Genomic DNA, 54,635 nt, shown 5'->3' with positions numbered 1-54,635 from the left:
CTGGATCGGGCGGTACGTCGAGCGGGCCGAGGACACCGCCCGCATCCTCGACGTCCACCTCCAGCGGATGCTCGCCGACCCGTGGACCCACGAGGACGCGGCCTGCCACTCGCTGCTGGGGGTGATGGGCATGCCGACCGAGGACGGCCCGTTCACCTCGGCGCGGGTGGTCGGACTGCTCGGCCTTGACGACCGCAACCCGAGCTCGGTGGTCGGCTCGCTGGCCGCGGCCCGGGAAAACGCCCGCGGCGCCCGCGAGACCGTGTCGTCGGAGATGTGGGAGTGCCTCAACGCCACCTGGCACGGTCTGCCGAACGCCCGGCGCCGGGTCGAGCAGCAGGGCGTGCACGCGTTCTTCCGGTGGGTGCGGGAGCGCTGCGCGGTGATGGCCGGGCTCACCGACGCCACCATGAGCCGGGACGAGGGCTGGCTGTTCCTGGTGCTCGGCCGCAGCGTCGAGCGGGTCGACATGACCGCCCGGCTGCTGCGCACGCACGAGCGGGCCGGCGGCAGCATTCCATCCTGGATGACGCTGCTGCGGTCCAGCGGCGCCTGGGAGACGTTCCTGCGCACCTACCGGGGCGCGCTCGACGACCGGCACGCGGCCGAGTTCCTGCTGCTCGACCGGCTGTTCCCGCGCTCGGTGTTCGCGGCGCTGTCCACCGCCGAGGGCTGCCTGGCCGACCTGGAACCCGACCCGGGCCGGGCCGGGGTGGCCACCGACGCGCAGCGGATCGTCGGCCGGGCCCGCACCAACCTGGAGTTCCGCGGCGCCGACGAGATCATCGGCGATCTCTCCGCGGTGCTGTCCAGCCTGGAAAAGACCTGCTCGCAGGTGAATGACGCGGTGTCTCGGCGCTACTTCCGGCAGACGACGGCGGTCAACTGGGTGCGGGGGGCGGTCGCATGACCGCCTGCACCGAGCGGCATCCAGCCGCAGGCGAGGGCCAGAAGGGCATGCCTAAGGAGGACACAGCGTGAGCGTGGATTCCTGGCGTTTGCGGATCCAGCACAAGAGCGGTTTCGAGTACGCGGGGCAGGTGTCCTCGTCGTACAACGAAGCCCGGATGTGGCCCCGCAACGAGGCCCGGCAGGCGGTGCTCGACGCGCGGGTCGAGGTGTGGCCGCCGGCCCGCACCTACCGGTACGAGGACTACTGGGGCACCGTGGTCACCGCGTTCGACGTGCACGCCAAGCACGCGGAGCTGACGGTGACCGCGACGTCCACGGTGGAGACGCTGCCGCCTGGCGACCTGCTCGACGCCGGCGAGGGCTCCACCTGGGAGGCGCTGGAACGCGCGGAGAGCGTCGACCGCTGGTACGAGCTGCGGCTGCCGACCCAGCGCACCGGCCTCGACGAGGAACTGGCCGGCATCGTGGCCGACATCCGGGCGGCGCACGCCACTCCGCACGCGGCGGCGCTGGCGGTCTGCGAGTTCGTCCGCGGCGAGGTCACCTACCAGCCCGGTGCCACCGGCGTGCAGAGCGACGCGCTGCACGCGTGGGCCCAGCGCAAGGGCGTCTGCCAGGACATCAGCCACCTGACCGTGGGCATGCTGCGCGAGATGGGGCTGCCGGCGCGGTACGTCTCCGGCTATCTGCACCCGAAACCGTCGGCCGGGATCGGCGAGAGCGTGGTGGGCCAGAGTCACGCCTGGGTCGAGTGGTGGGTGGGCCGGTGGACGGCGTTCGACCCGACCAACGGCTGCCCGGTGGGCGAGCGGCACGTCGTGGTGGGACGCGGGCGGGAGTACGGTGACGTCCCGCCGCTCAAGGGTGTCTACGCCGGACCGAAGAGCACCGGGCAGGTCGTCGAGGTGACCATCACCCGGCTGCGCTGACCCGCCGGCCGGTCCCGTCAGTCGATCGAGCAGATCGCGGTGCCGGCGGTGACCGTGGTGCCGACCTCGATGGACAGTCCGGACACGGTGCCCGGCCGGTGCGCCTGCAGCGGCTGTTCCATCTTCATGGCCTCGACCACGACGATCGTGTCGCCCTCCTGCACCTCGTCGCCGTCGGACACCGCCACCTTCACGATCGTGCCCTGCATCGGCGCGGTCAGCGTGGCCGCGTTGCCGCCGCCGGACGCGCTCGCCGAAGCCGACGACCGGCGCGCGGCCGGACGGCTTGCGGCGGCGGGCTGACCCGTACCGGCCACCAGGTTTTTGGGGAGGCTCACCTCGAGTCGCTTGCCACCCACCTCGACCACGACGGTCTCGCGCTCGGCCGGCTCGCCGGCCGGGGCCGCCGCACCGAACGGCTCCACCCCGCCCGCCCACTCGGTCTCGATCCAGCGGGTGTGCACGGTGAACGGCTCGCCGGTGAACGCCGGGTCGCGCACCACAGCACGGTGGAACGGCAGCACGGTCGCGATGCCCTCGACCACGGTCTCGTCGAGCACCCGGCGGGACCGCTCCAGCGCCTCGGCCCGGGTCGCGCCGGTCACGATGATCTTGGCGAGCAGAGAGTCGAAGTTGCCGCCGATCACGCTGCCCGCCTCGACGCCCGCGTCCACCCGGACGCCCGGGCCGAGCGGCCAGGTCAGCGCCGTGACCGAGCCGGGGGCGGGCAGGAAGTTGCGGCCCGGATCCTCGCCGTTGATGCGGAACTCGAGGGCGTGCCCGCGCGGCGCCGGGTCGTCGGTCAGCGCCAGCACCGCGCCGTCGGCGATCCGGAACTGCTCGCGTACCAGATCAATGCCTGCGGTCTCCTCGCTCACCGGATGTTCCACCTGGAGCCGGGTGTTGACCTCGAGGAACGAGATGGTGCCGTCCTGGCCCACCAGGTATTCGACGGTGCCGGCGCCGTGGTATCCGGCCTCCCGGCAGATCGCCTTGGCGCTGGAGTGGATCTGTTCGCGCTGCGCGTCGGTGAGAAAGGGGGCCGGCGCCTCCTCGACCAGTTTCTGGTGGCGGCGCTGGAGCGAGCAGTCCCGGGTGCCGACCACCACCACGTTGCCGTGGGTGTCGGCCAGGACCTGCGCCTCGACGTGCCGGGGCTGGTCCAGGTAGCGCTCCACGAAGCACTCGCCGCGCCCGAACGCGGCCACCGCCTCCCGGGTTGCGCTCTCGAACAGCGCCGGGATCTCCTCGATCGTGCGGGCCACCTTGAGCCCCCGGCCGCCGCCGCCGAACGCCGCCTTGATCGCGACGGGCAGGCCGTGCTCGCGGGCGAACGCGACGATCTCATCGGGGCCGCTCACCGGTTCGGCGGTGCCGGCCACCAGCGGAGCGCCGGCCCGCTGGGCGATGTGCCGGGCGGTCACCTTGTCGCCGAGGTCGCGGATGGCCTGCGGGGCCGGCCCGATCCAGGTCAAGCCCGCGTCCTGCACGGCCCGGGCGAACTCGGCGTTCTCGGAGAGGAAGCCGTAACCCGGGTGCACGGCGTCGGCGCCGCTGCGGGCCGCGACGTCGAGCAGTTTGTCGATGCGCAGATACGTGTCGGCGGCCGTCTCCCCGCCCAGGGCGTACGCCTCGTCGGCGAGCCGGGCGGGTAGCCCGTCCCGGTCACTGTCGGCATAAACGGCGACGCTGGCCAGGCCGGAGTCCTGACAGGCCCGGATCACCCGGACCGCAATCTCGGCTCGATTCGCGATCAAAACCTTGCGCACGAATGAGAGCCTAGCGCCAGTATTACTCTTAAGTAGTGTCTGCGACCCGCATGATGATTCTCGGCCTGGTCCAGTGGATGCAGCCGGTGCACGGATACGACGTCCGCCGGGAGTTGCTGAGCTGGAGCGCCGACAAGTGGGCCAACGTGCAACCCGGATCGATCTATCACGCGTTGCGCAAGCTCTCCGAGGAGGGCCTGCTCCACGAGGTGGCCACCGAGCAGGTCGGTGGCCGGCCGGCCCGCACGTCGTACGAGATCACCGAGAAGGGCAAGGCCGAGTTCCAGTCGCTGCTGCGGGCCGGCTGGTGGAATCTGGCGCCCGGGCCCGACCCGTTCATGGCCGCGTTCTCGTTCCTGCCGGCGCTTGGCCAGGACGAGGCGGTGTCGGCGCTCCGCAACCGGGCGCTGCAACTGAGGGCCGGTGCGGCTCAGCTGACCGCGGCGACCACGGCGGACTGGGCGGACAACAAGCCGATCTATGTTTCCTGGCTGTGGGAGCGCAGCATTGCCATGGCCGAGGCCGAGATCGCGTGGTGCGAGAAGACGGCCGAGCGTCTGGAGGCTGGCTTAATCAAGTTTGACTAGTCAAACTTGACGGACGTAACATGCCCGGCATGATAGAGACTCGCGGACTACGCAAGTCGTTCACCTCACGCCAGGGGCGGGAGAAAAAGATCGTCGAGGCCGTACGCGGCGTCGACCTGGACGTGGCCGAGGGCGAGATCTTCGGCTTCCTCGGTCCCAACGGGGCCGGCAAGACCACCACGCTGCGGATGCTCGCCACGCTGATCGAGCCCGACGGCGGCACCGCGACCATCGCGGGCGCCGACCTGCTCACCGATCCCGGTGCCGTGCGGAGGCGGATCGGGTACGTGGCGCAGGGCGGCAGCACCTGGGACGACTCGACGGCCCGGGAGGAACTCGTCCTGCAGGCCCGGCTCTACGGCATCAGCAAGGCTTCCTCTATGGAACGGGCGGCCCGGGTGCTCGACGGCTTCCAGCTGAGCGAGTACGCGGACCGCAGGTGCAAGACCTACTCCGGTGGTCAGCGGCGCCGGGTCGACATCGCGCTCGGCATCATCCACGAACCCAAGGTCGTCTTTCTCGACGAGCCGACCACCGGCCTCGACCCGCAGAGTCGCGCGCACATGTGGGACGAGGTCCGCCGGCTGCGGGGCGAGGGCATGACCGTCTTCATCACGACCCACTACCTCGAGGAGGCCGACGCGCTCTGCGACCGGATCTCCATCATGGACCACGGCGAGATCGTCGCGTCCGGCACGCCAGCCGAACTCAAGCGCGAGATCAGCGGCGACGTGGTCCGGGTCGACCTGCCGGTGGATGCGGTGGCCGCGGCGACGCAGGCCCTCTCCTCCTACAAGATGGAGACGTACGACGACAACGTCCGCCTCTATGTCGACGACGGTGCCGTGGCCATTCCGCAGATCCTGCGCGCGCTGGACGCCGCCGGGGTGCCGCTGGGCGCGATCGAGTTGCACCGCCCCAGCCTCGACGACGTCTTCCTGACCAAGACCGGCCGATCCCTGCGGGAGGACTGAGCCATGAAACTCCTGCGTGACACGTCACTGATCCTGCAGCGACAGTTGCAGTTGCTGCTGCGCAATCCGGTGTGGATCCTGGTCGGCGTCTTCCAGCCGGTGATGTACCTGCTGCTGTTCGCCCCGCTGCTCAAACCCGCACTCCAGGTCAACTCCAACGCCGAGGCGTACGAGATCTTTGTGCCTGGTCTTTTGGTTTTGCTCGCCATCTTCGGCGGCCTGTTCCAGGGGTTCGGCCTGATCGCCGAGTTGCGGGCGGGCGTGATCGAGCGCTCCCGGGTGACTCCGGTGAGCCGCCTGGCGCTGCTGCTGGGCCGCTCGCTGCGCGACGTGGTGTCGCTGATCGCCCAGGCGGTCATCATCACGCTGCTGGCCCTGCTGTTCGACCTGCGCGTGTTCATCGGCTACCTGCTGCTGGCCTACCTGATGCTGGGGCTGATCTCGCTGATGACGTCGGCGGTCAGCTACGGCGTGGCGCTGAAGGTGCGCAGCGAGGACGCCCTGGCCCCGATGATGAACACGGTCGCCCAGCCGGTCCTGCTGCTCAGCGGCATCCTGCTGCCGATGACCTTCGCGCCCGGCTGGCTGCAGGGCATCGCCGACTGGAACCCGTTCTCCTGGGCGGTGAACGGCACCCGGTCCCTGTTCCGCGGCGACCTGGGCGCCCCCGAGGTCTGGCAGGGCCTGCTGATCATGACGGTCCTGGCGGTGCTGGCCGTGCTGTGGGCGGCGCGGGAGTTCGCCCGGAGCGTGCGGTAACCGGTTTTAGGACCGGTTTTCGGCGCGGGGTTAGGCCCGGTTTTCGGCCCGGTTTTCGGTCCGCCACAGGCTGGTGATCGAGACGTCCATCTCCATGAGCAGCCTGCGCAGCAGCGGCAGCGAAAGCCCGATGACGTTGCCCGGGTCTCCTTCGATGCGCTCGACGAATGCGCCCCCGCGTCCGTCGAGCGTGAAGGACCCGGCAACGTTCAGCGGCTCGTCGGTGGCGACGTAGGCTTCGATCTCCGCATCGGTGACGTCGGCAAAATGCACCACGGTCGTCCCGACGCTCTCCGCCTGCCGCCCGCTGACGAGGCCGGTCAGGTGGTGGCCGGTGTGCAGCACGCCGGAGCGCCCGCGCATCATGGCCCAGCGCTTGGCGGCTTCCTCGGCGTTGGCGGGCTTCCCGAAAACCTGCCCTTCGAAGGCCAGCACCGAGTCACACCCGAGCACCAGAATCCCGGGGTCGGCGGGCAACTCGGCGGCCACGGTGCGAGCCTTCATCCGAGCAAGAGCCAAGCAGAGCGTGTACGCGTCCGCCGCCTCCACCCCCGACTCATCCACCCCGCTGACCATGACCTCGGCATCAATCCCCGCCGACTTGAGCAGAGCCCGCCGAGCCGGACTGGCCGAGGCAAGGATCAACCGGTACGCGATGTCGTTCTGCACGCTTTCGAGGCTACAAGCCCAGGACCCCACAGAAGCACCACAGACCCGGTGTTTCCAGCCCCTTCTTCTCAGAGGCGCCGCCGCCGCCGGACAGCGAGGGCCGCAACGAGGCCACCGGCAACGACGAGGCCGGCTAGGCCACCGAGGACCAGGGGGGTGGCGCTGGAGGCGGGTTCGGCACCGTCGTCGGACGCGGTGGCGGAGGTGGGCGGGAGGGTGGCTGGTGCGGTGGTTGCGGCAGCACTGCTCGCGGCCGCAGATGTCGGGGTGCCGCCTGCGGGCGCGTCAGCGGTGAGCGCCTTGACGATATTCAGAAGCCCGAAGCCACACTCGTTGTCCCGCCCAGGCGGCCCGATGTCATCGGCTGTCGAGGTGATCCGCTCAATGACTTCAGGCCCAGAGAGATCCGGAAACTTAGCCCGCACAAGCGCCACAGCCCCAGAAACAATGGCCGTCGATTCTGATGTTCCGCTGACCGTTACGTATCGATCTTTGGGCTGGGCGCTGGTGATATCGACACCGGGTGCGCAAATCTGAACCTTGGGATCCTTTACGGAAATCGGAGAATACTTGCCGTTTCGACCGGTTGCGCCTACGGCGAGGACTCCGTCAAGAGCAGCCGGGAAGTTGATCACGGCATCCGATGAGGTATTTCCGGAGGCTGCGACTACGACCGCGTCGCCATCGAGGGCAGCGTCTACGGCATCCTGCAGGGCGAAGTCGGGCCCGGTTCCGGCGGAAACATTGATCACTTTCGCGTCATGGTCGGCGGCCCATTTGATTCCACTGGCCAGAGTGGTGGGCTGGATATCCTTGCCAACCTTCGAGATCCGCACAGGTAGTATTTTGGCGGATGGTGCTATTCCCTGGACTCCGCTATTTGTGGTTTTGCCGTGCGCGGCGATCAGGGAAGCCATATTAGTTCCGTGGCCGATGCTGTCGACCTTCCCGTTTCCGCTGCCTGCAATCTCGTCGGTTCCGTTGAGGAGATTCCGCCGCAAGTCCGGATGTGGATAGGTCCCAGAGTCGAGAACTGCGACGACAACTCCGGATCCGGTCGAAATCGGTCGAGTCTGTGCGATATTCAGGCTGCGCAGGTGCCATTGGCGGTCGCGGACACTATCTGCGAATGCGGGGCTTGCTGGGACTGAGACGGCCGCAATCGATAGAGCTGCGGCCGCACTCGCGATGCGACGAATTCTCAATGGAGTCCGATCGCCGGACCTGGATCGACGCGCTGCTCTCGCGGAGGCATTACCACGGGCGCGACGCCCTCCGCGGTCTCCCAGGGATTATCGGGGTCCCAATGAGAACCGTCCGCGTCTTCGCGTCGGCCCGAATTGCCACGACCGCCGGGGCCGTAAGCGCCACCTGCGTGTGGTGCGGCGAGGGACCCACCGGCACTGTTCCCGGGCCTGGCGCCTACGCCTTGACCCTCGCCGATCACTCCACCAACTGGATTGACCCGCGTGCTCCCCGGTCGTCCAGCGCCCGGATGGACGGGACCGATGGCCGGGGCGGCGCCTATGACGCCGCCGGGCGGCATAGGCCGAAGCATGTCCGGGCGGGCACCTGGACGGACAACACCATCACGCGGTGTGCCGAGGTTGCGACCTGAGCCTGGCCCAGTTGTCGGCACGACAGACTGGCCTCCGCCGGGGAGGAGAGGGTTGCTCGGGGGAAGTGCACCAGGAGACGGAAGAACGCCTGGGCCGGCGGGCGTCGGCAAAGCCGGGTTGATGGGGGTAGGCGGAGTCAGGCCCTGCGGAGTGGTACCGCCGAGAATCAGGCCCGGTTGCGTCGTCGCCGGAGGGGTGGGCACACTCGTCGCCGCAGGGAAAGTCGTTGAGGGCCTTGTGGATCCCGACCCCGATGAGTTGCTGCCACCGTAATTGGGTGTGATTGGCGGAATCGGCGGCGGGAAGTAGCCGCCATCGTCGCCGGTAGGCTGCTCGCCCTTGAGGTCACCCGGCTTTTGGTATGGGGCCGGCCTGGCAATGCGGGCCTGGGCCTGGGCCAAGTCGGTGCTTACGCCGTTGAGCATTGATGACGCCTGTAGTCGCAAGGCTTCCTGGCGGCCGGTGGCTACCGGTGGCTGCTCGCCGCCGCTTGGGCTCGGGCTTGGCGTCGGGGTGGGGTTGTTTTGTTGCTCCTGCTGTTTTGCGGCGAAGTTGGCCAGGAGGGTCTCGTTGTTTTTGTACTCCTGGTAGATCTTTTCCATCTGGACCTGGGCCTGGTAGATGGATCCGGTCGCTGAAACGACGGCGTCGTAGTTCTGGAGGGCGGCCTCGTAGGTTTCCGTCAGGCTGGCGATCATGACGTCCAGGCGGTCCAGGTATGCCGCCGAGGCCTGACTCCTGTCCGGAGGCCACGCGCTGGCCAGGTTGTCGCGGTAGTCCTGGACCTGGAAGCGGTGGGAGGAGATCAGTTCGGCGGACTTCTTCCAACCGTCGGCCAGGGTCCACTGCTTGTCGGTGTCGGCACTCTTGATCAGCTCGTACATCTTGTCGACGGTGAGCAACGCCCACGGGGTGCCGCCGCCTCCACCACCGCCTGCGTCCAGCATCAGACGTCTCCCTCGGTGGTCTGGCCGGTCGGCACGCCCACCTGGTCCAGTGCCTTGGTCACGTCGGTGACATTGGCGTGGGCGAAGGCGTCGGCGCCGCTGTACTTCTTGCTGATGTCCTGGGCTGCCGTCGCAAGGCCCTGCGTGCCGTTTGCGTAGTTGTACACGTTCTGGTGAGCGACGTTCTGGGCGTCGTGGTGGACGGTCAGGAACGACACGAGTTCGTAGAAGCCGCCGTCCGGCTCCGGGAGGCGGGTGGACATCGCGGTGGAGACGGTGGAGAGGTGAGGGGCGTAGTCGTCCTTCACGTTCGCGGAGAGTTTTGTGGCGAACTGCTCCATTGCCTGGATGTCGGCTTCGATCTGGCTGTAGTCGGTGTAGCCGTAGTCGCGCAGCCACGCGGGGCCGCGGTCCTCCTCCGGAATCATCCCTGCCTCCCCCGACAGAAACCTCGCCACCGGCAAGCGGACTACCGGTGAAGCATTGGTCAGCGTAGTCGGTCCCGGCCACCGGCGGAGAGCCCCGGTGCGTGCCTGTGGACAGTCGCAACGGGACCGAGATCGATCGACGGCGAGGAATCTATCGGGGGTGGGCGGAGTGGCGCCACGAGGCGGGGCGGGTGGACGGGCGGGCTGATCTTGCCCAGGCGGACACGGCCGGGCGGGGCGGTAGGGCATCCACCGAGGTGGATCGGGTCGCCACGACGGCGACCAGGGCGGCCAGCTCTACGTCGGTCAGGGTGCCGCGAACTACTCTGACCAGCGGTTCCTTATCCATCGACCGAGCGTACGACGAAACCGGGGGATATCCGGTGACACGCGTCCCACACTCGGCTGATCGATTCGCTGCCGGTGGACATGACCGGGTATTTTCTGCGTGATGTCTTCTTCTCCCCCGCTTGTTGTCGCTGACCGTTACCGGCTCGTCGCGCCGCTCGGTCAGGGCGGGATGGGTCGTGTCTGGCGGGCGACCGACGTCGTCCTGCACCGTGACGTGGCCATCAAAGAGCTCGTCCCGCCTCCGGGCCTCACGGCGGGCGAGCGACAGGAGATGCGCGAGCGGTCGCTGCGTGAGGCGCGCGCGATTGCCCGGCTCAACCACGTCAACGTGGTACGCGTCTTCGACGTCCTGCGCACCGACGCCGACCCGTGGATCGTCATGGAATACGTGCCGTCTCGGTCGCTGCAGGACACGCTGGCCAGCGACGGGCCGTTCCAGCCGGTGCGGGCCGCCGAGATCGGCCTGGGCGTGCTCGGGGCGCTGCGGGCCGCGCACCGGGCCGGTGTCGTGCACCGGGACGTGAAACCCGGCAACGTGCTGATCGGCGCCGACGGCCGTGTGGTGCTCACCGACTTCGGCCTGGCCACCGTTCCGGGCGACCCCAACGTGACCCGCACCGGCCTGGTGCTCGGCTCCCCGGCGTACATCGCTCCGGAGCGCGCCCGGGACGGCAGCGCCGGACCCGCCGCCGACCTCTGGTCGCTCGGTGCCACGCTCTACGCTGCGGTCGAGGGTGCCTCGCCGTTCGCCCGCCCCTCGGCCATCGCCACTCTGGCCGCCCTGGCCACCGAAAATCCGCCGACCGCGCGCAACGCCGGCCCGCTCAAGCCGGTGCTCAACGGCCTGCTCCGCAAGGATCCGTCGCACCGGATCAACGCCGAGGAGGCGGAGCGCCTGCTCAACCGGGCCGCCGGCCGCCGGTCGCGAGTGACCTTCCCGATGAGCCCGACCATGCGCCGCCCGGGCGTCGGCCGGGAGCGTCCGGCGCTGGCGTCGCCGACCGGCTCGGCGCCGGTGGTTCCCGGTCCCCGGCCGCCGGTCGTGCCCGCCCGCCCGGTCGATCCGCCGGGCCGCCCACCAGCTTCGGGTGGCCGCCCGGCGGCCGGCGGTGGCCGGCCGCCGGTCTATGTGCCGGGCAAGGCCCAGGTAGGCCGCCCCGCCGACACGCCGACCAGGGTCGACGGCCCAAAGATCGACAAACCACACCTCGATGCCACGCGGGTGGATACACCTCCGGTCCGAGATGACAGATTTGGTACGCGACCAGGCAGCCCCCCGCCGACGGGGCAGCCGCCGGCCAACCCGCCTGCCCGGGGTTGCGGCGTTCAGGGTGCTTTCGCGGCCCCGCCCGACGCCGCCCCGCGTGGCCGGCGACCCCTGCCGCCGCCCACCGACCCGACGGCCCTGATCAGTCGCGTAGGCAACCCGCCGGCCGACCCCACCACGGTGGTGAGCGGCCCGCCGGTGGACGCCACGACGGTGGGCGACCCGTCCACCGATAGGGCGACAAAGGACAAATCGCCGGCGGGTGGGATTGCTGGGGAGCGCGCAGCCGCCAGTCGCGCAGCCGCCAGTGCAGCCGTTAGTAAGGAAGCCACGGCACCGCCAGCCACAGACGAGACGCCCAGCGAGACAGCCACCGACCAGAGCAATGCGGCCGGCTCGGCGGCAGGTGCCAAGTCGGCGACGAGCGGCGCGGCGACGGGTGCGCAATCGGAAACCAGCGACTCGGCGAGGAGTGCCGCAGCCCCGGCCGGGGCTGCGACGGTCGCCTCGAGCAGTGGCACGAGGGTTGGCGGTAAGGCGACTTCGGACGCCGAGGGCGCGGCGCAGACGGGTGAGTCGGCCGCGACCGGCAACGCGGCGGCGAGCCCGCCGCATCCGGCGTCTGCGGACACCGAGAAGTCAGACTCGGTCGCCGACGATGCTGCGGCGAGCGGCGTAGCCCCGGGTGGAGTTGCTTCCGCGAGCACGCCGACAGCGGACAGGCCGACAGCAGACAGGCCGACAGCAGACAGGCCGACGGCGGGCAGGCCGACAGCGAACAGGCCGACAGCGAACACGCCGGTGGCGGACAGGTCGACAGCGAACACGCCGGCGGCGGACAAGTCGGCAACTGGCACGCCGGCAGGGGACGAGTCGACAGCGGACAAATCGGCTACCGCCGGAAAAGCTGCGACCAGCGATGCGGACGTCGACGGAGTCGCTGCGGAGCAGACGGCTGCCGGCCAAGCTGCGAGCGGCCGCACCTCGAAGAAGCGGAAGGCGGCGGCAAAGAAGGCCGCGGCGAGCCCGAGCGCGGACGAGACTGACCGCGAGGGTGCTGCGGGTTCGGCTGGGAGCACGGGAGCGAGCGCCGGCGCCGTCGATGCCACGCCGGCAGGCCAGGTGACCGGTGCAGCCGCGGGCGTGACCGACACATCGACGGATGTGGCCGGGGGCGCGAAGGGCAAACCGGCCGCCGAGCGCCAAGACGTCACGGATAAGCAAGACGCCACGGATAAGTCGGAAATGGGCGGCGAGGAGGCGGTGCCGTCTCAGGTCCGAGTCCCGGTAGGCCGCTCGGCGAGCAGTGCCTCGACGGGCGATGGCCGGTCGGGGAGTGGGGCGCCGCTCGACGACGATGACGACGACGCGTCGGTTGCACCCATTTCGCCTATGGGGCGGTCTACCCGGCCGGCCTGGCAGCCCATGGAGCCCCGGCCGCTGCCCAGCGGGGTCACGGTCTTCGGGACCCGGCTCACCTATCGGCAGGCCGCCGTCGGTGCGGGCATTGTGCTGCTGGTGCTGGTCCTGATCGGCACGCTGGTGGTTGGTGCGTTTGGCGAAGAGGAGAAAGAGCCGGCCGGTGGTGAGCCGAAGGCGGTTCCTACCGCGGCGGCCGGTGGTGAGCGGCCCAGCGCCGGTGCACCCGCGGCCGGGCCCGGCGGGGGTGACCCTCAGCCGCCGACTACCGGTCCGTCGTCGCCCAGTGCGGCACCGACCACGGCCGCGGCGCCGGGGGCGGTGAAGCTTCCGGCCGGCTGGAAGTGGTACACGGGTAGGGCTACCGGCAACGCGCCGGCCTTCGTGCTGCCGATTCCCGACGGCGCGAACGTCAGCGGGAGCGGACAGGAGATGCGGTTCCGGTGGAACAACCGGTTGCTGATTCTGGGACGGACCACGTCGCCGCAAGCGGATGCGTATGACGACTGGAAGCGTCAGGAAGCCAGTCGCCGTGGCACCTACCGGAACTACAGCCTGCTCCGGCTCGCCCGGGTGAATTACCGGGACTACGAGTCGGCGGCCGACTGGGAGTTCACCTACACGACCGATGACAGCGGGAACCCGCAGCGGGTGATCCGCCGCAACTTCCGGGTCGACGCCGGGGCCGCGTACTCGCTCAACTGGTATGTGTCGCCCGACGACTGGCAGGCTTCGCAGAAGGATTTGCAGCTGCTCTACCAGGGGTTTCAGCCGAAGTAGGGCACCGGATGTGCGTGATCCTCGATAACTGGGTATGACCCCTTCATCACGGATGGAGGTGCAGTCATGAACTGCCGACGACACGGCAAGAAGCCCACGATCGCACTCTGGATGCTGGTGGCGATTGCCGATGTGGCGATCCTGGTCGCTGCGGCCGGCGTCGTCACGATGCTGCTCATCCTCGCCGGACTTCTGGTGCTCGGTGGCGGTGTGGTCGCCGCCCGCATGCTCATGAACTCCCAGCGGACTCCGGTTCCGGTGCGGCAACGGTCCGCCGAAGCAGCGGTCGTCCGCCGCCGCGCCTAGCGTGATCGGCTACAGTCCCGGTCGTGTCGATCGACGGTGTGACTGACCTCTGGGACAAGCTGCTCGGCGCCCAACCGGATCCGCCAGGGCTGCTCGTGTTGCTCACCGCGCTGGCCGGGCTCGTGGCCGTGGCGTTCCGTCCGGTGTGGCGGGTCGCCCGCAACGCCGTGACCATCGCGCACGAGGGCGGTCACGCGCTTGCGGCCCTGCTCACCGGGCGCCGGTTGCGCGGCATCCGGCTCGAGTTCGACACCTCGGGCCTCACCCTCTCGTCCGGGCGACCGACCGGGCCGGGGATGATGTTCACCCTGCTCGGCGGCTATATCGCACCTTCGCTGGTGGGTGTGCTCGGCGCCTGGCTGCTCGGCGGCAACCGGATCACCCTGTTGCTCTGGCTGGCCGCGGTGCTGCTGCTGGTGATGCTGATCAACATCCGGAACCTGTTCGGCGTGGTGTCGCTGCTGGTGACCGGTGCGATCGTGGTCGCCGTTTCCTGGTACGCGTCGCCCGAGGTGCAGGCGGCTTTCGCGTACGCGGGCGTCTGGTTTTTGCTTTTCGGTGGTGTGCGGCCGGTCTTCGAGTTGCAGAGTCTGCGCAGCCGCGGCCGGATGCCCGAGTCGGACGCCGACCAGTTGGCGCACGTCACCCACGTACCCGCGCTGTTTTGGGTTGGCTTTTTCCTGCTGGTCAATGTGGCGGCGCTGGTGGTCGGCGCCTTCCTGCTGGCCGGGCAATGGCTGCCGGCCGCCGCTTAGCCGACCGCGAGTCAGTCCGCAGGGTGACAGCCACCGCTTAGCGACGTCGATACGTTGCGGCGATGGCGGATCCCGGTATCGCCTGGACCACAGGGGTGGTCGCCTTCGTGGCCGCCGTGCCGCTGTGGCGGTTCACGACGCACGCCATCACCATCGCGCACGAGGGTGGCCACGCGATGTTCGGCCGGCTGACCGGACTGCTGATCAAGAAGGTCCGGGTGGACCGGGGCGGCGCCGGCAGCGTGGTCTTCCGCAACACCGAAGCGACGGTGCTGCAGACGCTCGCGATGGGCCTGGCCGGTTACCTGGGACCGTCGATCTTCGGGCTGGCGGGCGCGTGGATGCTGGTGCACGGCGTCGCGCCGCGCACCATCCTGCTCCTGACGCTGGTCCTCATGGCGTTGTTGCTGATCATGGTGCGCAACGTGTTCGGCCTGTTCGTGGTGCCGTTGACCGGGCTGCTGATCTGGACCGTGGCGATGCGAGCCAACGAGCAGGTGCAGCTGGTCTTCGCCTACATCTGGGTGTGGTTCCTGCTGATGGGCGGGGCGCGCCAGATCCCGGAGCTCTATTTCAACTGGCAGGCCGGCGGCGAGCCGGACACCGGGCAGCTCGCCGCCAAGACCCACCTGTCCAGCGCGTTCTTCGTCGCACTGTTCTGGCTGGGGTCGTTGGCCGCGCTGGTGTTCGGCGGCGTCCTGCTGCTGCGGAACCAGCCTTAGAGCGGGATGTTGCCGTGCTTCTTGGGCGGCAGCGTCTCGCGTTTGGTGCGTAGCGTGCGCAGCGCCCGGACGATCTGCCCGCGGGTCTCGGACGGGCGGATGACGGCGTCGACGTAACCGCGTTCGGCCGCGATATAGGGGTTGGCCAGCGTGTCCTCGTATTCCTGAATGAGTTCGGCCCGTCGCTCGGCGGTGCCGATCTCGCCGCGGTAGAGGATGTTGACCGCGCCCTGGGCGCCCATCACCGCGATCTGGGCGGTGGGCCAGGCGAAGTTGAGGTCGGCGCCGAGATGCTTCGAACCCATGACGTCGTACGCGCCGCCGTACGCCTTACGCGTGATGACGGTGACCTTGGGGACGGTCGCTTCGGCGTACGCGTAAATCAGCTTGGCACCCCGCCGGATGATGCCGTCCCACTCCTGCGACGTGCCCGGCAGGAAGCCGGGCACGTCGACGAACGTCACCACCGGGATGTTGAACGCGTCGCAGGTGCGCACGAACCGGGCCGCTTTCTCGCTGGCCGCGATGTCGAGCGTGCCGGCGAAGTGCATCGGCTGGTTGGCGACCACGCCGACCGGGCGGCCCTCGACGCGCCCGAAGCCGACCACGATGTTCTGCGCGTAGAGCGGCTGCACCTCGAGGAAGTCGTCGACCACCGTCTCGACGACCTTCTTGATGTCGTAGGGCTGATTGGCCGAGTCCGGGATCAGCGCGTCCAGAGCACGATCAGCTTCGCCGGGGTCGAGGTGGGCGGGAACGTCATAGGTGGTCGGTTCGTCCAGGTTATTGCTGGGGAGGTACGAGAGGAGAGCGCGCACATAGTCGATCGCGTCCTCCTCGTCACTGGCCAGATAGTGCGCGTTGCCGCTGCGGGAGTTGTGGGTGCGGGCCCCGCCCAACTCCTCGAAGCCGACCTCCTCGCCGGTCACCGTCTTGATCACGTCGGGGCCGGTGATGAACATGTGCGAGGTCTGGTCGACCATCACGGTGAAGTCGGTGATCGCCGGCGAGTACACGGCGCCGCCCGCGCACGGGCCCATGATCAGCGAGATCTGCGGGATGACGCCGCTGGCCCGCACGTTGCGGAAGAAGATGTCGGCGTACAGGCCGAGCGCCACCACGCCCTCCTGGATGCGAGCGCCGCCGGAGTCGTTGATGCCGATGATCGGGCAGCCGATCTTCATGGCCAGGTCGAGGACCTTGACGATCTTTTCGCCGAAGACCTCGCCGAGGGAGCCGCCGAATACCGTGAAGTCCTGCGAGAAGACGCACACCTGCCGGCCGTCGACGGTGCCGTAGCCGGTCACCACGCCGTCGCCGTACGGGCGGTTGGCGTCCATGCCGAAGGCGGTCGACCGGTGCCGGGCCAGCCCGTCCAGTTCGACGAACGAGTCGTCGTCGAGCAGCAGGTCGATCCGTTCGCGGGCGGTCTTCTTGCCGCGGGCGTGCTGCTTCTCGACGGCCCGGGCGGAACCGGCGTGTACCGCCTCGTCGGTGCGCTGCTCGAGGTCGGCAAGCTTGCCGGCGGTGGTGTGGATGTCGGCCTGGACCGCGTCCTGCTGAGTCGTCACGGGATCCACCAATCCTCGTCGCCTTAACTCTCGCTAACTTTGTGATCGTAATCCGGTACCGATCCGGCGTCGCTACGGGTGCGTTTCGCACCCAATGCCCCATTCGTTACTCCGAGCGTGACGAACTGGATGACCGCGGCCGGGCTCGCCCTCATCGCCGGTGGCCTCGCCACATTGATCAGCTTCCGCTCGGTGCTGTTCGGCGGGGGCGAACGGCGGGCCGGACGGCGCCAGCGGCGGGCCATCGACGCACCGCGGCGGCGGGCCGCGCTGGCGGGGCCGGTCGAGCCGGTGCTCGGGCCCGATGCGGCGGACGCGGTGCCGGTGGTGGACGAGCCGGTTTCGGGTGAGCCGGGTTCGGGCGAATTTGTGCCGATTGTCGAGGAGGCGCCTCGACGGCGCGGGCGGCGCGGGCGTCGGCGGGCGCTGGTCTCGGCGGGGAGTCACTCGCTCCATCCGGAAGACGCGGACGAGGACGAGCGGGGGAGTCTGGCCGCGCTCGGCCTGGGGGCGGATGACGAGCGGGGCGGGCTCGCCTCGATCGGCTTCGCCGAAGCGGACGAAGACGGCCTGCCGGAGGCCGCGGCGCCGGAGGTTCTCGTCGCCGACGACGAGAACTTCACGCGCGACCGCGATGAAGTTCTCGGGCGCGAGGACGAAGGTCCCGAGCGTGACGACGACGGCTTCGGGACGGACGCCGCTGCCGCTGGGCAGGACGAGCAGGCGATCTTTGCGCACGAGGAGCAGAAGGTCATCGCCCGCGAGGACCTCCAGACGCTGGTGCACGAGCAGGCCCTGGTGCACGAGGAACTGCCGGACGAGCCCGCCGAACCCGTCCGCCACCCGGACCGCTACGGCGACCGCATCGACGGCTGGGTGCGCCCCGAATACCAGTCGCCGTCCGAGGAACCGCGCCCCGGCGAGTACTGGACGCCCATCCCGGTCGACCTCGGCGGTGACCCGGAACCGTCGGCCAAGGGCTACGGCTGGCCGCTGCCTGTCGAGCGTCTCCCGGCCGTGCCGGCCTACGAGCCGGCCACCGGGTTCGACCTGGTCCCGGTGGCCAGCGAACCCACCGAGGTGGTACCGGTCTGGTCGGCCGGCGACGAGGAGCGGCCGAGCCGGATCCGGCTGCCGCGTTCCTGGTCGAGCCGGAACGAGAAGGCCGAGCACGAACCGCGTCGCCGGCCCCGCCCGCGCCCGCAGCCGGATCCCCCGGCCGAGAACCGCACGGTGTACGTCAGCCGGCACGCCGCCGACCCGCCGCACTGACCAGCTAGCACTAGGCTCGACCGGTGCCCGCGTCGCCGTACACCGATCTGGACCGTCCGCCGCTCTCCGCGCGGGCCCTCGACCGCGCCCTGCTCACCCCCGGCGGTCTCTGGACCCGGATCGACGTCCGCGCCGAGACCGGTTCCACCAACGCCGACGTCGCCACGGCCGCCGCGACCGGTGCGCCCGAGGGCCTCGTCGTGGTGGCCGAGCAGCAGGCCGCCGGCCGGGGCCGCCGCGACCGGCAGTGGGTCTCGCCGCCGCGCGCCGGCCTCACCCTGAGCATCCTGCTGCGCCCCGGCGAGGCCCGCCCGGACCGCGGCTGGCCGGCCGTCGCTCCGGGAGCGTTCAGCTGGCTGCCGCTGCTGGCCGGGGTCGCGCTGCTCGAGGCGGTGCACCGGGTGGCCGAGGTCGAGGCCGCCCTGAAGTGGCCGAACGACCTGGTGGTCGGCGGCGGCAAATGCGCCGGCATCCTGGCCGAGGTGAGCGGCGACGCGGTGATCGTCGGGATCGGACTGAACGTCACCACCCGGTCCGAGGAACTGCCCGCGACCACCGGTCTGCCGCCGACGTCGCTCCGGCTGGCCGGCGCCGCCGCTACCGACCGCGACCCGCTGCTGCGCGCGCTGCTGCGCGGGATGGCCGGCTGGTACGCGGGCTGGCGCGAGGCGGACGGCGACGCCGAGTTGTCCGGCCTGCTGGCGGCGTACCGGCGCGGGTCGGACACGGTGGGCCGCCAGGTCCGGGTGCTGCTGCCGGGCGGCGGCGAACTGGCCGGCGACGCGACCGCGGTGGACGACGGCGGTCAGTTGGTGATCCGTACGGCTGACGGCACCGACCATCGCGTCTCGGCCGGTGACGTGCTGCACGTACGCTGACGCTGTGGCGTTCCCGGACGAGGTGTTGACCGAAGAGGAAGAGGTCGTCCTCCACCTGCACCCGCATTGGAAGACGGCGGTGCGCCCGGCCCTGGTCGTGGTGCTGGCCCTGGCCGTGATGACCCTGACCTGGGTGATGTTGCCGCAGAACAGCGGCGGCTTCCTGGGCTTCGGCGTGGTCTCGGCGATCATGCTCTACCACGGGATCCGGTACGGGATCAGCCCGCTGGTGATCTGGCGGTGCACCCACTACGTGCTGACCGACGAGCGGGTCCTGCTCCAGGACGGTGTGATCGCCCGCGAGCGCCGCGACCTGCCGCTCAACCGGATCAACGACCACGTGGTGACACAGTCGTTCGTGGACCGTCTGTTCGGCTCCGGGACGCTGACCGTCGACTCGATCGGCGACCAGGCCGCGGTGCTGGCCGCGGTGCCGGACGCGCAGCAGGTGCAGACCGTGCTCTACGAGCTGATCGAGCAGGACCGCGTGCGCCACCCCGAGGACGAGGAAGAGGAAGTGGAGGAGGCGCCGCCGGCCCGCCGGCGGATCTTCCGCCGCTGACCCCGCTCAGTCAGGTAGCGGTCGCGTCCAGCTTGGCGATGCTGCCCGGCTCGTTCTCCGTGCTCAGCTCGGCCAGGCCGGCCACCGCGTCCAGGTCGGCCAGTTCGGCCTCGTGTCCGTCCACCGGCGGCTTGAGAAAGACGAAGGTGCGGTACGCCCAGAAGCGGAACACCGTGCCGATGGCCACGCCGAGCGCCGTGACCCCGAGGAACATCAGCTCGTCGTGCTCCTCGGTGAGGCCGAAGCCGTACTTGCCGATCGCGATGGTGCCGGACTGGATGACCATGCCGACCAGGTTGAACCCGAAGAACAGCGTGTACTCCCGGCGCAGTGCCGTCCGGGTGTGGTGCCGGTAGGTCCAGTAGCGGTTCGCGAAGTAGGCCAGTGTGGTGGTCACCAGCGTCGCGATGACACTCGCCTTGACCGCGCCGATCGGCAGGCACACCCAGGTGATCGCCATGTAGAGCATGGTGTTACCGGCGCCGATGACCCCGAACGCGATCGCTTCGGGGGCGAGACGGCGCAGGCGATCCGTCAGCGAACTGGCTGAAGGCATGTGGCTACCTAACGGGAAGATGTGGCGACGGTCACGCCGTGTCACGTACGGGGGAGGGCGGCGTGGACACATTAGTCGGGCGGTGCTCGGGATGCTGTCCCGTGCTGACCGGATCGTGTGCGGGTGTGTCGCGGAACACGAACCGGCGATAGGACCAGAACCGGAACAGGGTGCCCACCGCGGTGCCGACCAACTGGCCCGAGATGTTGTCGGCCAGCGGGGTCTGGAACGCCGGCCAGATCTGGCCGAGCCCGTAGTGGCTGATCGCGAGGCAGGACAGGCCGATGCCGAGGCCGATCGCGTTCAGCACGAAGAACATCGTGTACTGCCGGGCCATGTGCGAGTGGGCGCGGTGTCGCCACGTCCAAAAGCGATTGCCGGTGAACGCGACGGTGGTCGCGAGCACCGTGGAGATCGTCTTGGCGACCAGGGTCTCCACGTCCGACTGGAGCAGCACGTTGAAGATGGCCAGGTCGATGGTGAACGCGATGCCGCCGACCGTGCCGAACTTGCTCAACTCGCGGAGCAGCGCCCGAAACTTGGTGCGCAGTCGGTGCGGCTGCGTGGCGGGTATCTCGGGCACGCTCCGAGAGTACCGGGGGCAGTCACGCACCGCTGTTTTCGTTGGCGAGTCTTAACCGGTGACGCTGCCGATACGGCCGGTGACGCAATCCGTCGATCTCGCTGATCTCGGCGAACCGGCTCCGGCAGTCACCGCACCAGCCCAGGTGGGAACGCATCCGGGCGTCGTCGCGCGGTGCCAGGCGACCGCGCAGATGGCTGCCGAGCCGGTCGCCGGCCCATCGGCACTCCGGGTGATCGGCCACCGCCACGTGTTGCTGTAGGTAGAGACTGCGCAGTCCCTCCCGGGCCCGGTGCGCGAGCACGGCCACCGCGTTCGGCGTCATCCCGAGCATCCCGGCCACCTCGGCCGGCGTGTTGCCCTCCACCGCGGTCTGCCACAGCACGTCGCGCCATCGTTCGGGCAGTTGCCGGAACGCGGCCGCGGCGTAGGCGCGCTCCAGCCGGTCCAGCGCCGGGTCGGTGAACGGCTGGCCCTCGTCGTACCTGGTCAGGTCGTCGGTGAATTCGAGCCGCCGATCGCGCCGGGCCCGGTGGTAGCAGACGTGCCGCATGGTCGTGTGCAGGTAGGCGCGGAAGGCGACCAGTGGCCCGCGCCCGGCGCGCAGTGACGCGAACACCTTGGCGAACGTCTCGGCGACCAGGTCGTCGGCGTCGGCGGGGTCGCGGGCCAGGCCGAAGGCGAGTTGCCGAGCCGCGGCGCGATGGCGTTCGTACAGCACGCCGTAGGCCGCGGTGTCGCCGGCGCGGACCGCGGCCAGCAGGTTGGTGTCCGAGTCCGATTCGCTGCCCGTGATCGTCATTCCTGCCTCCTGATGCGGGAGTGGGAGGAAAGACCAGTTACCGGAAGCTTAAGACGTTTGGTCCGTTTTGTGAAAGTCGCCGAACGGGCGGGCCTGTCCTGTCCGTTAAGCCAGCGCTGCGCGTACGTGCATCAAGCGGTGAAGAATCGATCGTCTGCAAGCAAAGTTTCCGAGGATTGTGCGGTTGTCCACAGGAACAACCGATGAACCTCCAGTCACATCGGCTTAGGCTGAGCTGACTCCCATGACCACGGGCCGGTGCCGCCGGCCGCTGCGGTCATTGGTCAGTGCCGACCGAAGGAGATCATCTTGCTGCAGCCCCCGACCTCCGCTGGCCCCACCTCCCCCGGCCCCACCTCCCCTGGCCCCACCGAGCACGGCCGTCTGCTCGCCTGGGTCGACGAGGTAGCCGCCCTGACCACGCCCGACCGGATCGTCTGGTGCGACGGATCCAAGGACGAGTGGACCGCCATCACGGATGCGCTGGTCGACTCGGGTGCCCTGGTCCGGCTCGATCCGGAGAAGAAACCCAACTCGTTCTGGGCCCGGACCGATCCGGGTGACGTGGCCCGCGTCGAGGAACGCACGTTCATCTGCTCGGCCGACGAGGCCGACGCCGGACCGACCAACAACTGGGTGGCGCCGGCCGAGATGCGCGCCACCATGACCGGGCTCTACACCGGCTGCATGCGGGGCCGGACCATGTACGTCATCCCGTTCTGTATGGGCCTGATCGAGGCCGAGCACCCGATGTTCGGCGTCGAGCTCACCGACAGCCCGTACGTCGTCGCCAGCATGCGCATCATGACCCGGATGGGGGCCGAGGTCCTGGACGCGATGGGCGACGACGCCGACTTCGTCCCGGCGCTGCACTCGGTGGGCGCGCCGCTCGAACCGGGCCAGGAGGACGTGGCCTGGCCGTGCAACGAGACGAAGTACATCTCGCACTTCCCGGAGACCCGCGAGATCTGGTCGTACGGGTCCGGCTACGGCGGCAACTCGCTGCTCGGCAAGAAGTGCTACGCGCTGCGGATCGCCAGCGTGGCCGCCCGGGACGAGGGCTGGCTTGCCGAGCACATGCTGATCATGAAGCTGACCTCGCCGGAGGGTCAGGTCCGCTACATCGCGGGCGCGTTCCCGTCGGCGTGCGGCAAGACCAATCTGGCCATGCTCGAGCCGACGCTGCCGGGCTGGAAGGTCGAGACCATCGGCGACGACATCGCCTGGATGCGGTTCGGCGAGGACGGCCGGCTGTGGGCCACCAACCCCGAGTTCGGCCTGTTCGGCGTCGCACCCGGCACCGACTTCCACACCAACCCGAACGCGATGCGCACGCTGGCCCGGGGCAACTCGGTTTTCACCAACGTCGCGCTCACCGACGACGGCGACATCTGGTGGGAGGGCATGGGGGAGCCGCCCGCGCACCTCACCGACTGGAAGAACCACGACTGGACACCGGCCTCGGAAAACCCGTCAAGCCACCCCAACAGCCGATTCTGTACGCCGATCGAGCAGTGCCCGATTCTCGCCGACGAGTATCACGACCCGCGCGGCGTACCGATCGACGCGATTCTCTTCGGTGGCCGGCGCAAGACGACCGTGCCGCTGGTGACCGAGGCCCGCGACTGGGTGCACGGCGTCTATCTCGGCGCCACCCTGTCGTCCGAGACCACGGCCGCCGCGGTGGGCCAGGTCGGTGTGGTCCGCCGCGACCCGATGGCGATGCTGCCGTTCATCGGCTACCACGCCGGCGACTACTTCCAGCACTGGATCGACATCGCCAAGAACGCTCCGGGCGACGCCGCCAAGCTGCCCAAGATCTTCTACGTCAACTGGTTCCGGCGCGGCGACGACGGCCGGTTCCTGTGGCCGGGCTTCGGCGAGAACGGCCGGGTGCTCAAGTGGGTCTGCGAGCGGCTGGACGGAGAGGGCCAGGCGGTCGAGACGCCGATCGGTCACGTGCCGACCGTGGCGGCTCTCGACCGCACCGGCCTGGACCTCGACGAGGCCGACCTCCGGGCCGTGCTGACCGTCGACCGTGACGAGTGGCTTGCCGAGATCCCGCAGGTGACCGAGTGGTTCGCCAAGTTCGGCGACAAGCTGCCCGCGGTGCTCTGGGCCGAACTGGACGCCCTGCGCGCCCGGCTCCACAACGGCTGAGGCAGAGCCGGCCTCCCGGTGCCTGTCCGGGGGCCGGCTTTTCGCCCGGATGGTGGAGTTACCCCGCCCTGACCGGCTTCTCCGTCTTCGCATGATCGGACGCATCACGCCCCGGACGCGCCGGGCAACCCTTGAGCGTCAACCGTCGCGGGCTAGGGTCTTAGACGATGAGTCTGCGGTCCCTGGTCTACACCTTCTACGAGCGGCGGCTGGCCGGAAAGCTGGCCGGTAAACCCGTGCCCAAACACGTCGGTGTCATGTGCGACGGCAACCGCCGCTGGGCCCGCGAAATGGGCTTCGTCGACCCCAACGACGGCCACCGGGTGGGCGCCGCCCGGGTCAAGGAACTGCTCACCTGGTGCGACCAGGCCGGCATCGAGCACGTCACGCTCTATCTGCTGGCCACCGACAACCTCCAGCGCCCAGCCGCCGAACTCGACCCGCTCGTCAAAATCATCGAGGACCTCGCCACCGAGCTGGCCGAGGACGGCAACCCGTGGCGGCTGCGCATGGTGGGCGCGCTCGACGTGCTGCCCGGCCCGACGGCCACCGCGCTCAAGGCAGCCCAGGAAAAAACCCGCGACCGTACGGTCGGCGTCGAGGTCAACATGGCGGTCGGCTACGGCGGCCGGCGCGAGATCGCCGACGCGGTGCGCTCGCTCCTCCAGGAACACGCCGCCCGCGGCGGCACCCTCGAGGAACTGGCCGAGATCCTCGACGTCGAGCACATCGCCGAGCACCTCTACACCCGTGGCCAGCCCGATCCTGACCTGGTCATCCGCACCAGCGGCGAGCAGCGGCTGTCCGGCTTTCTGCTCTGGCAGTCGGCGCACTCGGAGTTTTACTTCCACGACGCCAACTGGCCAGATTTCCGGCGGACCGACTTCCTCCGGGCGCTGCGCTCCTATGCCGGACGCCAGCGCCGTTACGGTGCCTGACTATTGGGCCTGAATTCGCCGTAGCCCATCGGTCAGGAACGCGGTGACCGCGTCCGGTGACTCCAGGGTGAGGTCGGCCGCGTTGGACACGTCGGCACCCGTCTCGGGGTTGGCCACCGCGACCGCGACGCCGAAGAACGCCGGGTCGACCGCCTCGCGGGCGCGCAGCGCGTCGAACGCCTTGATGTCGGACATGTCGTCACCGAAATACCAGGCGCAGCCCGCGTCCCGGACGCCCTCGGTGATCACCATGCCCTTGTCCTGGTCGACCGGCGGCTTGAGCTCGACCACCATGCGGCCACCCTGGATCTTGAGACCGAGGCGCTCGGCCTGCTCGTGACCCCAGCGCTCGACCACCGGCGCCAACTGCGGCGCGGTGCGCCAGTGCAGGGCCACCGAGAGCCGCTTGAACTCGACCAGCACGGCGTCGGGCAGTTCGGCCCGGGCCCGCTCGGTCAGGTCGGCCATGGCGGGAATCCAGGGCAGCGCGGCCGGCTCGGTGACCACCTCGCCCTCGTGCCACACCTCGAGCCCGTACAGGCCGTAGAGGTCGACCCGCTCGAGTGACGCAAATCTCGAGCGGAGGAAGCTCACCGGCCGGGCGGAAACGATCGCCACCCGCCGGACGGAGGCGGCCAGTTGCTCCAGCACGCCGGGCACGGCGGCGACCGGTTGTGAAGCCTCCGGGTCGTCGGTGACCGGCGAGAGGACGCCGTCGAAGTCGAAGAAGAAGGTGGTGTCCGCCGCGCGGTCGGCGGTGACCGACCAGGCCTCGGCGACGCTCAACGGATGGGTCGGGCGCGGTGTCTCTGCCACAGCGTCAGATTACCTGCCTGACGTCCGGTTGCGAGCCCGGGAAATTGCCGCGACCAGTGTTTTGCGTACTACCGCGTAGGGCAGTTGACCGCTAGCGTTCTAGACATGGCACGGGGTCATCCCGAGCCAGCCGGCCGGCCCGGACCTGCGACAAGTGCGCCACGGGGCCCGCAATCCGTCCCCGTGCAAACGTGCCGGGCGCCGGAGGTGGCGGACCGCGGGCGTCAACGGGTTGCACGCCCGCTGGAGCAGGCCTGTGACATCACGCCGTTCTGACGCCGAGAGCACAACCTCCAGCCGCACCGCGACGGGTCGCAAGACCCGGGATCGGCACGCGGACGCGGAACCGGCCCCAGCGGGCCGTGTTTTCGTTCTGGACACCTCGGTCCTGCTGTCCGACCCGGCGGCGATTCGCCGGTTCACCGATCACGAGGTCGTCATTCCGCTCGTGGTCATCTCTGAACTGGAGGGCAAGCGGCACCATCCCGAGCTGGGCTGGTTCGCGCGGCAGGCGCTGCGCATGCTGGACGAACTGCGTATCAAGCACGGCCGGCTGGACCAGCCGGTGCTCTGCAACGACGAGGGTGGCACCCTGCGGGTCGAGCTGAACCACGCCGACCAGAGCGCCCTGCCGCACGGCTTCCGCAACGACAGCAACGACACCCGGATCCTCTCCGTCGCCCTCGGGCTGGCCGCCGAGGGCCGGGGCGTCACGCTGGTCAGCAAGGACATGCCGCTTCGGGTCAAGGCTGCGTCGGTGGGCCTGTCCGCCGACGAATACCGGCACGGCCAGGCGAGCGACCCGACCTGGACCGGCATGGCCGACCTGAAACTCGGCGAGGACCAGGTCTCGGCGCTGTACGGCGGCGAGGAACTCGAGCTTGAGGAGGCCGAGCACCTGCCCTGCCACACCGGCCTGGTGATTCACTCGCCGAAGGGTTCGGCGCTGGCCCGGGTCAACCCCGACAAGACCGTACGCCTGGTGCGCGGCGACCGGGAGGCATTCGGCATCCGTGGCCGCTCCGCCGAGCAGCGGGTCGCGCTCGACATCCTGCTGGACGAGACGATCGGCATCGTCTCGCTCGGCGGCCGGGCCGGCACCGGCAAGTCCGCGCTCGCGCTCTGCGCCGGTCTCGAGGCCACCATGGAGCGCAACCGCCACAAGAAGGTCGTCGTGTTCCGCCCGCTCTACGCGGTCGGCGGCCAGGAACTGGGCTATCTGCCCGGCACCGAGTCGGAAAAGATGTCGCCCTGGGCGCAGGCGGTCTTCGACACCCTCGGCGCGGTGGTGCACGCCAACGTGATGGAGGAGGTCCTGGCCCGCGGCATGCTCGAGGTGCTGCCGCTGACCCACATCCGTGGCCGCAGCCTGCACGACGCCTTCGTGATCGTGGACGAGGCGCAGTCGCTGGAACGCAACGTGCTGCTGACCGTGCTCTCCCGGATCGGGCAGGGATCGAGGGTCGTGCTGACCCACGACGTCGCCCAGCGGGACAACCTGCGGGTCGGCCGGCACGACGGCGTCACCGCGGTGATTGAGGCGCTCAAGGGCCATCCGATCTTCGCGCACGTGACGCTGACCCGTTCCGAGCGGTCGCCGATCGCCGAGGTCGTCACCGAATTGCTGGAGGACATCCCCCAGTGAGGTGACCCCCGACCGGGGGAGTTATCGACCGGTTTGCGCTGAAAATTGGTGTGGGCAAGCTCACAAGAGCGCGCCACCGTTTCACATCGACTTCACCTTGCGCCATGGTGTTCGGCGAGCATCATCGCGTGGTCAACGACGTCGGGGATCGACATCGGGCCACCTCCTCGATCGAAAACGGTCGAGGTCGCGGCCCGGTAGGTCGCGGTGCTCGCGGCACGGCCGGCCACCTTCGCGGTGGTGGGACGTGCCGCGTCATTGCCCCCGACGAAGGGATACTTCGTGAATCGGCTCTGGAGCCGGGTCGGAGTACGAGCTACGTCGGTCGGCCTGCTGGTGGCGGGTTTGATCGGCGGCATCTACCTCGGACAGGACCGGGTAGTCCAGCAGCGGAGTGCCGAAGAGTCGACCGTCGTCCAGGTGGATGTCGACGACATGCAGCTGCTCAAGCAGCGGCAGAACGAGCACGCCGCCGCCCGCGCGTGGCAGCGCCAGGCCGAGGGTGACGCCGCCGAAAAGGCGGCCGCCGAGGCCAAGGCCGCAGCCGGTAAGGCGCACGAACTCGAGGCCAAGGTGATCGCCGAAAAGAAGGCGGCCGAGGCCAAGAAGAAGGCCGAGGAGACCGGCGGCCCGGTGGCCTTCACCGGTCCCATTCCCAGCTCGTGCAGCGAGTACAGCGGCAGCCGCGCGATCGGGTGCACGCTGATGCTCGACAAGGGATTCGGTCTCGACCAGTTCCCGTGCCTGGACAAGCTGTGGAAGAAGGAGAGTGGCTGGAACTACCGGGCCACCAACCGCAGTTCCGGCGCGTACGGCATCCCGCAGGCGCTGCCCGGCGGCAAGATGGCCTCGGCCGGCTCGGACTGGAAGACCAATCCGGCCACCCAGATCGAGTGGGGTCTCGGCTACATCAAGGGTCGCTACGGCACCCCCTGTGGCGCCTGGGGCCACTCGCAGGACGTCGGCTGGTACTAGTACTAAGTAGACAAACCCGCCAAAACGGGCCGCGCGGCATCACCGCTCGGCCCGTTTTGTTGTGATCAAATGTTGACATGGTCCGAAATGTCGCTTCGCTGGTGCTGGTCGGTGTGCTGGCGGCCACACTGGCCACTCCGGCCCACGCGGGCACCGAGCCGCAGCCGATCCGCGAGGTGGTCGGCGGCCGGCTTGCCCCGGCGGGCAAGTTCCCCTGGGTGGTGCGGCTGTCGGTGGGCTGCGGCGGCGCGCTCACCGCACCCCGGGTGGTGCTCACCGCCGGCCACTGCGTCGACGGCTCGGGCGACGACAAGTCCATCAAGGTGACCGCCGGCACCGTGGACCTCCGATCACCTAAGGCACTCACCGCGCGTTCGATCACCGTCATCCGGGCGGTGGGTTTCCGGGATGAGGTACGCGGCGAGGACTGGGCGGTCATCAAGCTCGACCGCGCCCTCGACCTGCCCACCCTGCCGCTCACCAAGGACGACAACGACCGCGGCGTTTTCGTGGTGATGGGTTGGGGACAAACCCGTGAAAACGCGTTGAAACAGGAACGTCGGCTGCACTACGCGAAGGTGCCGACCGTGCCCGACGGGCAGTGCGTGGCCGAGTATGAGAAGGCTCACGTCAAGCTGGTGCCGAGGGAGTCCATCTGCGCCGGCAAATCGGGCATTGACACCTGCCAGGGTGATTCCGGCGGACCGATGGCCGGCAAGGACGCCAAGGGCGAATGGGTGCAGGTCGGCATCGTCAGCTGGGGTCTCGGCTGCGCCCGGCCCGGCTACCCCGGCGTCTACACGCAGATCTCCACGTTCCGCGACGAGATCCGCCGGGCGGTCCGCAAACTCAGCTGACGTGGCAGGGATGGCGACTGCCTGGAACTATCGAACTATGAGTTACGACCCAGCGGCCAAATTCGGCACCGACCCGTTCTACGCCTCGCTGGGGCGTGCCTTCGTGACGATGTGCGCCGTGATCCCGGTGCTCTTCCTCATCGAGGCGATCGACGTGGGCATCGGCGCCGGCGAGCTCGACCTGGCCGGTGGCATCATCCCGCACCGCATCGACGGGCTCGACGGCATCCTGTTCAGCCCGTTCCTGCACGCCGGCTGGGACCACCTCTACGGCAACGCCGTACCGCTCATCCTGGTCGGCACGTTCGCGCTGGCCGGCGGCAGCCGCCGGTTCATCTGGTCGACCTTCGTGATCATGATGGTCAGCGGCATCGGCGTGTGGTTCGTGGGCGACCCGCAGAGCGTCGTGGTGGGCGCGAGCGGCGTCATCTTCGGATACCTGGGCCTGCTGGTGACCCGCGGCCTGGTCGAGCGCAGCTGGTGGAACCTGGGGGTGGCCGCGTTCATCGGCCTGCTGTACTGGTACCAGCTCTACAACATCCTGCCCACCGACCAGCCGGTCTCCTGGCAGGGCCACCTGCTGGGCCTGCTCGGCGGTGTGCTCGCGGCGATCATGTTCCGGCGCAAGCGGTCGTCGTCGTCGCTCAACACGACGACGCTCACCGACTTCTAATCCCGTCGCACCGGCCGCCGCCGCGGGGTACCTTGCTCCGGTGAGCTGTTCCTGCTTCGCCGCCCTGCGGACCCGCTGTGCCCTGAGAAGCCAAACATCAACTTCTTACGGGTACGGAGAAAACGCATGCTCACTCGATTTCCGGCACTTGACGCGCTACTGACCGAACTGGTCGGCACCGCGCGCGACATTCTCGGCAACACGTTCGTCGGGGCGTACATCCAAGGCTCTTTTGCTCTTGGCGGTGGTGACGAGCACAGCGACTGCGACTTCATCATCGCGACAACGGTCCTGCCCAGCGGCCGGGCCGAGGCCGACCTGCGCCGCCTGCACGACGAGATACCCACCCGCACCGGACCGTGGACCAGCGAGCTCGAGGGCTCGTACGCGGACATCGCCTCGCTGCGGAGCGTGGCCGACATGGGCGTGCCGTGGCTGTTCAACAACCACGGGCACCGCGAGCTGACCTGGGACACCCACTGCAACAACCCGCACGCGCGCTGGATCCTGCGCAACCGCGGCATCACCATGGCCGGGCCGCCGGTCACCGACCTGGTCGACGAGGTGCCGCCGGAGGCGCTGCGCGACGAAGCCCGTGCGGCGCTGCCGACGATCATGTCCGACCTGCGCACCTGGGCGCCGTTCGACATCGCCTGGACCCAGCGGTACGCGGTGGCGACCTACTGCCGGACGCTGTACACGCTGGACACCGCCGAGGTGGCGTACAAGCGGCAGGCGATGGAGTGGGCGCGGGACCACCTCGACCCGCGCTGGCGTCCGCTGCTCACCCAGGCGATCGAGGACCGCGCACTGGGCTGGGACCCGGCCGCACCACCGCGGCCGGGCAGCATGGCGGAGACGTACGCGTTCGCCGCCTACGCGGAGGCGAGCGGCACGGTGGGCAGGTGACCGTCGAAGTCGACCGCTGAGTAGAGGGCCAGCTTCTCCAGGCGGTGGTACGAGTCGATGACCCGGATCGTGCCGCTCTTGGACCGCATCACGATCGACTGGGTATGCGCGCCACCGGACCGGTAGCGCACCCCCTTGAGCAGGTCGCCGCCGGTGACGCCGGTGGCAACGAAGAAGCAGTTGTCACCGGTCACCAGGTCGTCGGTGGTCAGCACCCGGTCGAGGTCGTGGCCGCCGGCCAGCGCCTTTTCCCGTTCGGCGTCGTCCTGCGGCCACAGCTTCGCCTGGATCATGCCGCCCAGGCACTTGAGCGCGCACGCCGCCGTGATGCCCTCCGGGGTGCCGCCGACGCCCATCAGCACGTCCACGTCGGACTCCATCCGGGCCGCCGAGATGGCGCCGGCGATGTCCCCGTCCGCGATGAATTTGATGTTGGCGCCGGCCTGGCGGACCTCGTCGACGAGCTTGGCGTGCCGGGGCCGGTCCAGGATGCAGACCGTGACGTCGGAGACGCTGGACCGCTTGGCCTTGGCGATCCGCCGCAGGTTTTCCGCGGTGCCGGCGTTGATGTCGACCACGTCTGCGCAGTCCGGGCCCACGGCGATCTTGTCCATGTAGAAGACGGCGCTCGGGTCGAACATGGCGCCGCGCTCGGCCACCGCCAGCACCGCGATCGAACCGGGCATGCCCTTGCTCATCAGCGTGGTGCCGTCGATCGGGTCGACCGCCACGTCGACCTCGGGACCGGTGCCGTCGCCCACCTGCTCACCGTTGAACAGCATGGGTGCCTCGTCCTTCTCACCCTCGCCGATCACCACGATCCCGCGCATCTGGATCGAGTTGATGAGCTTGCGCATGGCATCGACGGCCGCGCCGTCGCCGCCGTTCTTGTCGCCGCGCCCGACCCAGCGTCCGGCCGCCATGGCGGCGGCCTCGGTGACACGGACCAGATCGAGGGCGATGTTGCGGTCGAGATCCTGCGGGACGCGGGCGGGCATGCGGCCTCCTCGCTGCGCTGCGGGGTTGGTGGTCGGGCTGTTGGTCGGGCTGGTGGTCCACCGATCCTCACATGCCCGGATGCGCAAAGTCCCGCATCAGCGACATGGTTAACAATGGGTGTGTGGAACCCGCATCCCCGCCTCGCCTGGAGCGTGGACAGGAACGCTCGCCCCGCGACATGGCCATGTCGCTGGCCGTGCTGCTGATCCCGATCGCCCTGCTGCTCGTCTTCTACCGGGTGGTGCTCAGCGGCGACGCGCCGATTACGGTCGACCCGGCGCCGGCCATCGACGAGGCGCGGCGGGCGGCGGCGTTCACCGTCCTGGTGCCGCACGAACTGGGCGAGGACTGGCACACGTCGTCCGCGACGTTCAACCGGCACGACGGCGGGGCGACGCTGCGGCTCGGCTACGTCGACCCGGACGACGACCCGGTCCAGCTGCTGCAGAGCAGCGTCGCGCCGGCCACCCTGCTGCGGAGCGAACTGGGCGACTCGGCCAAGGCGCTGGGCAACGTCCGCAACGCGGTGGGGGTCTGGCGGGTCTACGACGCGCGGCCGGGCGAGCGGGCGATCGTGCTGACCGAGGCGAACCGGACAATCGTCGTGGTGGGCCGCACCGACCTCGCCAATCTTGAGACGCTTGCCACCTCGCTGCGGTAGCGCGTTGATCTAAGCTCCCCGGCCATGACTGCTCAGCGGGTCCTGGTCGTCCTGGTGGCCGGCATCTTCCTGGCCGGATGCACCAGCTCCGGCAATCCGGATGAGTCCGACCCGCCGGTGGTGGTGCCCACCGACCCGAAGGCCGCGCTCGCCGCCTCCACCACGGAGCTGCGTGCCGGGAACTACGCCTTCACCGCCCAGACACCGACCGGCGCGGCGCGGGGCGCGGTGCACTTGGCCAGCAAGAGCGCGACCGTGGAGCTGACCACCACCGGCCCGGAGCCGACCAGGTTCGAGGCGGTCGTGGTCGAGCCGGACCGCTGGGTGCGGCTCACCGCGGACACGTCGGGTTTGGCGGCCGCGCTGGACAACGTCGACACCACCGACGCGGAGGCCGCGGCGCTGGCGGCCGGCCTGCGCGAGACGGTCGAACTGTTCAGCGGCCAGTCCTGGCTGCACGTCGAAGCCGGCAAGGCGAAGCCGGGCGGCGACCTGGACATCGACCTGTCCGATCCGGACCTGACCGGCGCGTCGGCCCTGGTCGCCGGCGCACTGACGGTGCAGCGCGACAACCGCACGATCACCGGCAGGCTGGACGCCTCGAAGGCTGGCGGCTCCGGCCTGCTGGACACCGACACGGCAGCCGCGATGGGCGCCGCCGCAAAGTCCCTGCCGTTCACTGCAACGCTGGACGACCGAGGCCGCCTCACCAGACTGGAGTTCGACGCACCCGCCGCCGACGACGTACCGGCCGGCAAATGGAGCATTTCCATCGCTGGGTATGGCGAACAGGCACCGACCGCAAAGCCGACCGGCGCAGTGAAGGAGATGCCGGCGAGCGGCTACGAGGCGGTAGACGGCTGACAGCCGCTCCGCCCCGCCAAACGGTCGCCAGGCGCCTGGCCGCCGCGCCGCCAGGCCGTCGCCCGGCGGCGGGTCGCGTCGGGTCCTGCGTCGCCGGTCGGCGTCCTTGCCGCCGGGCCGGCCCTAGCCGTCTGCCTCTGCTCGGGCTGCCCGGGCCGCGTCGATCCGCTCCCGCGCGCCGTCCAGCCAGCGCTGGCAGACGTCGGCCAGTTTTTCGCCGCGTTCCCAGAGGGCCAGTGACTCCTCCAGCGAACTGCCGCCCTGTTCCAGCCGCTCCACCACCGAGGCGAGCTCGCTGCGGGCCTGTTCGTAACTCAGCTTTTCGTCGGTCATTCGTTCTCCCGTACCGCCGCACGCAGCTCGCCCTCGGCGAGCCGCACCCGGAGAATCTCGTCGATTTTCACTTCGTCTGCCGCGCGCACCACATGGCCGTCGTCGCGCTGGACGATCGCGTATCCGCGCTGAAGCGTGGCGGCCGGTGACAGCGCGCGCAGCCGGGCCACCGTGTGCCGCAGGTCGTCGTCGGCGCGGCGCAGCCGGTGGTCGAGGCTGCGGACCGCCCGCTCGCGCAGCGCCGTCACGTCGCCGGCGCGCTGGTCGATCAGCAGCTCGGGCCGGGCCAGCGAGGGCCGCGACCGCCACGCCTCGATCCGGTGTTCCTCGCGCTCGACCAGGGTGAGCACGGCCCGCTCGATCCGGCGGCGGGCGATGTCGATCAGCTGGCGTTCCTCGGCCAGGTCGGGCACGATCCGCTTGGCCGCGTCGGTGGGCGTGGAGGCGCGCAGGTCGGCCACGTAGTCGAGCAGCGGCGCATCGGTCTCGTGCCCGATGGCGCTGACCACCGGCGTGCGGCAGCCGAAGACCGCCCGGCACAGCGCCTCGTCGGAGAACGGCAGCAGATCCTCGACGCTCCCGCCGCCGCGGGCGATCACGATAACGTCGATGGTGTCGTCGTTGTCGAGCACCTTGAGCGCGTCGATGATCTGCGGGACGGCGGTGGGGCCCTGGACGGGCACGTTGATCACCCGGAAGTCGACGGCGGGCCAGCGGCGGCGCGTGTTCATCAGCACGTCGCGCTCGGCCGCGCTGGCCCGTCCGGTGATCAGGCCGATCCGGCCGGGCAGGAACGGCAACCGGCGCTTGCGCTCGCGGGCGAACAGCCCCTCGGCGGCGAGCAGCTTTTTCAGCCGCTCGAGGCGGGCCAGCAACTCGCCGAGGCCGACCTGGCGGATCTCGTCGGCGCGCAGGCTCAGCGTGCCGCGGGCGGGATAGAACTCGGGTTTGGCGTGCAGCGTGACCCGGGCGCCCTCGGCCAGCTCGGGGGCGCCGCTGTCGAGCACGTCGCGGTGGGCGGTGACGGTGAGGCTGAGATCGGCCGAGGGATCGCGCAGGGTGAGGAAGACGACCGACGAGCCGGGCCGCCGGCTGATCTGGGCGACCTGACCGTCCACCCACACCCAGCCCAGCTTGGCGATCCAGGCGCCGACCTTTTGGCTGACCACCCGAACCGGCCACGGCTCGTCGGCGGTGCTCTTGGGGGGCGCGGTCGCCTCGGGCTCGCTCACCCGGCCAGATTACGGAAGCCCTCCGACATTTTCGTCGCGCGGTGCCGGGGCCCGGTGCTCGGCGTGCGTGGCGTGCCGGCCGGCCGGTGCGCGCCGGGACCGCCCGCCGGCCGGGCGCAGCTGCGTGACCAGGACCAGCACGAAGAAGCCCGCGCAACCCCAGAAGATCAGGTCGGCGACCAGATGCGACACGTCGACGTGCCATTCGCCGGCACCGCCGCCCAGCAGGGTGAACGGAAAGCCGTGCCGTTCCGGATACTGACGCAGGCAGCACCCGGCCGAGGTGGACGGCAGCGCACTCAGCACCAGGCCGGCCACCGCGACCGCACCACCGGCCAGATACCCCGCCGGTCCGGACCGTTTGCGCAGCAGCCCCACCGCGAGCAGGGCCAGGCCGGTCGACAGCAGCATGCCGTGGAAGATCAGGTAGGGCCCGTCGGTGCTGCCCGGACCGGTGTCGATGCCCATGGCCAGCCCGAGCAGGCCGAGTGCGGTGCCGGCCCACCCGGCGAGCAGCCGGAGCATGGTCACCGCGGACTCGATCAGACCGGGTTCGTCCGCCTCGGCGGTCGGCACAGCCATGCGCCGAGTATCCCGTCTGAAACCGACCCTACCGGGCCGAATCGGCCCAACTCACTCTCGGTCGCGACGCACCAGCACGGCGACGACCACAAGCAACAGGCCGACGTACGCCCACAGCAGCAGGTTGCCGGTCAGCGAGATCACATTGATCTGCCAGTCGGCGTCCTGGGCCAACCGGTACGCGGTGTCCGGGTCCTCGGCGACCGCACCGCGCCCGGCCCAGCTGAACGGCCAGCCACGGTCGATGACGTACGCGTAGGCACAGCAGATCTGCGCCGTACTGGCGAACAGGCCCGCGACGGTGCCGGCCAGCGCGGCGCCGGCCACCGTGACCGTGGTGGCCATCCGGGGCAGCCGGATCCGGTGTGGCATGAGCAGCACCAGCGCGCCGGCCGACAGCACCACGCCGACCAGCAGGTCGAGGAACGGATTGGGCCCGGTCAGGTTGACCAGGATCCAGGTGAGGCCGCCCACCAGGGTGACGGCGCCGAGCAGGAACCGGAGCAAGCGCAGAACTGGAGCCCACCAGGGGTCGGCGTGGGCGGTTTCGTCATCAATACGAGTTTCGTCGGCTTGGGGGGTGTCCGCCATCGCACGAGTATGGCCCTCTCCCGGCCCGAGCGGCAGCCTGTGGCGCACCTCGCAGACGAGCAGCCACGGGTGACCGGCACGTACCATTGCCGCGTGACCGAACCCCGTAAGCGTGTGTTGCTGGCCAAGCCGCGCGGCTACTGCGCCGGCGTCGACCGGGCGGTGCAGACCGTCGAGGAGGCGCTGAAGCTGTACGGTGCGCCGGTCTACGTACGCAAGCAGATCGTGCACAACAAACACGTGGTGAGCACGCTCGAGGCCCGCGGTGCGATCTTCGTCGAGGAGAACGAGGAGGTCCCCGAGGGGTCCACCGTCGTCTTCTCGGCGCACGGTGTCGCGCCCGAGGTGCACGAGCAGGCCCGCGAGCGCAACCTCAAGGCGATCGACGCCACCTGCCCGCTGGTCACCAAGGTGCACCACGAGGCCAAGCGGTTCGCCGCCGACGACTACGACATCCTGCTCATCGGCCACGAGGGCCACGAGGAGGTCATCGGCACGTCCGGCGAGGCCCCCGAGCACATCCAGCTGGTCGACGGCCCCGACTCGGTCGACCAGGTCGTGGTCCGTGACCCGGCCAAGGTGGTGTGGCTGTCGCAGACCACGCTCTCGGTCGACGAGACCATGGAGACCGTAGCCCGGCTCAAGACCCGGCTCCCGCTGCTCCAGTCGCCGCCCAGCGACGACATCTGCTACGCCACCCAAAACCGCCAGCACGTGGTCAAGGAGATCGCCCCCGACTGCGACGTGGTGATCGTCGTCGGCTCGACCAACTCGTCCAACTCGGTGCGCCTGGTCGAGGTCGCGCTCGACGCCGGCGCCCGGGCCGGCCACCTGGTCGACTACGCCTCCGAGATCCAGGACGAGTGGCTGGCCGGCGCCACCACGGTCGGCGTCTCGTCCGGCGCGAGCGTGCCCGAAGATCTCGTCATGGAGGTGCTGGCACACCTGGCCGAGCGCGGCTTCGGCGAAGTAACCGAATACACGACGGCCGAGGAACGCCTCACCTTCTCGCTGCCCCAGGAGCTGCGCCGCGACATGAAAGCGGCGGCTGCTGCCGCTCGTGCCAGCTAACTGGCCTCCTCCATCAGCTCGGGGGCCTGCGGTTGCCGGGGCGCCAGCTCGACCTGGGCGGGCACCGGGAGTGGGTGGTCGGAGACCCCCATCTCGGACAGCTTGCGGGCGCTGACCAGCACCCGGGACTCCAGCGAGCCGACCGCGCGGTTGTACGCCGTGACCGCGCCACCCAGGGCCGTGCCCAGCTTGCCGACGTGGTCGCCGAGCGTGGCCAGCCGCCCGTACAGCTCACGGGCCAGCCCGTGCACGGCCACCGCGTTGCGGGTCAGCGACTCCTGGCGCCACGAGTAGGCCACCGTGCGCAGCATCGCCACCAGCGTGGCCGGGGTGGCCAGCACCACGTTGCGCCGGAACGCGTGCTCCATCAGTGACGGGTCGTGCTGGAGCGCCGCGTCCAGGAACGGGTCGGCCGGCACGAACAGGATCACGAAGTCCGGGGCCGGCTCGAAGGCGGTCCAGTATTCCTTGGCGGCCAGCGCGTCGACGTGCCCGCGCAGGTGCCGGGCGTGCTGGCCGAGCGACGCGTCGCGCCCGCGCTCGTCCCGCGCCTCCATGGCCGACAGGTAGGCGTCCAGCGGCGCCTTGGCGTCGACCACCACGCTGCGCCCGCCGTGCAGCCGCACCACCAGGTCGGGGCGTACGCCCTGCCGGTCGGTGGTGCCACTGACCTGCTCGGCGAAGTCGCAGTGCTCCAACAGCCCGGCCGCCTCGACCACCCGGCGCAGCTGGTGTTCGCCCCACCGGCCCCGCACCTGCGGCGACCGCAGTGCCGCCACCAGCTGCTTCGTCTCGGTGCGCAGCTCACCCGAGACGGCGCCCATGGCGCGGACCTGCTCACGCAGTTCGGCGTAGGCGTCGATGCGTTCCCGTTCCAGCTCGACCACCCGCAGCTCGTAGCGGCGCAACGCGTCCTGCAGCGGGGCGACCGCGATGGCGACCGCCTCCTGGGACTGGGCGGCCGACTCGTAGGAGAGCGCGCGCAACGACTGCTCGAGCCGCTCCTCGCCGTCGCGGTGGGCCTGCACGGTCGCCTCGAGCCGGGCGATGTCGGTGGCCGCCCGCAGCCGGGCCGCCAGCCAGCCGAGCGCGGCCCCGACCGCAAGACAGACAACCACCACAGCCAGCGTCGAAACGGTCACAAAGCGCAGATTGCCAGACCGGTACGACAAGAACCGCGAGGGTACCGTGGAAAACATGAGCGTGTTGCTGGTTCTCGCCATTGTGATCGTGGTGCTGCTGGTCATTCTGCTGGTCCGGCAGGGCGTCCGGAGCGCGGACCGGAATCGGCTGGACGACGCGCGCGCCGACGCCCAGCGCTGGTATGAGCGGCTCGGCGGCCAGGTGATGAACCTGCATGCCGAGGACGCGGCGGCCCGTCAGGCGCTGGCCGACGCCGGCGAGCGCTACAACGCGGCCGGCGGTCAGCTGCAGCAGGCCAAGACCGTCAAGCAGTACGAACTGGCCCGCGAGTCGGCGCTGGAGGGTTTGACGTACGTGCGGGCGGCGCGCACCGCCATGGGCATCGACCCCGGTCCGGAGCTGCCCCCGCTCGCGGGTGCCCGCGGCGCCGGGCAGCTGACCATGGATCGCGAGGTCAGCGTGCAGGGCCACGCCTACAAGGCGGGCCCGCGGCCGGGCCCCGAGACGCCGTACTACTACCCCGGCGGCCGGGTGCAGGGCCGCCCGGTGCCGGCCGGCTGGTATTCGACCCCGGTGTGGAAGACCGCGCTGGGTGCCGGCGCCGGCGTCCTGGGCGGCATGCTCATCTTCGACGCCCTGTTCTCGCCCTCCTTCGGCGACATGGGCTACGGCGGCGGCTACCAGGACGGCTTCGAGGACGCGAACGCCGGCGACTTCGGCGGCGACGCGAGCGGCGACATGGGCGGCGGCGACTTCGGCGGCGGTGACTTCGGCGGCGGCGATTTTGGCGGCGGCTTCGACTTCTAGCTTTAGCTCATCCGGCGGTCAAGCTCGCGGCGCAGCGCCCGCGGCCCCGGCCAGAGCTCGCTGAGGTCGGCTGTGAAGGCGGGCACGTCGGCGGTCTCGCTCATCGGCGGTCCACCGAGGTCCTCGTCCTGCACCGGGTGCACCCGGTCCAGGTCGACCGGCGTGACCTCGAGCACCGAGCGCAAACCCACCCGCCGCACCACCACGGCCGAGATGTCCGCCCAGGCCAGCAGGATCGGGTCGCTGCCCTGGGCGGCCAGCTCCAGCCCACCCGACGAGACCCGCACCCACGTGGTCAGCGCCCCCCGGATCGACCACGCGTAGCATCCCGAGGCGAGCAGGCTGATCGCTCCCGCCTGAATGGCGGTGTGCCACCAGGGGTTCCCGGTCCCGCCGGACACCAGCGCCACAATCGGCGACACCAGCCCGAACGACACCATCAGCAACACGAACACCACCACAAACGTCCGCACCGGCGACGACCGGAACAACACCGCGTCGGTTGCCGGCGCCTGCACCTGCTCGGGCGCGATTGACATACCCTCCATGCTGCCCCGTCAGGCTCGCGACTCGCGCAGGTTCAGAAACATCACGTGCAGCCCGACCAGGCCATGCTCCGGGTGGTCGAACGCTTCCGGCACCGTGGCCAGCACCTCGAACCCGAGCGAGCGCCACAGGCGTACGGCAATCTCGTTGGTCTCCACGACGGCGTTGAACTGAATGCTGCGGTACCCACCGGCCCGCGCCCACGCCACGACATACTCGCCCAGCGCCCGCCCAACACCACGCCCCGAGTGCGCCGGATCAACCATGAAACTGGCGGTGGCCACGTGCGCCCCACGCCCCGGCCGGTTGGGCCCCATCTTGGCGCTGCCGAGCACCACCGCCCCGTCCACCGCCACCACCGTCCGACCGGGCGCCCGCTCCATCCACCATTCGCGGGCCTGCTCCAACCCAAGATCTTCCGGATAGGCGTACGAATCCCCCGCCGCAACGATCTCGCGGAAGAACGGATAGATGGCCGGCCAGTCCGCGCCCGAAGCGTCTCGGATAATCACCCGGCCACCGTAGTCCGACTCGCGGAGGACCGGCCGCCGCCTACAGACCGATGATCCGGACCCGCTTCCCGCGCAGCTTGACCATGTCGTCGACATCGGAGGTCAGCATCACCACTGGCGCAGGGAGTTGTCGAGCCGTCGGGCCGGAATCAGACGTTGAACCTGAACTCGACCACGTCGCCGTCTTTCATGATGTAGTCCTTGCCCTCCATGCGGACCTTGCCGGCCGCCTTCGCCGCGGACATCGAGCCCGCTGCCATCAATTCGTCGAAGCTGACGATTTCGGCCTTGATGAAGCCCCTCTGGAAGTCACTGTGGATGACGCCGGCCGCCTCGGGGGCCGTCGCGTTGCGCGGGATCACCCACGCGCGCGCCTCCTTGGGGCCCGCGGTCAGGTATGTCTGCAGGCCCAGCGTGTCGAAGCCGACACGGATCAGCTGGTTGAGGCCCGGCTCGGTCTGGCCGGTGGACTCCAGGAGCTCCTGGGCCTCCTCGGGGTCCAGGTCGATCAGCTCGGACTCGATCTTCGCGTCCATGAAGATGGCCTCGGCGGGGGCCACCAGCGCGCGCAGTTCGTCCAGGAACGCGGCGTTGCCCAATTCGGCCTCGTCGACGTTGAAGACGTACAGGAACGGCTTGGTGGTCAGCAGGTGCAACTCGGCCAGCAGGGCCACGTCGATGCCCGCGCCGGCCGCGCCCTGGTAGAGGGTCACGCCGTCGTTGAGCAGCTTGAACGCTGCTTCGGCCGCGGCCGCCGCGGGGGCCTTCTCCTTCTTGAGCTTGGCCTCCTTCTGCAGGCGGGGCAGGGCCTTCTCCACCGTTTGCAGGTCGGCCAGGATGAGCTCGGTGTTGATCGTCTCGATGTCGTCGGCCGGCGAGATCTTGCCGTCCACGTGCAGCACGTTCGGGTCGGAGAACGCGCGCACCACCTGGCAGATCGCGGACGCGTCGCGGATGTTGGCCAGGAACGCGTTGCCCCGGCCCTGACCCTTCGACGCGCCGCGGACCAGGCCGGCGATGTCGACGAAGCTCACCGGCGCCGGGATGATCTTTTCGCTCTGGAAGAGGGCGGCGAGCTTCTCCAGCCGGTCGTCCGGCAACCCGACGACGCCGACGTTCGGCTCGATCGTCGCGAACGGATAGTTCGCGGCGAGCACGTCGTTCTTGGTCAGGGCGTTGAACAGGGTGCTCTTGCCGACATTGGGCAGGCCGACGATTCCGATGGTGAGGCTCACGGAACGCCAGTCTACGCAGCCGCTAACCGAGGAACTTGCGCAGTTCCGCCGCGACGAGTCCGGGCTTGCCGTGATTGTCGGCGGCGAGATGACCCACCCCGTCCAGGGTCACCCGGCGCACCCGCGGCACGACCGCTTCCAGACCGGTCAAAACCCGTTTGAGGTACGACGCGGAGCGCGCACCCCCGAGCAGCAGGGTCTCCGCCGTGATCGCCGCGTATCGGTCGAACGGTCCGGACGCGTCCTCCACGACGGCCGCGTCCAGCAGCATCGTGGGGACGAGCCGGCCCACCTCACCCGTGCCGGACCAGCGCTCGGCCCGGAGAAACAGTGCGGCGAGTGGAATCAGGGCGGCTCTGGGCGCGTACCGCAAATCGCCTGTGCCCTTGGAGACCGTGACAAATGCAGCAGCAGTACGCCCGGCAGCCAGCTCTTTCTCGAATCGGGGCCGCCAGGCCACCGGATCGTCCGCACCGAGGCGCAGTGGCGGCTCGTAGAGCGCGAGCCGCCGGATCGCCGGCAGTTCGAGCGCGGCGTTGAGCGCAATGACCGCGCCCGAGCTCAGCCCGAACACGTTGCCCGCCCCCGTTTCGTCGAGCACCGCGGCCAGGTCGTCGATCTCGGCACGCAACCCGTGGTCGTCGGCCGCCGGTCCGCTCCGGCCCCGCCCGCGCCGGTCCGGCACGTACACGGTGAACGCGGTCGCCAGCAGCTCGGCGAGACGCGTGAAGTTCGCGGACGTCTGCAGGCCACCGTGCAGCAGCACAAGTTTCGGCCCGCCGCCCGCCGTCGCATAGGTCCGGTAGCGGATGTCGCTCCTCAACGCCTTCATGTGTCAACCGTAGTTGACGAAGCCGCGCGCGTCAACCGGAGTTGACACGCACAACCATGTCCGAATCCCGCCAGCCGAATGCCCCCGATCGGAGCAGACTCAACGGCATGGAACTGGACTTCGAACGGTGCTACCGGGCCGTGGACAGCCGGGACCAGCGGTTCGACGGCTGGTTCTTCACGGCCGTGACCAGCACCCGCATCTACTGCCGGCCGTCCTGCCCGGCCATCACGCCCAAGCGCGAGAACGTCACCTTCTATCCCAGCGCGGCCGCCGCCCAGCGAGCCGGCTTCCGCGCGTGCAAGCGTTGCCGCCCGGACGCCGCACCCGGCTCGCCCGAGTGGGACGTGCGCGCCGACCTGGTCGGGCGGGCTATGCGCCTGATCGGCGACGGCGTGGTCGACCGCGAGGGCGTGCCCGGCCTGGCAAGCCGCCTCGGCTACACGGAACGCCACCTGCACCGCCTGCTCACCGCGGAACTGGGCGCCGGCCCCCTGGCCCTTGCCCGGGCGCAGCGGGCCCAGACCGCGCGCATCCTGATCGAGACCACCGACCTGGGCCTCGCCGACATCGCGTTCGCCGCGGGTTTCGGCAGCGTCAGACAGTTCAACGACACAATCCTGCAGGTGTACGCGCAGGCGCCGAGCCAGCTGCGCGACCGCCGCCCGGCCCGGCAGACCGAGTCCGGCACGATCCACCTCAGGCTCGCCTATCGTTCGCCACTGCACATCCCCTCCCTGCTCGACTTCCTCGAACTGCGCGCTCTACCCGGCGTCGAGGAACGGTCCGGTGCCACGTACCACCGCGGTTTGACCTTGCCGCACGGAACCGCGACGGTCGCACTCACCCCGGCCGACCGCTGGGTCTCCGCGCAGCTGAGGATGGCGGACGTGCGCGACCTCGCGCCGGCCGTGGCCCGCTGCCGCCGGCTGTTCGATCTGGACGCCGACCCGGACGCCGTCGATGCCACGCTGGGTGCGGATCCCGCGCTCGCCGCCGCCGTGCACGCCGAGCCCGGAGTCCGGGTGCCGCGCGCGGTGGACGGCTTCGAGATGGCGGTGCGAGCGGTCGTTGGCCAGCAGGTCAGCGTGACCGGCGCCCGCACAACCCTGACCCGCCTGATCCGCGCACACCAATCCGCCGACCTGCGAACCGCCTCCGCGGAAGCCCTCCCCGGCTCCGCCGCCGCACCTGGCGGGGACGGCTCGCGCTCCGATTCTCCCGCCGTACCCGGCCGGGGCGCATCAGACTCAGGTCTGATTGGGTTTCCCACCGCGGCTGCGGTCGCCGAGCTGCCGGATTCCGCGTTCGGGATGCCGGTGGCGCGGCGGCAGACCATCCGGGCGCTGGCCGAGGCCGTCGCGGCCGGCAAGATCGATCTGGATCCGGGGGCGGATCGGGACGAATCGGTCGCCCGGCTGCTCGAACTGCCGGGGATCGGGGCGTGGACCGCCGGTTATGTGGCGATGCGCGCGATCGGTGACCCGGATGTCTTTCTGCCGACCGATCTGGCGGTGCGGCGGGGTGCGGCGGCTCTCGGGCTGCCGGCCACCCCGAAGGCTCTCGCCGAGTATGCCGAACGGTGGCGCCCGTGGCGGTCGTACGCCCTCATCCGATTGTGGAAATCAAGCTGAAGCGCGGTTATCCACAGGCCACCAAGATTCTCGCTCACGGCTGGCCCGAAGAGGCCAGGCTGTGCCCAACCCCCAGGAGGACCCGATGTTGAAGTACCAAATCATGACCACCCCGGCCGGCCCGTTGACGATTGTGGTGGGCCCGACGTCCGCGGTGCGCGCTGCCGGTTTCACGACCGACGTCGGCGAGTTGGTGTCGCTCATCCATCCCCGATTGCGCGGCGAGGCGGTGCCGGCCGACGACGTCGGACCGGTCACCTACCAGGTTCGGTCCTATTTCGACGGCGACCTCACGGCGCTCGACGAGGTGGAGGTCGAGCAGCTCACCGAGGGTGCCTTCATGTCGCACGCGTGGCGGGTCATGCGCGAGATCAAACCGGGCAGCCCGGTGACCTACACCCAGTTCGCCGAGCTGGCCGGTCGGCCGGCGGCGGTGCGCGCGGCCGCGGCGGCGTGCGCGCGCAACCCGGTCGCGCTGTTCACGCCGTGTCACCGGGTGCTGCGGCTGGACGGGTCGCTGGGCGGCTATCGATGGGGCCTGCCGGTCAAGCGGCAACTGCTCGATCACGAGGCATAATGCCGCGCTCGCGGCGCCCGCCAGCCGTAGCATCAGCCCATGACTGATACGGGAATGACCGCGCGCGCCGGTCTCCCCGAGCGACCGTCGCTGGACGGCCTCGAGGACAAGTGGGCGCGCCGCTGGCAGGAGGAGGGCACGTATACGTTCGACCGTTCCAAGGAGCGGGCGGACGTATACGCGATCGACACCCCTCCGCCGACCGTATCGGGCGAGCTGCACATGGGGCACGTCTTCTCCTACACCCACACCGACACGGTCGCGCGGTTCCAGCGGATGCGCGGCAAGACCGTCTTCTACCCGATGGGCTGGGACGACAACGGGCTGCCCACCGAGCGGCGGGTTCAGAACGTCTACGGTGTCCGGTGCGATCCGGCGCTGCCCTACGACCCCGACTGGCAGCCGCCGGCCACCGCACCCAAGGACACGGTCGCCATCTCGCGGCGCAACTTCGTCGAGCTGTGCGGCCGGCTCACCACCGAGGACGAGCAGGCGTTCGAGGCGCTGTGGCGGCGGCTCGGGCTGTCCGTCGACTGGGCGATGACGTACACGACAATCGGGGACCGGTCGCGGGCCGTTTCGCAGCGTGCCTTCCTCGACAACCTGGCCCGCGGCGAGGCATACACGGCCGAGGCCCCGACGCTCTGGGACACCGGCTTCCGCACCGCGGTCGCGCAGGCCGAACTGGAGGACCGGGACCGTCCCGGCGCCTACCACAAGCTGCGCTTCCACGGCCCGGACGGCCCGGTCGAGATCGACACGACCCGGCCTGAACTGCTCCCGGCCTGTGTCGCGCTGGTCTGCCATCCCGGTGACGAGCGGTTCCGCGGGCTGGTCGGGCGCACGGTCCGCACGCCGTTCTTCGACGTCGAGGTCCCGGTCCACGAGCATCCGCTGGCCGCGGCCGACAAGGGCACCGGCATCGCGATGGTCTGCACGTTCGGCGACCTCACCGACGTCACCTGGTGGCGCGACCTGCACCTGGAGACCCGGGTCGTCCTGGGCCGCGACGGCCGCTTCCTGCCGGACCGGCCGGCCGGCGTCCCCGCGGCGGCCTACCAGGCGTTCGCGGGGCTGACCGCCAACGCGGCCCGGCGCGAGATCGTCCGGCTGCTGCGTGAGACCGGCGACCTGATCGGCGAACCCACGCCGATCACGCACCCGGTCAAGTTCTACGAGCGCGGCGACGCACCGCTGGAGATCGTCACGAGCCGCCAGTGGTTCATCCGCAACGGCGGGCGCGATGCCGGGTTGCGGGAGCAGGTGCTGGCGCGGGGCCGGGAGTTGCGCTGGTACCCGGAGCACATGCGGCACCGGTACGAGCACTGGGTCAACGGCCTGACCGGGGATTGGCTGATCAGCCGGCAGAGATTCTTCGGCGTGCCCGTCCCGGTTTGGTACCGGCTCGACGACGCTGGCGAACCGGACTACGACCAGCTTCTCATACCGGACGAATCAGCGTTGCCGGTTGACCCTTCTTCGGAGTGTCCACCGGGTTTCGACGAGTCCCGGCGCGACGTCCCGGGCGGCTTCACCGCCGACCCGGACGTCATGGACACCTGGGCCACGTCGTCGCTGACCCCGCAGATCATCAGCGGCTGGCGGGCCGACGACGACCTGTTCGCCCGGGTCTACCCGATGGACCTCCGGCCGCAGGGTCACGACATCATCCGGACCTGGCTGTTCGCCTCGGTCCTGCGCGCCCACCAGGCCCACGACCGGCTGCCCTGGCACACCGTCGTCCTCTCCGGCTGGATCCTCGATCCCGACCGTAAAAAGATGTCAAAGTCCAAGGGCAACGTCGTCACCCCGATGGACCTGCTGGTCCAGAACGGTTCGGACGCGGTCCGCTACTGGGCCGCGAACGGCCGTCCCGGCGCCGACCTGGCCTTCGACCCGGCCCAGATCAAGGTCGGCCGGCGCCTGGCCACCAAGGTGCTCAACGCGTCCAAGTTCGCCCTCGGCCTCGGCGCCGGCTCGGCCCTGCGCCAGCCGGTCACCGAGCCGCTCGACCGCGCCATGCTGGCCCGCCTGGCCACCGTGGTCACCACCGCGACCGAGGCGTTCGACCGCTACGACCACACCGATGCGTTGCAGGCCACCGAGGCGTTCTTCTGGACCTTCTGCGACGACTACATCGAGCTGGTCAAGGAGCGGGCATACGCGCAGGGCCCGGCAGCCGACTCGGCCCGCGCCGCCCTGGCCGCCGGCCTGTCCGTCCTGCTGCGCCTGTTCGCCCCGTTCCTGCCGTACGTCACCGAGGAGGTCTGGTCCTGGTGGCGCTACGGCTCCGTCCACACGTCCACCTGGCCGACGAAATACGAGCTGACCCGAGTCGCCCCCGAGGGTGACCCCACCCTGCTCGACCTGGCCGGCGACGCCCTGCGCCAGGTCCGCCGCGCCAAATCCGACCGCAAACTGTCCATGAAGGCCGACGTCCCCCTGGCCGAGGCCCTGGGCCCAGCCGCCCTGCTCGACCGCCTGGCCATGATCGAGTCCGACCTCAAGGCCGCCGGCCGCATAGCCAAACTGGACCGCCTCCCCGACCGCACCCCGGAACTGGTGATCGCCTGCGCCTTCTGACCACCCGAGTCCGCCGCCGGCCCGCCACCGCGCGGGCCGGCGCACCCGGCCGCAGAGCCGCCAGGACGCACCCCGTCAGCGCGGCGTCCACGCCGTAGCCCGCCTTCCGGCTGCTTGCCCGTCGGTTGCCCGCCTGCCGGTTGCCCGCCTGCCACCACCCGGCGCCCGCTACCCGGCGCCCGCCACCCGGCGCCCGCCGGCCGCCAGCGCCGGGAGATCTTGACGCTGACACCACCCGAAACGGTGGCCTATCAACCAAGATCTATCCGCCTGGGACAACAGCGATCTGGACCACTGGGACCTTGACCCGAACACCACCGAACCGGGTGGTACCCGCGCCAAGATCTGTGAAGGGGTGGGGCGAGGGGGATCACGTGCTGGCAGGACTGCTCCGCACGGGCAGCAGCGACGGTCACCGTGTAACGCCCGGCCTGGAGGGTTCTGAGCGGACCCTCGACCGCGGAGCTGTCTAGCCGCGCTGGAACGACCAGCTCAGCATCTTGTCGTTGTGGTAGGGCATCACGCCGTGGAACGGGGCGGGCGTGTTGTCGAAGATCATGGGGAGCCACAGGTGGTCGCTGTCCCACATCGGGCGGGTGGTCAGGTCGTTCAGGGGGACCCATTCCAAGGTGCCCTCCTCGTTGCCGCCGTGGGGGATGCCGGTGAAGGAGTCGGCTCGGAACATGAAGCACAAGTAGTCGCGCTTCTTGGGGCCGAAGCCGGTCCACATGACGGTGCCGCGTAGTGCCAAGTCGGCCACGACCAGGCCGGACTCCTCGAAGACCTCGCGGCGTGCGCAGGTCAGCACGTCCTCGTCGGGTTCCACGTGGCCGCCCAGGCTGAGGAACTTGCCGTAGTGGAGGTCGTCGGTGCACTTGTTGCGGTGGATCAGCAGCACCTCGTCGCGGGCGGGTGACAGGACGAAGACGGCAGTCTGCAGGACCGGCGCGATCACCGGCGAAGTATCGCAGGGGGCGCTTGCGGCTGGTTCAATGGATCACCGTGGAGTGGGAGTTCGACGGCGAGATCATCGAGTGGCGTGGGCCGGCACCGTACTTCTTCGTGGCCATGTCCGAGGCCGACAGCGCCGAACTGAAGGAAGAGGCGCGGTCGCTGATCTATTGGGGCCAGGTGCCGGTGCAGGTCGTCATCGGCGACACCGAGTTCCGGACGGCGCTGTTTCCCCGGGAGGGGCGTTATCTGGTTCCGCTCAAGGACGCCGTCCGGAACGCCGAGGGCATCCACGAGGGTGACGTCGTGTCGGTGGTGTTGCGTCCGGCCCGGCGGGAATGAGCCGGGCCGGACGGCATGACGGGTCAGCGGACCTCGTTGCCGAGGGCCGTGCGGAGCAGGGTGATCTCCTCGGAGGCGGCGTGCCAGCCCTGGATCGACTCCGAGGGCGGGGCCGGGCGGCCGGACGGTTCGATCTCCATGTGCCAGCCGGTGTGCAGCGTGGTGTCGACGACCCAGCTGCCGCACTTCGGGCACTTGTAGCCCGATTCGCCGTCCCGGACCGCGGCGGTGCCGGTGTCGCGTACCGCCGCGGTCGACGTGATGGTGGGTTTGCGGCTGTGCATGTTGGCCGCGGTCCACAGCGTGTACCACTCGTCGACAACCGAGACCGGGATGCCGAACAGCTCGCCCAGACGTTGCACCAGCACCCATGAGGGCATCGCCTTGCCGGTGAACACCTTGGAGAGCGTGGCCTTGCTGTAACCGACCTGCTTGCCCAGCGTGCTGAGACACGGCTTGCCGGCCTGCACCATCGCGAACCTCAACTGCTCAATGAGTTCGACGTACGCCGTTTCCGGGTTCATCAGTTTGGCCCGCAACCGGGCCATCTCGTGATCACGCCTCGCTCCGGCGGGACGGCCTGGTCGGGCCGACGGTGGCCGGTGGGCCGGGTCGCGATCGGGTGCGCCGCCCCAACGGCCGTGGGTCATTCGGCACCGCCCACCCGGAACGGCCAGGACAGTGCCGGCAGCTGGCGGCCGTCGGCCACCGAACTGGCCAGCGTCGCGGCGACCAGGCCGACGCCGGCCAGGGCCAGCAGCACCGTCTCGACGCTGTAGCCGGCCCAGAGCATGACGTTCCCGCAGATGACGACGAGCAGGAAGACGAACACCCGCCAGCCGGGCCGGTGGTAACGCACCGTTGCCGGCCGCGGGTCCCACCACTCCGGGGGAGTGGGTGTGCTGTTGTCGGCGAACAAGTTGATATTTCCTCTCCCGTTGATGCGCCTGATTGGTCTCGGACCAACAAGGACGGGAGACCCTGATGGTGGACAGGGCCTCGCCGCCACGGCCCGGGATTGCGTCCCGGGGCTGCGCCCAGATTCCAGCACTCTGCGTTGCACCGATCAAGTCCTCGGTTGCGCACAGTTTTGGGGAAATGATCGTGAGACGGTTTCACCATCGGGCCTGTCGAGGGGCCGGAAAATAGTGCCCGGAATAGACAGGTCGAGGGCCGGACGACGCCATTTCCGGCATCGCTCCGGCCCTCGTCCGCCGGAAAGTCCGCCACCATAGCTGCTTCCCGGTTCCTACCGTCACCGACCTGGTCCGAGACCAATCAGACGCATCATCGGACGGAAATCGTGGACTTCCGCGCTCGGTACCCTACCCGCAGGCCGGGCTCGCGACTAGGCCCTCATCAGGGGATTCCACGCTGTCCTGGGTGGATCCCGCGGGCGCTGTCCCGAGAGGGTGCGGCCGGGCGGATCATCTCCGCTACCCCGGGGCAACACGACGAAACACCGCCGCTAGCCGGAGCAGGTGTGAGCAGGGCATCAGTCAAAATCGAATGATCGTACGGTGGGGATCGTCGCGAAACAATGCGAAACGCCGCCGGGTGCGGACACATGATCGACAGGCCGGTGACGTTGCCTGCCCGTCTCCCGGGGTTATGCCTGTTCGGGTTACTCGCCGTCCCGATCGGGGAATGCCGCCGGGGTCGATGGTGAGGCTGCGGCGTCGTTCCGAAACGTCGAGCCATTCGAGGTTCGATACCCGGCTCTCCCTTTGTTATTTTCCTACCACCCGGCGGGATTTACCGGCCGAATCCAATGTCTTTCCAAGTCCATTCTGGTCAACAGTTTCCCGGGGTATTCCAAGACGGACAAAAACTGACGAGCAAGTCTAACCGACCAAATAGCCTTTATGCCTCTATGGACGACACCACAGATCACGGAGAGTGAGATTTCGCCGTACCCTCTGCATGGTTCTTGTTGTTTCCTTCCGGGTCCGGACGGTGTGTCAATCTCGCGACCCGAGGGTGCGCTCGTAGCAAATCGAAAGATCAGAGCCGGTGTACGCGCCGAACAGTGGGATCCGGCGGTATCCCTCGCGCTCGTAGAACCGGATCGCGTCGGGCTGGGCGGTGCCGGTCTCGAGGCGCAGGGTGGTCCAGCCACGCTCGCATGCGGCCGACTCCAGGGCCCGGAGCAGAGCAATTGCCACGCCGGAACCGCGACCGGGCGGTTCCACGTACATCCTCTTGATCTCGGCGGACTCCGCAGCGAGCCGGCGCAAGGCGCCGCAGCCAACCGGGTGACCGTCGGCCGGATCGAGCGCCACCAGGAAGAGGTCGATGTCGGTGGCCGAGGGTGGCGGGCCCGGCTCGTGATCGTCGGTGCCGTAGCGAAGGTCGAGTTCGGTGCGCTGGGCGGCCCGCAACGCGACGCCGGCCGGGTCGTCCCACCCGCGCTGCTCGATGATCCAGGTCATGGGTGTCCCTCCACGCGTAACAGGCGTTACGGTAACAGCTGTTACGGATTGAGGAGGGAGATGCGTGTCACGACGAGCGGATCGGCCGGCGCAGGGCGAGGCGCTGTCCCGCGCGGTGTGGGACGTGCTGGCGCAGCAGGGCCTCGAACGGCTCACGGTGCGCGCGGTGGCGGCCGCCGCCGGCTGCACGACGGGCCTGGTCATGCACCGTTTCCCGAACCGGCGGGCCCTGCTGCGGCACGCCCGCGAACTGCTGCACGAGACCACCCGCCGCCGGGTCGAGGAACTTGAGGCGTCGGCCGGCTCGCCGCGGGCCGCGTTGCGCGCGGTGCTGCACCAGGGCCTGGCCACCGACCCGCAGACGATCAACGAGGCGGTGGTGTGGATGGGGTTCCTCGCGGCCGCCGTCGCCGACGACGAGTTGCTGGCCATTCACCGCCGCAACAATCACGCCTGGCGGCAGCGGATAACGCGCCTGGTCGGGGCCGCGGCGCCGACCTGGCCGGCGAGCCGGGTGTCCGCGGTCGCGCTCGGGCTGGTCGCGATGGCGGAAGGGGCGGCCGCCCTGGCGACCGCGGATCGGGTGACCTACCCGGCGACGGCGCAGGCCGACATGCTCGATACCGCGCTCGCGGCCTACGGGCTCGGCGGGTGAAGCTGTTGGGCGCGGGCAAGGTGCAACGTGGTGTATCCGTCGCCGGGCGCGCCACCGCAGCACCATGCGATGACAAAGTGGGCGGTCGCCTCGGCGACCGCCCGTTGCCCTCCGGGTCACTCCAGGGAACTCGCGACCTTTTCGAGAGCGTCGTACGACTCCTGCATGCCGCCCTCCATGCCGGACTCGATGATCGCGTCGCGGGTCGCCTTGTCGTTGCACTCGACCAGGACCTCGAAGTAGGTGCGGCCGTCCTTCTCGGTGAACGTGACCGTGTTGAGGGCCGCATTGTCGTCCGGGTTGGGTAGGCCCTCGAACGCCTCGGTGTTGACCAGGCGGTCGGGGGCGGAGATCTCGCGGTACTCGCCGTGGAACGCCACCTCGAAGCCCGGGTTGGCGGTCATCACGTAGCGCCAGCGACCGCCGACGCGCAGGTCGACCTCGACGCTGGTGACCTCGCCGCGCTCGCCGGCCCACCAGCGCTTGATCAGGTCGGGCTCGGTGTAGGCACGCCACACCAGGTGCCGGGGTGCGTCGAACTCGCGGGTGATCAGGATCTGGGTGTCGGCCGGCAGGGTCACCTTCGCCGAGTGGCTAGTCGTTGCCATGGTCTTCCTCCTCTTTCAAGTCCGCCAGTACGGCGTCCATCAGGTCGAAGCGGGTGTTCCACATCTGCTCGTACCGCCGCAGCCAGTCGTGGATCGAGCGCAGCGGCTCGGCGTTGATCCGGTACATCCGCTGGCGGCCGGCGTCGCGGACCCGGACCAGGTCGACCTCGCGCAGCACCCGCAGATGCTTGGAAACCAGGGGCTGGGCGAGACCGAGCATCTCGACCAGATCGTTGACCGGCCGCTCCCCCTGAGCCAGCAGATCAAGAATCTGCCGCCGCCGGGGCTCAGCCACCGCGTTGAACGCGTCCGTAGTCGTCGCCGCTCGTGCCATGAACCAATCGTATACCCATAACGGAATATGTCAACGGGCGCGAGTTTCCGATGCGCTGAGGGATGAGCGGCGGCCGCCTATGTATCGCTGGCTATGGCTTCCAGGGCGGCGGCCAGTTTGCGCAGGTCCAGGCCCTCAAGGTGGGCGAAGATGTGCCGCCGGACGCTGGCCAGATGGGCGGGCCACGCCTCGCGCAGGCGTTCCAGGCCCCGGGGGGTCAGCACCGCGTTCCAGCCGCGGGCGTCGTCCTCGCACTTGATGCGCTTCAGGTGGCCCTGCGACTCCAGCTTGGCGGCCAGGCGGGTCATGCCGCTCAAGGACATGTCGCATGCCTGGGCCAGTTCGCTCATCCGCATCATGCCGCACGGCGACTCGGACAAATGGCGCAGCACGCTGTATTCGCTCGCGGTCATCCGCTGTTCGCGTTCCAGGTCGGCGTTGAGTTGGCGGGGGAGCACCAACATGAGCCGTCCCAGGGCGCGCATGACCGCCTCCTCCTCCGGCGTCAGCGGAGTCAGTGGCGGTGTGGCCGACATGACATCGATGGTACGACCTCGGCAAACCCCCAAGATCGGCTCGCCCGCGCGCGTCCGGGTGCTTGCATCCGGCATTCCGCGCTGCACAATGCTTGGGTGCAAAACCAGACAACTAGTGACTCTTGGCAGCAACTGCTCGAAATGCCACGAAAGTCTTGGTGGGCCCGGCTGCCGTTCGGCGTGCGGATGACGGCCGGCACCAGTGCGCTGCTGATTCTCATCGGCGGCGGCGCGGCCGGCGTCGCCGCCCTGACCAGGGACGACAAGGCCGAACCGCCGCAGGTGGTCACCGCGGTCGGGCAGGCAGCCGCGGCGCCGCCGGCCGGCGGCCAACCGGCACCGGCCACGCCCCGGCGACCGGCCGCCCAAGCGCACTTCGACGCGGCGGACCCGGCCGCAGCGCGTACCTCTGACCAGGCCGACCGGACCGCCACGAGGAACCCCCGCGGCGCCGCGACCACCCGCCCGGAGCAACCGGCGGCACCCGCCGCGACCAGCGAGGTGCCGCCCGCGGCGGCATCGCCCGCCCGGCCGGCGCGGACCACCCGGACCGAGACCGAGACGCGCGAGATCCCGTTCGAGACCCGGCTGGTCCGCGACCCCAGGCTGCCGCGCGGCAGCAAGCGCGTGGAGAACCCGGGCGTTCCCGGCGAGGAGACGCTGCGCTACCTGGTGACCGTCACCGACGGCGTGCCCACCGACCGGCGGCTGATCGACGCGACCGTGACGCGACAGCCACAGCACCGGGTGGTCGCTTTCGGCAGCCGGCGCGGTGACCGGGAGTGCAAGCGCGCGCTCAACGTCTGCGTGCCGCTGGGCCGCAAGGCACCGTGCCCGGACCCGGTGGAGGAGAGCGCGGTCCACCTCGGCGGCTCGGTCACCGTGCTGGACCAGGATCTGGCGCTGCTGAACCCGGACGACCTGGAGCAGGCCTGCTGAAAGGCCGCGGCGGTCTGGACCCGGCGTGCTGAAAGGCAGGTCTGCGGAAAACCACAAAGCCGCCTGCGGAAACCCGCAATCGACCCTGCGGCCAACCGGGAGGCCGTCCCGCTGGAAACCGGGAAGACTAGCGGCATGTCACCGATCGACGAGAGCCTCGCCCGCGAGATCGCCACGGTGCCCGGCATCATCGGGGTCGTCCTCGGTGGCAGCCGGGCCCGGGGTTCGCACACCGCCGACTCCGACACCGACCTCGGGCTCTACTACCGGCGGCCGCTCGACGTGGCTCGCCTTGACCAGTTGGCCAAGTCGGTGGCGGGGCCGTCCGCTGTGGTCACCGAGCTCGGTGGCTGGGGTCCGTGGGTGGACGGCGGCGGCTGGTTGCGGATCGACGGCCACGCGGTCGACTGGATCTATCGCGATCTCGACCGGGTGCGAGGCGTGTGGGCCGAGGCGGAGCAGGGGCGGTTTGCGTTCCACCAGCAGCCGGGGCACCCGCTCGGCTTTCCCGACTTCGGGTATGTCGGCGAGCTGGCCCTCGGCCGCATCCTGGCCGATCCGACCGGCGAGCTCGGCGAGCTCCGGGAGAGGTTCGGCACCTTCCCGCCCAAGCTGGCCGAGGCCCTGGTCGCGGGCCTGTGGGAGGGCGACTTCCTGGTGGCGGTGGCACGCAAGGCGGTGTCCCGTGGCGACAGCGCATACGTGGCCGGATGTCTGTTCCGCCTGGTCGGGGTGTGCGCGCATGCCCTGCACGGGGCGGCCGGCAGGTGGCTGATCAACGAGAAGGGCGCGGTCGCCGCGTCCGCTCTGCTGCCGGGGGCACCGGATCGGTTCGGGGAGCGGGTGGACGCGATGTTTGCCGCGGTGGACGGCGACCCGATCCACCTGAGCGAGGCGATAGACGCGGCCGCCGATCTGGTGCTCGAAACCGCCGACGCGTGCGCGACCATGATGCGATGACCGCGGACGCGCCGACCATCCTCGCCGCCAGCGCCGGCTTCGTCCCGGACCGGCGCGGTGGAGTGCGGCCCGGCCCGATCCACCGGTTCGCCGCCGACCTGGCCGGCGCCAACCCGGCACGGGCCGGCGCTAATCCGGCGCGGCACGGTGCTAATCCGGCGCGGCCCGGTGCCGCCCAGACGCGGATTTGCCTGCTCGCGCAGGCCACCGGCGACCCGGCAGGCCTGATCGCGACCTGTTACGCGGCATTTGCGGGCACCGAGTTCGCCATGTCGCACCTGCAACT

59 protein-coding genes and 1 pseudogene (2 of these 60 running past the window's edge) are annotated in these 54,635 nt (G+C 69.8%); 32 read left to right on the top strand and 28 right to left on the bottom strand.

Annotation, left to right across the window (positions count from 1 at the left end; genetic code table 11):
• Positions 1–910 carry the 3' portion of an alpha-E domain-containing protein gene (locus tag Ari01nite_RS32830; RefSeq protein ID WP_203786113.1) on the top strand. 29 nt of this gene lie to the left of the window's left edge, so 910 of the gene's 939 nt are visible here — the last part of the coding sequence; the start codon falls outside the window, past its left edge; the stop codon is at positions 908–910.
• Positions 911–977: 67 nt separating this feature from the next.
• On the top strand, positions 978–1,841 hold the full coding sequence (locus Ari01nite_RS32825; protein ID WP_239163229.1) for a transglutaminase family protein: 864 nt from the start codon (positions 978–980) through the stop codon (positions 1,839–1,841).
• A 17-nt stretch (positions 1,842–1,858) separates the two neighbouring features.
• Here the strand turns inward: Ari01nite_RS32825 and Ari01nite_RS32820 are convergent, their stop codons facing one another.
• Complete coding sequence (locus Ari01nite_RS32820) at positions 1,859–3,610, bottom strand: acetyl/propionyl/methylcrotonyl-CoA carboxylase subunit alpha (protein WP_203786112.1); 1,752 nt, start codon at positions 3,608–3,610, stop codon at positions 1,859–1,861.
• Between the two features lie 35 nt (positions 3,611–3,645).
• On the opposite strand from Ari01nite_RS32820, the gene Ari01nite_RS32815 reads away from it, so the two are divergent.
• From Ari01nite_RS32815 to Ari01nite_RS32805, 3 genes are read left to right on the top strand one after another with little or no spacing between them, the layout of a single operon-like run.
• Complete coding sequence (locus Ari01nite_RS32815) at positions 3,646–4,197, top strand: PadR family transcriptional regulator (protein ID WP_239163228.1); 552 nt, start codon at positions 3,646–3,648, stop codon at positions 4,195–4,197.
• Positions 4,198–4,226: 29 nt separating this feature from the next.
• Entirely contained in the window at positions 4,227–5,171 is a 945-nt protein-coding gene (locus Ari01nite_RS32810; protein WP_203786111.1) for an ATP-binding cassette domain-containing protein, read from the top strand.
• Positions 5,172–5,174: 3 nt separating this feature from the next.
• The gene (locus Ari01nite_RS32805) at positions 5,175–5,930 is read left to right on the top strand and encodes an ABC transporter permease (protein WP_203786110.1); all 756 of its coding nucleotides are present in this window, start codon (positions 5,175–5,177) and stop codon (positions 5,928–5,930) included.
• 30 nt (positions 5,931–5,960) lie between these two features.
• On the opposite strand, the gene Ari01nite_RS32800 is transcribed toward Ari01nite_RS32805, so the two are convergent.
• The 5 genes from Ari01nite_RS32800 to Ari01nite_RS32780 all read right to left on the bottom strand — a co-directional run bounded on the left by Ari01nite_RS32800 (position 5,961) and on the right by Ari01nite_RS32780 (position 9,942).
• Complete coding sequence (locus Ari01nite_RS32800; protein ID WP_203786109.1) at positions 5,961–6,599, bottom strand: Maf family protein; 639 nt, start codon at positions 6,597–6,599, stop codon at positions 5,961–5,963.
• Positions 6,600–6,667: 68 nt separating this feature from the next.
• On the bottom strand, positions 6,668–7,804 hold the full coding sequence (locus Ari01nite_RS51030; RefSeq protein WP_203786108.1) for a S8 family serine peptidase: 1,137 nt from the start codon (positions 7,802–7,804) through the stop codon (positions 6,668–6,670).
• Entirely contained in the window at positions 7,801–9,165 is a 1,365-nt protein-coding gene (locus Ari01nite_RS32790; RefSeq protein ID WP_203786107.1) for a flagellar export protein FliJ, read from the bottom strand. Before Ari01nite_RS32790 ends, Ari01nite_RS51030 begins: the two co-directional genes overlap by 4 nt.
• Positions 9,165–9,593, bottom strand: coding sequence for a hypothetical protein (locus tag Ari01nite_RS32785; RefSeq protein ID WP_203786106.1), 429 nt, complete (start codon positions 9,591–9,593; stop codon positions 9,165–9,167). Before Ari01nite_RS32785 ends, Ari01nite_RS32790 begins: the two co-directional genes overlap by 1 nt.
• Positions 9,594–9,744: 151 nt before the next feature.
• Positions 9,745–9,942: an acyl-CoA carboxylase subunit epsilon gene (locus Ari01nite_RS32780; RefSeq protein ID WP_203786105.1), complete on the bottom strand. Its 198-nt coding sequence runs from the start codon at positions 9,940–9,942 to the stop codon at positions 9,745–9,747.
• 102 nt (positions 9,943–10,044) lie between these two features.
• On the opposite strand from Ari01nite_RS32780, the pseudogene Ari01nite_RS32775 reads away from it, so the two are divergent.
• From Ari01nite_RS32775 to Ari01nite_RS32760, 5 genes and pseudogenes are all read left to right on the top strand, one after another.
• Positions 10,045–10,993: pseudogene (locus Ari01nite_RS32775) on the top strand (serine/threonine-protein kinase); the annotation flags it as partial.
• 1,463 nt (positions 10,994–12,456) lie between these two features.
• Positions 12,457–13,410 carry a serine/threonine kinase C-terminal domain-containing protein gene (locus tag Ari01nite_RS51800; protein WP_498371177.1) on the top strand — a complete coding sequence of 318 codons (954 nt, stop codon included), beginning with the start codon at positions 12,457–12,459 and terminating at the stop codon, positions 13,408–13,410.
• Positions 13,411–13,476: 66 nt separating this feature from the next.
• The gene (locus Ari01nite_RS32770; protein ID WP_203786104.1) at positions 13,477–13,716 is read left to right on the top strand and encodes a hypothetical protein; all 240 of its coding nucleotides are present in this window, start codon (positions 13,477–13,479) and stop codon (positions 13,714–13,716) included.
• 23 nt (positions 13,717–13,739) lie between these two features.
• Complete coding sequence (locus Ari01nite_RS32765) at positions 13,740–14,471, top strand: M50 family metallopeptidase (protein WP_203786103.1); 732 nt, start codon at positions 13,740–13,742, stop codon at positions 14,469–14,471.
• A gap of 62 nt (positions 14,472–14,533) precedes the next feature.
• Positions 14,534–15,193 carry a M50 family metallopeptidase gene (locus Ari01nite_RS32760; protein WP_203786102.1) on the top strand — a complete coding sequence of 220 codons (660 nt, stop codon included), beginning with the start codon at positions 14,534–14,536 and terminating at the stop codon, positions 15,191–15,193.
• On the opposite strand, the gene Ari01nite_RS32755 is transcribed toward Ari01nite_RS32760, so the two are convergent.
• On the bottom strand, positions 15,190–16,764 hold the full coding sequence (locus Ari01nite_RS32755; RefSeq protein ID WP_203786101.1) for an acyl-CoA carboxylase subunit beta: 1,575 nt from the start codon (positions 16,762–16,764) through the stop codon (positions 15,190–15,192). The two genes, Ari01nite_RS32760 and Ari01nite_RS32755, sit on opposite strands and share 4 nt — an antisense overlap.
• Before the next feature lie 117 nt (positions 16,765–16,881).
• Between Ari01nite_RS32755 and Ari01nite_RS32750 the strand changes: the two genes are divergently transcribed.
• The 3 genes from Ari01nite_RS32750 to Ari01nite_RS32740 are packed head-to-tail and all read left to right on the top strand — an operon-like array spanning position 16,882 to position 19,476.
• Positions 16,882–18,036, top strand: coding sequence for a hypothetical protein (locus Ari01nite_RS32750; RefSeq protein ID WP_203786100.1), 1,155 nt, complete (start codon positions 16,882–16,884; stop codon positions 18,034–18,036).
• 23 nt (positions 18,037–18,059) lie between these two features.
• Positions 18,060–18,914: a biotin--[acetyl-CoA-carboxylase] ligase gene (locus Ari01nite_RS32745; protein ID WP_203786099.1), complete on the top strand. Its 855-nt coding sequence runs from the start codon at positions 18,060–18,062 to the stop codon at positions 18,912–18,914.
• A 4-nt stretch (positions 18,915–18,918) separates the two neighbouring features.
• A complete protein-coding gene (locus tag Ari01nite_RS32740; RefSeq protein WP_203786098.1) occupies positions 18,919–19,476 on the top strand; it encodes a PH domain-containing protein in 558 nt (185 codons plus the stop codon).
• A 10-nt stretch (positions 19,477–19,486) separates the two neighbouring features.
• Here the strand turns inward: Ari01nite_RS32740 and Ari01nite_RS32735 are convergent, their stop codons facing one another.
• The 3 genes from Ari01nite_RS32735 to Ari01nite_RS32725 are packed head-to-tail and all read right to left on the bottom strand — an operon-like array spanning position 19,487 to position 21,417.
• Entirely contained in the window at positions 19,487–20,032 is a 546-nt protein-coding gene (locus tag Ari01nite_RS32735) for a GtrA family protein (protein ID WP_203786097.1), read from the bottom strand.
• Positions 20,033–20,063: 31 nt separating this feature from the next.
• Entirely contained in the window at positions 20,064–20,615 is a 552-nt protein-coding gene (locus Ari01nite_RS32730) for a GtrA family protein (RefSeq protein WP_239163227.1), read from the bottom strand.
• A gap of 22 nt (positions 20,616–20,637) precedes the next feature.
• Positions 20,638–21,417 carry a sigma-70 family RNA polymerase sigma factor gene (locus Ari01nite_RS32725; protein WP_203786096.1) on the bottom strand — a complete coding sequence of 260 codons (780 nt, stop codon included), beginning with the start codon at positions 21,415–21,417 and terminating at the stop codon, positions 20,638–20,640.
• 309 nt (positions 21,418–21,726) lie between these two features.
• Here Ari01nite_RS32725 and Ari01nite_RS32720 point away from each other — a divergent pair, with 309 nt between their 5' ends.
• Together Ari01nite_RS32720 and Ari01nite_RS32715 are read left to right on the top strand one after the other, a co-directional pair.
• Positions 21,727–23,577 (top strand): phosphoenolpyruvate carboxykinase (GTP), encoded by a 1,851-nt coding sequence (locus Ari01nite_RS32720; protein WP_239163226.1) that lies wholly within the window; start codon positions 21,727–21,729, stop codon positions 23,575–23,577.
• A gap of 167 nt (positions 23,578–23,744) precedes the next feature.
• Entirely contained in the window at positions 23,745–24,515 is a 771-nt protein-coding gene (locus Ari01nite_RS32715) for an isoprenyl transferase (protein ID WP_203786095.1), read from the top strand.
• Here the strand turns inward: Ari01nite_RS32715 and otsB are convergent, their stop codons facing one another.
• Positions 24,516–25,331, bottom strand: a complete 816-nt coding sequence (gene otsB, locus Ari01nite_RS32710; RefSeq protein WP_203786094.1) for a trehalose-phosphatase — start codon at positions 25,329–25,331, stop codon at positions 24,516–24,518. It abuts the gene before it with no gap.
• A gap of 256 nt (positions 25,332–25,587) precedes the next feature.
• Here otsB and phoH2 point away from each other — a divergent pair, with 256 nt between their 5' ends.
• The 5 genes from phoH2 to Ari01nite_RS32685 all read left to right on the top strand — a co-directional run bounded on the left by phoH2 (position 25,588) and on the right by Ari01nite_RS32685 (position 30,390).
• On the top strand, positions 25,588–26,976 hold the full coding sequence (gene phoH2 / locus Ari01nite_RS32705; protein ID WP_203786093.1) for an RNA 5'-3' helicase PhoH2: 1,389 nt from the start codon (positions 25,588–25,590) through the stop codon (positions 26,974–26,976).
• A 282-nt stretch (positions 26,977–27,258) separates the two neighbouring features.
• Complete coding sequence (locus tag Ari01nite_RS32700; protein ID WP_203786092.1) at positions 27,259–27,951, top strand: aggregation-promoting factor C-terminal-like domain-containing protein; 693 nt, start codon at positions 27,259–27,261, stop codon at positions 27,949–27,951.
• Positions 27,952–28,028: 77 nt separating this feature from the next.
• Positions 28,029–28,808 carry a S1 family peptidase gene (locus Ari01nite_RS32695; RefSeq protein WP_203786091.1) on the top strand — a complete coding sequence of 260 codons (780 nt, stop codon included), beginning with the start codon at positions 28,029–28,031 and terminating at the stop codon, positions 28,806–28,808.
• A 37-nt stretch (positions 28,809–28,845) separates the two neighbouring features.
• On the top strand, positions 28,846–29,481 hold the full coding sequence (locus Ari01nite_RS32690) for a rhomboid family intramembrane serine protease (RefSeq protein WP_203786090.1): 636 nt from the start codon (positions 28,846–28,848) through the stop codon (positions 29,479–29,481).
• 126 nt (positions 29,482–29,607) lie between these two features.
• Positions 29,608–30,390, top strand: a complete 783-nt coding sequence (locus Ari01nite_RS32685; protein ID WP_203786089.1) for an aminoglycoside adenylyltransferase domain-containing protein — start codon at positions 29,608–29,610, stop codon at positions 30,388–30,390.
• On the opposite strand, the gene glpX is transcribed toward Ari01nite_RS32685, so the two are convergent.
• Positions 30,357–31,388 (bottom strand): class II fructose-bisphosphatase, encoded by a 1,032-nt coding sequence (gene glpX, locus Ari01nite_RS32680; RefSeq protein ID WP_203786088.1) that lies wholly within the window; start codon positions 31,386–31,388, stop codon positions 30,357–30,359. The two genes, Ari01nite_RS32685 and glpX, sit on opposite strands and share 34 nt — an antisense overlap.
• Positions 31,389–31,510: 122 nt before the next feature.
• Here glpX and Ari01nite_RS32675 point away from each other — a divergent pair, with 122 nt between their 5' ends.
• Both Ari01nite_RS32675 and Ari01nite_RS32670 read left to right on the top strand, forming a co-directional pair.
• A complete protein-coding gene (locus Ari01nite_RS32675; RefSeq protein ID WP_239163225.1) occupies positions 31,511–32,050 on the top strand; it encodes a DUF4245 domain-containing protein in 540 nt (179 codons plus the stop codon).
• Positions 32,051–32,074: 24 nt separating this feature from the next.
• Positions 32,075–32,914 (top strand): hypothetical protein, encoded by an 840-nt coding sequence (locus Ari01nite_RS32670; protein WP_203786087.1) that lies wholly within the window; start codon positions 32,075–32,077, stop codon positions 32,912–32,914.
• 123 nt (positions 32,915–33,037) lie between these two features.
• On the opposite strand, the gene Ari01nite_RS32665 is transcribed toward Ari01nite_RS32670, so the two are convergent.
• Genes Ari01nite_RS32665 through Ari01nite_RS32650 form a run of 4 tightly spaced genes read right to left on the bottom strand, consistent with a single transcriptional unit; the run spans position 33,038 to position 35,652 of the window.
• Positions 33,038–33,247, bottom strand: a complete 210-nt coding sequence (locus tag Ari01nite_RS32665) for an exodeoxyribonuclease VII small subunit (protein ID WP_203786086.1) — start codon at positions 33,245–33,247, stop codon at positions 33,038–33,040.
• Positions 33,244–34,479 (bottom strand): exodeoxyribonuclease VII large subunit, encoded by a 1,236-nt coding sequence (gene xseA / locus Ari01nite_RS32660; protein ID WP_203786085.1) that lies wholly within the window; start codon positions 34,477–34,479, stop codon positions 33,244–33,246. Before xseA ends, Ari01nite_RS32665 begins: the two co-directional genes overlap by 4 nt.
• A 9-nt stretch (positions 34,480–34,488) precedes the next feature.
• Positions 34,489–35,061 carry a hypothetical protein gene (locus Ari01nite_RS32655; RefSeq protein WP_203786084.1) on the bottom strand — a complete coding sequence of 191 codons (573 nt, stop codon included), beginning with the start codon at positions 35,059–35,061 and terminating at the stop codon, positions 34,489–34,491.
• A gap of 51 nt (positions 35,062–35,112) precedes the next feature.
• Positions 35,113–35,652, bottom strand: a complete 540-nt coding sequence (locus tag Ari01nite_RS32650; RefSeq protein WP_203786083.1) for a hypothetical protein — start codon at positions 35,650–35,652, stop codon at positions 35,113–35,115.
• 9 nt (positions 35,653–35,661) lie between these two features.
• Here Ari01nite_RS32650 and Ari01nite_RS32645 point away from each other — a divergent pair, with 9 nt between their 5' ends.
• A complete protein-coding gene (locus Ari01nite_RS32645; protein ID WP_438872257.1) occupies positions 35,662–36,723 on the top strand; it encodes a 4-hydroxy-3-methylbut-2-enyl diphosphate reductase in 1,062 nt (353 codons plus the stop codon).
• Here the strand turns inward: Ari01nite_RS32645 and Ari01nite_RS32640 are convergent.
• Positions 36,720–37,865 carry a DNA recombination protein RmuC gene (locus Ari01nite_RS32640; protein WP_203786081.1) on the bottom strand — a complete coding sequence of 382 codons (1,146 nt, stop codon included), beginning with the start codon at positions 37,863–37,865 and terminating at the stop codon, positions 36,720–36,722. The two genes, Ari01nite_RS32645 and Ari01nite_RS32640, sit on opposite strands and share 4 nt — an antisense overlap.
• 55 nt (positions 37,866–37,920) lie before the next feature.
• On the opposite strand from Ari01nite_RS32640, the gene Ari01nite_RS32635 reads away from it, so the two are divergent.
• Positions 37,921–38,673 carry a hypothetical protein gene (locus Ari01nite_RS32635; protein ID WP_203786080.1) on the top strand — a complete coding sequence of 251 codons (753 nt, stop codon included), beginning with the start codon at positions 37,921–37,923 and terminating at the stop codon, positions 38,671–38,673.
• 2 nt (positions 38,674–38,675) lie between these two features.
• On the opposite strand, the gene Ari01nite_RS32630 is transcribed toward Ari01nite_RS32635, so the two are convergent.
• From Ari01nite_RS32630 to Ari01nite_RS32615, 4 genes are all read right to left on the bottom strand, one after another.
• Positions 38,676–39,212 carry a hypothetical protein gene (locus Ari01nite_RS32630; RefSeq protein WP_203786079.1) on the bottom strand — a complete coding sequence of 179 codons (537 nt, stop codon included), beginning with the start codon at positions 39,210–39,212 and terminating at the stop codon, positions 38,676–38,678.
• A gap of 18 nt (positions 39,213–39,230) precedes the next feature.
• Positions 39,231–39,731 carry a GNAT family N-acetyltransferase gene (locus tag Ari01nite_RS32625; RefSeq protein WP_203786078.1) on the bottom strand — a complete coding sequence of 167 codons (501 nt, stop codon included), beginning with the start codon at positions 39,729–39,731 and terminating at the stop codon, positions 39,231–39,233.
• 149 nt (positions 39,732–39,880) lie between these two features.
• Positions 39,881–40,966, bottom strand: coding sequence for a redox-regulated ATPase YchF (gene ychF / locus Ari01nite_RS32620; RefSeq protein WP_203786077.1), 1,086 nt, complete (start codon positions 40,964–40,966; stop codon positions 39,881–39,883).
• 22 nt (positions 40,967–40,988) lie between these two features.
• Entirely contained in the window at positions 40,989–41,798 is an 810-nt protein-coding gene (locus Ari01nite_RS32615; RefSeq protein WP_239163224.1) for an alpha/beta fold hydrolase, read from the bottom strand.
• 107 nt (positions 41,799–41,905) lie between these two features.
• Here Ari01nite_RS32615 and Ari01nite_RS32610 point away from each other — a divergent pair, with 107 nt between their 5' ends.
• The 3 genes from Ari01nite_RS32610 (at position 41,906) to valS (ending at position 46,592) form a co-directional block, all read left to right on the top strand.
• Positions 41,906–43,432, top strand: a complete 1,527-nt coding sequence (locus Ari01nite_RS32610) for a DNA-3-methyladenine glycosylase 2 family protein (RefSeq protein WP_203786076.1) — start codon at positions 41,906–41,908, stop codon at positions 43,430–43,432.
• Positions 43,433–43,517: 85 nt separating this feature from the next.
• Positions 43,518–44,009 (top strand): methylated-DNA--[protein]-cysteine S-methyltransferase, encoded by a 492-nt coding sequence (locus tag Ari01nite_RS32605; protein WP_203786075.1) that lies wholly within the window; start codon positions 43,518–43,520, stop codon positions 44,007–44,009.
• 39 nt (positions 44,010–44,048) lie between these two features.
• Positions 44,049–46,592: a valine--tRNA ligase gene (valS, locus tag Ari01nite_RS32600; protein WP_203786074.1), complete on the top strand. Its 2,544-nt coding sequence runs from the start codon at positions 44,049–44,051 to the stop codon at positions 46,590–46,592.
• Positions 46,593–47,061: 469 nt separating this feature from the next.
• Here valS and Ari01nite_RS32595 read toward each other — a convergent pair whose 3' ends face one another.
• A complete protein-coding gene (locus tag Ari01nite_RS32595) occupies positions 47,062–47,547 on the bottom strand; it encodes an NUDIX hydrolase (RefSeq protein ID WP_203786073.1) in 486 nt (161 codons plus the stop codon).
• Positions 47,548–47,570: 23 nt separating this feature from the next.
• Between Ari01nite_RS32595 and Ari01nite_RS32590 the strand changes: the two genes are divergently transcribed.
• Positions 47,571–47,885: a DUF1905 domain-containing protein gene (locus Ari01nite_RS32590; protein WP_239163223.1), complete on the top strand. Its 315-nt coding sequence runs from the start codon at positions 47,571–47,573 to the stop codon at positions 47,883–47,885.
• A 23-nt stretch (positions 47,886–47,908) separates the two neighbouring features.
• Here Ari01nite_RS32590 and Ari01nite_RS32585 read toward each other — a convergent pair whose 3' ends face one another.
• From Ari01nite_RS32585 to Ari01nite_RS32575, 3 genes are all read right to left on the bottom strand, one after another.
• Positions 47,909–48,433 carry a helix-turn-helix domain-containing protein gene (locus tag Ari01nite_RS32585; protein ID WP_203786072.1) on the bottom strand — a complete coding sequence of 175 codons (525 nt, stop codon included), beginning with the start codon at positions 48,431–48,433 and terminating at the stop codon, positions 47,909–47,911.
• 98 nt (positions 48,434–48,531) lie between these two features.
• A complete protein-coding gene (locus tag Ari01nite_RS32580) occupies positions 48,532–48,804 on the bottom strand; it encodes a hypothetical protein (RefSeq protein WP_203786071.1) in 273 nt (90 codons plus the stop codon).
• Positions 48,805–49,846: 1,042 nt separating this feature from the next.
• Positions 49,847–50,317, bottom strand: a complete 471-nt coding sequence (locus Ari01nite_RS32575; protein ID WP_203786070.1) for a GNAT family N-acetyltransferase — start codon at positions 50,315–50,317, stop codon at positions 49,847–49,849.
• A gap of 64 nt (positions 50,318–50,381) precedes the next feature.
• On the opposite strand from Ari01nite_RS32575, the gene Ari01nite_RS32570 reads away from it, so the two are divergent.
• The gene (locus tag Ari01nite_RS32570; protein WP_239163222.1) at positions 50,382–50,972 is read left to right on the top strand and encodes a TetR/AcrR family transcriptional regulator; all 591 of its coding nucleotides are present in this window, start codon (positions 50,382–50,384) and stop codon (positions 50,970–50,972) included.
• A gap of 116 nt (positions 50,973–51,088) precedes the next feature.
• Here Ari01nite_RS32570 and Ari01nite_RS32565 read toward each other — a convergent pair whose 3' ends face one another.
• From Ari01nite_RS32565 to Ari01nite_RS32555, 3 genes are all read right to left on the bottom strand, one after another.
• Positions 51,089–51,580, bottom strand: a complete 492-nt coding sequence (locus Ari01nite_RS32565) for an SRPBCC family protein (RefSeq protein ID WP_203786069.1) — start codon at positions 51,578–51,580, stop codon at positions 51,089–51,091.
• Entirely contained in the window at positions 51,567–51,914 is a 348-nt protein-coding gene (locus Ari01nite_RS32560; protein WP_203786068.1) for an ArsR/SmtB family transcription factor, read from the bottom strand. The genes Ari01nite_RS32565 and Ari01nite_RS32560 overlap by 14 nt, the downstream gene beginning before the upstream one ends.
• A gap of 77 nt (positions 51,915–51,991) precedes the next feature.
• Positions 51,992–52,450, bottom strand: coding sequence for a MarR family winged helix-turn-helix transcriptional regulator (locus Ari01nite_RS32555; RefSeq protein WP_203786067.1), 459 nt, complete (start codon positions 52,448–52,450; stop codon positions 51,992–51,994).
• Positions 52,451–52,591: 141 nt separating this feature from the next.
• On the opposite strand from Ari01nite_RS32555, the gene Ari01nite_RS32550 reads away from it, so the two are divergent.
• The 3 genes from Ari01nite_RS32550 to Ari01nite_RS32540 all read left to right on the top strand — a co-directional run.
• On the top strand, positions 52,592–53,389 hold the full coding sequence (locus tag Ari01nite_RS32550) for a G5 domain-containing protein (protein ID WP_203786066.1): 798 nt from the start codon (positions 52,592–52,594) through the stop codon (positions 53,387–53,389).
• 135 nt (positions 53,390–53,524) lie between these two features.
• A complete protein-coding gene (locus Ari01nite_RS32545; protein WP_203786065.1) occupies positions 53,525–54,349 on the top strand; it encodes a nucleotidyltransferase domain-containing protein in 825 nt (274 codons plus the stop codon).
• A protein-coding gene (locus Ari01nite_RS32540) for a Type 1 glutamine amidotransferase-like domain-containing protein (RefSeq protein ID WP_203786064.1) crosses the window boundary here: on the top strand, positions 54,346–54,635 show its start. It continues 508 nt past the right edge of the window; only the first 290 of its 798 coding nucleotides appear in the window; it begins with the start codon at positions 54,346–54,348; its stop codon lies off the right edge, out of view. The genes Ari01nite_RS32545 and Ari01nite_RS32540 overlap by 4 nt, the downstream gene beginning before the upstream one ends.

This window comes from Paractinoplanes rishiriensis (genome assembly GCF_016862375.1).
GTDB classification, from domain to species: Bacteria; Actinomycetota; Actinomycetes; order Mycobacteriales; family Micromonosporaceae; genus Actinoplanes; species Actinoplanes rishiriensis.
The sequence above is the reverse complement of the archived record's forward strand: the minus strand, read 5'-3'. Positions and strand labels throughout refer to the sequence as shown.

Coding starts and splice junctions, on each gene's coding strand:
- Ari01nite_RS32810 (WP_203786111.1), top strand. CDS start 4,227: ATGATAGAGACTCGCGGACTACGCAAGTCGTTCACCTCACGCCAGGGG.
- Ari01nite_RS32805 (WP_203786110.1), top strand. CDS start 5,175: ATGAAACTCCTGCGTGACACGTCACTGATCCTGCAGCGACAGTTGCAG.
- Ari01nite_RS32790 (WP_203786107.1), bottom strand. CDS start 9,165: ATGCTGGACGCAGGCGGTGGTGGAGGCGGCGGCACCCCGTGGGCGTTG.
- Ari01nite_RS32785 (WP_203786106.1), bottom strand. CDS start 9,593: ATGATTCCGGAGGAGGACCGCGGCCCCGCGTGGCTGCGCGACTACGGC.
- Ari01nite_RS32780 (WP_203786105.1), bottom strand. CDS start 9,942: ATGGATAAGGAACCGCTGGTCAGAGTAGTTCGCGGCACCCTGACCGAC.
- Ari01nite_RS51800 (WP_498371177.1), top strand. CDS start 12,457: ATGGGCGGCGAGGAGGCGGTGCCGTCTCAGGTCCGAGTCCCGGTAGGC.
- Ari01nite_RS32770 (WP_203786104.1), top strand. CDS start 13,477: ATGAACTGCCGACGACACGGCAAGAAGCCCACGATCGCACTCTGGATG.
- Ari01nite_RS32760 (WP_203786102.1), top strand. CDS start 14,534: ATGGCGGATCCCGGTATCGCCTGGACCACAGGGGTGGTCGCCTTCGTG.
- Ari01nite_RS32735 (WP_203786097.1), bottom strand. CDS start 20,032: ATGCCTTCAGCCAGTTCGCTGACGGATCGCCTGCGCCGTCTCGCCCCC.
- Ari01nite_RS32725 (WP_203786096.1), bottom strand. CDS start 21,417: ATGACGATCACGGGCAGCGAATCGGACTCGGACACCAACCTGCTGGCC.
- Ari01nite_RS32715 (WP_203786095.1), top strand. CDS start 23,745: ATGAGTCTGCGGTCCCTGGTCTACACCTTCTACGAGCGGCGGCTGGCC.
- Ari01nite_RS32695 (WP_203786091.1), top strand. CDS start 28,029: ATGGTCCGAAATGTCGCTTCGCTGGTGCTGGTCGGTGTGCTGGCGGCC.
- Ari01nite_RS32690 (WP_203786090.1), top strand. CDS start 28,846: ATGAGTTACGACCCAGCGGCCAAATTCGGCACCGACCCGTTCTACGCC.
- Ari01nite_RS32685 (WP_203786089.1), top strand. CDS start 29,608: ATGCTCACTCGATTTCCGGCACTTGACGCGCTACTGACCGAACTGGTC.
- glpX (WP_203786088.1), bottom strand. CDS start 31,388: ATGCCCGCCCGCGTCCCGCAGGATCTCGACCGCAACATCGCCCTCGAT.
- Ari01nite_RS32670 (WP_203786087.1), top strand. CDS start 32,075: ATGACTGCTCAGCGGGTCCTGGTCGTCCTGGTGGCCGGCATCTTCCTG.
- Ari01nite_RS32665 (WP_203786086.1), bottom strand. CDS start 33,247: ATGACCGACGAAAAGCTGAGTTACGAACAGGCCCGCAGCGAGCTCGCC.
- Ari01nite_RS32655 (WP_203786084.1), bottom strand. CDS start 35,061: ATGGCTGTGCCGACCGCCGAGGCGGACGAACCCGGTCTGATCGAGTCC.
- Ari01nite_RS32650 (WP_203786083.1), bottom strand. CDS start 35,652: ATGGCGGACACCCCCCAAGCCGACGAAACTCGTATTGATGACGAAACC.
- Ari01nite_RS32645 (WP_438872257.1), top strand. CDS start 35,662: ATGGCCCTCTCCCGGCCCGAGCGGCAGCCTGTGGCGCACCTCGCAGAC.
- Ari01nite_RS32635 (WP_203786080.1), top strand. CDS start 37,921: ATGAGCGTGTTGCTGGTTCTCGCCATTGTGATCGTGGTGCTGCTGGTC.
- Ari01nite_RS32630 (WP_203786079.1), bottom strand. CDS start 39,212: ATGTCAATCGCGCCCGAGCAGGTGCAGGCGCCGGCAACCGACGCGGTG.
- Ari01nite_RS32615 (WP_239163224.1), bottom strand. CDS start 41,798: ATGAAGGCGTTGAGGAGCGACATCCGCTACCGGACCTATGCGACGGCG.
- Ari01nite_RS32610 (WP_203786076.1), top strand. CDS start 41,906: ATGGAACTGGACTTCGAACGGTGCTACCGGGCCGTGGACAGCCGGGAC.
- Ari01nite_RS32605 (WP_203786075.1), top strand. CDS start 43,518: ATGTTGAAGTACCAAATCATGACCACCCCGGCCGGCCCGTTGACGATT.
- valS (WP_203786074.1), top strand. CDS start 44,049: ATGACTGATACGGGAATGACCGCGCGCGCCGGTCTCCCCGAGCGACCG.
- Ari01nite_RS32585 (WP_203786072.1), bottom strand. CDS start 48,433: ATGGCCCGGTTGCGGGCCAAACTGATGAACCCGGAAACGGCGTACGTC.
- Ari01nite_RS32575 (WP_203786070.1), bottom strand. CDS start 50,317: ATGACCTGGATCATCGAGCAGCGCGGGTGGGACGACCCGGCCGGCGTC.
- Ari01nite_RS32565 (WP_203786069.1), bottom strand. CDS start 51,580: ATGGCAACGACTAGCCACTCGGCGAAGGTGACCCTGCCGGCCGACACC.
- Ari01nite_RS32560 (WP_203786068.1), bottom strand. CDS start 51,914: ATGGCACGAGCGGCGACGACTACGGACGCGTTCAACGCGGTGGCTGAG.
- Ari01nite_RS32555 (WP_203786067.1), bottom strand. CDS start 52,450: ATGTCGGCCACACCGCCACTGACTCCGCTGACGCCGGAGGAGGAGGCG.
- Ari01nite_RS32550 (WP_203786066.1), top strand. CDS start 52,592: ATGCCACGAAAGTCTTGGTGGGCCCGGCTGCCGTTCGGCGTGCGGATG.
- Ari01nite_RS32545 (WP_203786065.1), top strand. CDS start 53,525: ATGTCACCGATCGACGAGAGCCTCGCCCGCGAGATCGCCACGGTGCCC.